General features: G+C 41.6%; 60 protein-coding genes and 4 pseudogenes (1 of these 64 running past the window's edge). 14 read left to right on the plus strand and 50 right to left on the minus strand.

Going from position 1 to position 56879, the window contains the following annotated elements; translation table 11 throughout:
* Positions 1–74: 74 nt before the first annotated feature.
* The gene (gene ilvD, locus ADG03_RS07710) at positions 75–1778 is read right to left on the minus strand and encodes a dihydroxy-acid dehydratase (RefSeq protein ID WP_049472637.1); all 1704 of its coding nucleotides are present in this window, start codon (positions 1776–1778) and stop codon (positions 75–77) included.
* Positions 1779–1993: 215 nt separating this feature from the next.
* Here ilvD and ADG03_RS07715 point away from each other — a divergent pair, with 215 nt between their 5' ends.
* The 4 genes from ADG03_RS07715 (at position 1994) to rpmG (ending at position 3717) form a co-directional block, all read left to right on the plus strand.
* Complete coding sequence (locus ADG03_RS07715; protein WP_045764088.1) at positions 1994–3016, plus strand: SPFH domain-containing protein; 1023 nt, start codon at positions 1994–1996, stop codon at positions 3014–3016.
* Between the two features lie 2 nt (positions 3017–3018).
* Positions 3019–3219, plus strand: coding sequence for a type II toxin-antitoxin system antitoxin (locus ADG03_RS07720; protein WP_003011522.1), 201 nt, complete (start codon positions 3019–3021; stop codon positions 3217–3219).
* Between the two features lie 150 nt (positions 3220–3369).
* Entirely contained in the window at positions 3370–3552 is a 183-nt protein-coding gene (gene rpmF / locus ADG03_RS07725) for a 50S ribosomal protein L32 (protein ID WP_003009516.1), read from the plus strand.
* Positions 3553–3567: 15 nt separating this feature from the next.
* Positions 3568–3717: a 50S ribosomal protein L33 gene (rpmG, locus tag ADG03_RS07730; protein WP_001265622.1), complete on the plus strand. Its 150-nt coding sequence runs from the start codon at positions 3568–3570 to the stop codon at positions 3715–3717.
* Positions 3718–3795: 78 nt separating this feature from the next.
* Here the strand turns inward: rpmG and ADG03_RS12005 are convergent.
* The 6 genes and pseudogenes from ADG03_RS12005 to ADG03_RS07755 form a co-directional block, all read right to left on the minus strand.
* Positions 3796–3899: pseudogene (locus ADG03_RS12005) on the minus strand (FanG protein); the annotation flags it as partial.
* An 87-nt stretch (positions 3900–3986) separates the two neighbouring features.
* On the minus strand, positions 3987–4790 hold the full coding sequence (locus ADG03_RS07735) for a hypothetical protein (protein ID WP_003009509.1): 804 nt from the start codon (positions 4788–4790) through the stop codon (positions 3987–3989).
* Positions 4780–5241, minus strand: coding sequence for a hypothetical protein (locus ADG03_RS07740; protein WP_049472638.1), 462 nt, complete (start codon positions 5239–5241; stop codon positions 4780–4782). The genes ADG03_RS07735 and ADG03_RS07740 overlap by 11 nt, the downstream gene beginning before the upstream one ends.
* Positions 5242–5268: 27 nt before the next feature.
* A complete protein-coding gene (locus ADG03_RS07745; RefSeq protein WP_003009502.1) occupies positions 5269–6585 on the minus strand; it encodes an FtsX-like permease family protein in 1317 nt (438 codons plus the stop codon).
* A gap of 11 nt (positions 6586–6596) precedes the next feature.
* Positions 6597–7328 (minus strand): ABC transporter ATP-binding protein, encoded by a 732-nt coding sequence (locus ADG03_RS07750; RefSeq protein ID WP_003009498.1) that lies wholly within the window; start codon positions 7326–7328, stop codon positions 6597–6599.
* A 76-nt stretch (positions 7329–7404) separates the two neighbouring features.
* The gene (locus ADG03_RS07755; RefSeq protein WP_049472639.1) at positions 7405–8562 is read right to left on the minus strand and encodes a hypothetical protein; all 1158 of its coding nucleotides are present in this window, start codon (positions 8560–8562) and stop codon (positions 7405–7407) included.
* 309 nt (positions 8563–8871) lie between these two features.
* On the opposite strand from ADG03_RS07755, the gene ADG03_RS07760 reads away from it, so the two are divergent.
* From ADG03_RS07760 to ADG03_RS07790, 7 genes are all read left to right on the plus strand, one after another.
* Positions 8872–9300, plus strand: a complete 429-nt coding sequence (locus tag ADG03_RS07760; RefSeq protein ID WP_003009492.1) for an RNA polymerase sigma factor — start codon at positions 8872–8874, stop codon at positions 9298–9300.
* 181 nt (positions 9301–9481) lie between these two features.
* Positions 9482–9802, plus strand: a complete 321-nt coding sequence (locus ADG03_RS07765; protein ID WP_037608226.1) for a hypothetical protein — start codon at positions 9482–9484, stop codon at positions 9800–9802.
* Positions 9802–10902, plus strand: coding sequence for a P-loop NTPase family protein (locus ADG03_RS07770; protein WP_049472640.1), 1101 nt, complete (start codon positions 9802–9804; stop codon positions 10900–10902). The genes ADG03_RS07765 and ADG03_RS07770 overlap by 1 nt, the downstream gene beginning before the upstream one ends.
* A complete protein-coding gene (locus ADG03_RS07775) occupies positions 10899–11504 on the plus strand; it encodes a DUF502 domain-containing protein (RefSeq protein WP_003009483.1) in 606 nt (201 codons plus the stop codon). The genes ADG03_RS07770 and ADG03_RS07775 overlap by 4 nt, the downstream gene beginning before the upstream one ends.
* A gap of 201 nt (positions 11505–11705) precedes the next feature.
* Positions 11706–12311 carry a replication protein gene (locus tag ADG03_RS07780; protein ID WP_003009480.1) on the plus strand — a complete coding sequence of 202 codons (606 nt, stop codon included), beginning with the start codon at positions 11706–11708 and terminating at the stop codon, positions 12309–12311.
* On the plus strand, positions 12304–12552 hold the full coding sequence (locus tag ADG03_RS07785) for a MerR family transcriptional regulator (protein WP_002941172.1): 249 nt from the start codon (positions 12304–12306) through the stop codon (positions 12550–12552). The genes ADG03_RS07780 and ADG03_RS07785 overlap by 8 nt, the downstream gene beginning before the upstream one ends.
* Before the next feature lie 89 nt (positions 12553–12641).
* Positions 12642–13907: a tyrosine-type recombinase/integrase gene (locus ADG03_RS07790; RefSeq protein WP_003009474.1), complete on the plus strand. Its 1266-nt coding sequence runs from the start codon at positions 12642–12644 to the stop codon at positions 13905–13907.
* Between the two features lie 591 nt (positions 13908–14498).
* Here the strand turns inward: ADG03_RS07790 and ADG03_RS07795 are convergent.
* The 8 genes and pseudogenes from ADG03_RS07795 to ADG03_RS07830 form a co-directional block, all read right to left on the minus strand.
* A complete protein-coding gene (locus ADG03_RS07795; protein ID WP_003013947.1) occupies positions 14499–15284 on the minus strand; it encodes an ABC transporter permease in 786 nt (261 codons plus the stop codon).
* A 1-nt stretch (position 15285) separates the two neighbouring features.
* Complete coding sequence (locus tag ADG03_RS07800; protein WP_003013825.1) at positions 15286–16080, minus strand: ABC transporter permease; 795 nt, start codon at positions 16078–16080, stop codon at positions 15286–15288.
* The gene (locus tag ADG03_RS07805; RefSeq protein WP_003010129.1) at positions 16077–17063 is read right to left on the minus strand and encodes an ABC transporter ATP-binding protein; all 987 of its coding nucleotides are present in this window, start codon (positions 17061–17063) and stop codon (positions 16077–16079) included. Before ADG03_RS07805 ends, ADG03_RS07800 begins: the two co-directional genes overlap by 4 nt.
* Positions 17056–17259, minus strand: coding sequence for a hypothetical protein (locus ADG03_RS07810; protein WP_049472641.1), 204 nt, complete (start codon positions 17257–17259; stop codon positions 17056–17058). The genes ADG03_RS07805 and ADG03_RS07810 overlap by 8 nt, the downstream gene beginning before the upstream one ends.
* 645 nt (positions 17260–17904) lie before the next feature.
* A pseudogene (locus tag ADG03_RS07815) lies at positions 17905–18111 on the minus strand (IS3 family transposase); the annotation flags it as partial.
* Between the two features lie 158 nt (positions 18112–18269).
* Positions 18270–18905: an SdpI family protein gene (locus ADG03_RS07820; protein WP_049472643.1), complete on the minus strand. Its 636-nt coding sequence runs from the start codon at positions 18903–18905 to the stop codon at positions 18270–18272.
* Positions 18892–19173, minus strand: coding sequence for an autorepressor SdpR family transcription factor (locus ADG03_RS07825; protein ID WP_049472644.1), 282 nt, complete (start codon positions 19171–19173; stop codon positions 18892–18894). Before ADG03_RS07825 ends, ADG03_RS07820 begins: the two co-directional genes overlap by 14 nt.
* A gap of 750 nt (positions 19174–19923) precedes the next feature.
* Positions 19924–20526: a hypothetical protein gene (locus ADG03_RS07830; RefSeq protein WP_049472645.1), complete on the minus strand. Its 603-nt coding sequence runs from the start codon at positions 20524–20526 to the stop codon at positions 19924–19926.
* A 211-nt stretch (positions 20527–20737) separates the two neighbouring features.
* Between ADG03_RS07830 and ADG03_RS07835 the strand changes: the two genes are divergently transcribed.
* Entirely contained in the window at positions 20738–21655 is a 918-nt protein-coding gene (locus ADG03_RS07835) for a helix-turn-helix domain-containing protein (protein ID WP_049472646.1), read from the plus strand.
* 489 nt (positions 21656–22144) lie between these two features.
* The gene (locus ADG03_RS07840) at positions 22145–23314 is read left to right on the plus strand and encodes a CynX/NimT family MFS transporter (RefSeq protein ID WP_049472647.1); all 1170 of its coding nucleotides are present in this window, start codon (positions 22145–22147) and stop codon (positions 23312–23314) included.
* Positions 23315–23407: 93 nt separating this feature from the next.
* On the opposite strand, the gene ADG03_RS07845 is transcribed toward ADG03_RS07840, so the two are convergent.
* The 11 genes from ADG03_RS07845 to ADG03_RS07895 all read right to left on the minus strand — a co-directional run bounded on the left by ADG03_RS07845 (position 23408) and on the right by ADG03_RS07895 (position 34128).
* Complete coding sequence (locus ADG03_RS07845; RefSeq protein ID WP_049472648.1) at positions 23408–24541, minus strand: LysM peptidoglycan-binding domain-containing protein; 1134 nt, start codon at positions 24539–24541, stop codon at positions 23408–23410.
* Between the two features lie 294 nt (positions 24542–24835).
* Complete coding sequence (locus ADG03_RS07850; RefSeq protein WP_003009455.1) at positions 24836–25459, minus strand: V-type ATP synthase subunit D; 624 nt, start codon at positions 25457–25459, stop codon at positions 24836–24838.
* Positions 25460–25462: 3 nt separating this feature from the next.
* A complete protein-coding gene (locus ADG03_RS07855; RefSeq protein WP_049472649.1) occupies positions 25463–26848 on the minus strand; it encodes a V-type ATP synthase subunit B in 1386 nt (461 codons plus the stop codon).
* Positions 26835–28625, minus strand: a complete 1791-nt coding sequence (locus ADG03_RS07860; RefSeq protein ID WP_041826169.1) for a V-type ATP synthase subunit A — start codon at positions 28623–28625, stop codon at positions 26835–26837. Before ADG03_RS07860 ends, ADG03_RS07855 begins: the two co-directional genes overlap by 14 nt.
* Positions 28626–28658: 33 nt before the next feature.
* Entirely contained in the window at positions 28659–29363 is a 705-nt protein-coding gene (locus tag ADG03_RS07865; protein WP_049472650.1) for a GNAT family N-acetyltransferase, read from the minus strand.
* Positions 29360–29680: a V-type ATP synthase subunit F gene (locus tag ADG03_RS07870; protein WP_049472651.1), complete on the minus strand. Its 321-nt coding sequence runs from the start codon at positions 29678–29680 to the stop codon at positions 29360–29362. The genes ADG03_RS07865 and ADG03_RS07870 overlap by 4 nt, the downstream gene beginning before the upstream one ends.
* Positions 29661–30680 (minus strand): V-type ATPase subunit, encoded by a 1020-nt coding sequence (locus ADG03_RS07875; RefSeq protein ID WP_049472652.1) that lies wholly within the window; start codon positions 30678–30680, stop codon positions 29661–29663. Before ADG03_RS07875 ends, ADG03_RS07870 begins: the two co-directional genes overlap by 20 nt.
* A 9-nt stretch (positions 30681–30689) precedes the next feature.
* On the minus strand, positions 30690–31280 hold the full coding sequence (locus ADG03_RS07880) for a V-type ATP synthase subunit E family protein (RefSeq protein WP_049472653.1): 591 nt from the start codon (positions 31278–31280) through the stop codon (positions 30690–30692).
* Between the two features lie 70 nt (positions 31281–31350).
* Positions 31351–31830, minus strand: a complete 480-nt coding sequence (locus ADG03_RS07885) for a V-type ATP synthase subunit K (RefSeq protein ID WP_003009435.1) — start codon at positions 31828–31830, stop codon at positions 31351–31353.
* Between the two features lie 23 nt (positions 31831–31853).
* Complete coding sequence (locus ADG03_RS07890; RefSeq protein WP_049472654.1) at positions 31854–33815, minus strand: V-type ATP synthase subunit I; 1962 nt, start codon at positions 33813–33815, stop codon at positions 31854–31856.
* Positions 33805–34128: a hypothetical protein gene (locus ADG03_RS07895; RefSeq protein WP_003009429.1), complete on the minus strand. Its 324-nt coding sequence runs from the start codon at positions 34126–34128 to the stop codon at positions 33805–33807. The genes ADG03_RS07890 and ADG03_RS07895 overlap by 11 nt, the downstream gene beginning before the upstream one ends.
* A gap of 293 nt (positions 34129–34421) precedes the next feature.
* On the opposite strand from ADG03_RS07895, the gene ADG03_RS07900 reads away from it, so the two are divergent.
* Complete coding sequence (locus tag ADG03_RS07900; RefSeq protein WP_049472655.1) at positions 34422–35261, plus strand: MurR/RpiR family transcriptional regulator; 840 nt, start codon at positions 34422–34424, stop codon at positions 35259–35261.
* A 97-nt stretch (positions 35262–35358) separates the two neighbouring features.
* Here ADG03_RS07900 and ADG03_RS07905 read toward each other — a convergent pair whose 3' ends face one another.
* The 24 genes and pseudogenes from ADG03_RS07905 to ADG03_RS08020 form a co-directional block, all read right to left on the minus strand.
* Positions 35359–36246, minus strand: coding sequence for an ROK family protein (locus ADG03_RS07905; RefSeq protein ID WP_049472656.1), 888 nt, complete (start codon positions 36244–36246; stop codon positions 35359–35361).
* Positions 36247–36261: 15 nt separating this feature from the next.
* Positions 36262–37179 (minus strand): dihydrodipicolinate synthase family protein, encoded by a 918-nt coding sequence (locus ADG03_RS07910; protein WP_037608222.1) that lies wholly within the window; start codon positions 37177–37179, stop codon positions 36262–36264.
* Between the two features lie 31 nt (positions 37180–37210).
* Positions 37211–37858 carry a DUF624 domain-containing protein gene (locus ADG03_RS07915; RefSeq protein ID WP_049472657.1) on the minus strand — a complete coding sequence of 216 codons (648 nt, stop codon included), beginning with the start codon at positions 37856–37858 and terminating at the stop codon, positions 37211–37213.
* 21 nt (positions 37859–37879) lie between these two features.
* Positions 37880–38332 (minus strand): NanQ anomerase/TabA/YiaL family protein, encoded by a 453-nt coding sequence (locus ADG03_RS07920; protein WP_049472658.1) that lies wholly within the window; start codon positions 38330–38332, stop codon positions 37880–37882.
* Positions 38333–38406: 74 nt separating this feature from the next.
* Complete coding sequence (locus ADG03_RS07925; protein WP_049472659.1) at positions 38407–39246, minus strand: carbohydrate ABC transporter permease; 840 nt, start codon at positions 39244–39246, stop codon at positions 38407–38409.
* A 15-nt stretch (positions 39247–39261) separates the two neighbouring features.
* Positions 39262–40149: a carbohydrate ABC transporter permease gene (locus ADG03_RS07930; RefSeq protein ID WP_004219531.1), complete on the minus strand. Its 888-nt coding sequence runs from the start codon at positions 40147–40149 to the stop codon at positions 39262–39264.
* Between the two features lie 182 nt (positions 40150–40331).
* Complete coding sequence (locus ADG03_RS07935; protein WP_049472660.1) at positions 40332–41648, minus strand: ABC transporter substrate-binding protein; 1317 nt, start codon at positions 41646–41648, stop codon at positions 40332–40334.
* A 139-nt stretch (positions 41649–41787) separates the two neighbouring features.
* Positions 41788–42486 carry an N-acetylmannosamine-6-phosphate 2-epimerase gene (locus ADG03_RS07940; protein WP_049472661.1) on the minus strand — a complete coding sequence of 233 codons (699 nt, stop codon included), beginning with the start codon at positions 42484–42486 and terminating at the stop codon, positions 41788–41790.
* A 169-nt stretch (positions 42487–42655) separates the two neighbouring features.
* Complete coding sequence (locus ADG03_RS07945; protein WP_049472662.1) at positions 42656–43042, minus strand: hypothetical protein; 387 nt, start codon at positions 43040–43042, stop codon at positions 42656–42658.
* Between the two features lie 158 nt (positions 43043–43200).
* Positions 43201–44253 (minus strand): zinc-dependent alcohol dehydrogenase family protein, encoded by a 1053-nt coding sequence (locus ADG03_RS07950; RefSeq protein ID WP_049472663.1) that lies wholly within the window; start codon positions 44251–44253, stop codon positions 43201–43203.
* A 160-nt stretch (positions 44254–44413) separates the two neighbouring features.
* Positions 44414–44737, minus strand: coding sequence for a hypothetical protein (locus ADG03_RS07955; RefSeq protein WP_003009394.1), 324 nt, complete (start codon positions 44735–44737; stop codon positions 44414–44416).
* Positions 44737–45042, minus strand: a complete 306-nt coding sequence (locus ADG03_RS07960) for a hypothetical protein (RefSeq protein ID WP_049472664.1) — start codon at positions 45040–45042, stop codon at positions 44737–44739. Before ADG03_RS07960 ends, ADG03_RS07955 begins: the two co-directional genes overlap by 1 nt.
* Before the next feature lie 13 nt (positions 45043–45055).
* Positions 45056–45613 (minus strand): hypothetical protein, encoded by a 558-nt coding sequence (locus ADG03_RS07965; RefSeq protein ID WP_009731983.1) that lies wholly within the window; start codon positions 45611–45613, stop codon positions 45056–45058.
* A 252-nt stretch (positions 45614–45865) separates the two neighbouring features.
* A complete protein-coding gene (adhE, locus tag ADG03_RS07970; protein ID WP_049472665.1) occupies positions 45866–48517 on the minus strand; it encodes a bifunctional acetaldehyde-CoA/alcohol dehydrogenase in 2652 nt (883 codons plus the stop codon).
* A 403-nt stretch (positions 48518–48920) separates the two neighbouring features.
* Positions 48921–50723 carry an acyltransferase family protein gene (locus ADG03_RS07980; protein ID WP_049472667.1) on the minus strand — a complete coding sequence of 601 codons (1803 nt, stop codon included), beginning with the start codon at positions 50721–50723 and terminating at the stop codon, positions 48921–48923.
* Positions 50713–51117 (minus strand): MORN repeat-containing protein, encoded by a 405-nt coding sequence (locus ADG03_RS07985; protein ID WP_049472668.1) that lies wholly within the window; start codon positions 51115–51117, stop codon positions 50713–50715. Before ADG03_RS07985 ends, ADG03_RS07980 begins: the two co-directional genes overlap by 11 nt.
* A 28-nt stretch (positions 51118–51145) precedes the next feature.
* On the minus strand, positions 51146–51571 hold the full coding sequence (locus tag ADG03_RS07990; RefSeq protein ID WP_049472669.1) for a low molecular weight protein-tyrosine-phosphatase: 426 nt from the start codon (positions 51569–51571) through the stop codon (positions 51146–51148).
* Between the two features lie 174 nt (positions 51572–51745).
* Positions 51746–52312, minus strand: a complete 567-nt coding sequence (locus tag ADG03_RS07995; protein ID WP_049472670.1) for a nucleotidyltransferase family protein — start codon at positions 52310–52312, stop codon at positions 51746–51748.
* A 6-nt stretch (positions 52313–52318) separates the two neighbouring features.
* The gene (gene ruvB, locus ADG03_RS08000; protein WP_021154208.1) at positions 52319–53317 is read right to left on the minus strand and encodes a Holliday junction branch migration DNA helicase RuvB; all 999 of its coding nucleotides are present in this window, start codon (positions 53315–53317) and stop codon (positions 52319–52321) included.
* Positions 53318–53738: 421 nt separating this feature from the next.
* On the minus strand, positions 53739–54779 hold the full coding sequence (locus tag ADG03_RS08005) for an aldose epimerase family protein (RefSeq protein ID WP_049472671.1): 1041 nt from the start codon (positions 54777–54779) through the stop codon (positions 53739–53741).
* Between the two features lie 81 nt (positions 54780–54860).
* A pseudogene (locus ADG03_RS12010) lies at positions 54861–55373 on the minus strand (SIS domain-containing protein); the annotation flags it as partial.
* 65 nt (positions 55374–55438) lie between these two features.
* Positions 55439–56030 (minus strand): annotated as a pseudogene (locus ADG03_RS12015) (SIS domain-containing protein); the annotation flags it as partial.
* Positions 56031–56113: 83 nt separating this feature from the next.
* Positions 56114–56518 (minus strand): PTS sugar transporter subunit IIA, encoded by a 405-nt coding sequence (locus tag ADG03_RS08015; RefSeq protein WP_003002366.1) that lies wholly within the window; start codon positions 56516–56518, stop codon positions 56114–56116.
* 11 nt (positions 56519–56529) lie between these two features.
* Positions 56530–56879, minus strand: the final stretch of a protein-coding gene (locus ADG03_RS08020; RefSeq protein WP_023920055.1) for a PTS system mannose/fructose/sorbose family transporter subunit IID. The gene runs 469 nt beyond the window's last position; only the last 350 of its 819 coding nucleotides appear in the window; its start codon lies off the right edge, out of view; the stop codon is at positions 56530–56532.

Raw genomic sequence — 56879 nt, forward strand, 5'->3', positions numbered from 1 at the left:
GGACGACGAAATCGAATTCTAACGAATGACCGATTTCTGTCCCACTCTCTATTTGGACAAAGTCGTCCTTGCAATTATTGTTTACCAGACTGTTCCATATTCCAGAAGTCGGTCACTGCACCACGTGATGCTGAAGAAACGATATGGGCGTATTTACCCAGAACCCCACGGCTATAGAGTGGTGGCAAGGTTGTTTCAGCCTTCCGTTTTGCTAACTCTTCGTCTGAGACATGCATGGTGATTTCTTTGGTATCTTGGTCAACTGTCACCATGTCCCCTGTGTGGAGGTAGGCGATTGGGCCACCGACCTGAGCTTCAGGTGCGATGTGTCCGACAACGAGACCGTACGTGCCACCTGAGAAGCGTCCGTCTGTCAAGAGGGCCACCTTGTCTCCTTGGCCTTTCCCAACGATCATAGATGACAAGGACAGCATTTCCGGCATACCAGGACCACCCTTCGGACCTACGAAACGAACAACAACAACGTCGCCATCCACGATTTCGTCTGAAAGAACGGCTTCAATGGCAGCTTCTTCCGAGTCAAAGACCTTAGCAGGACCTGTGATGTTGCGAACTTTCACACCTGATACTTTAGCAACCGCCCCTTCAGGAGCCAAGTTCCCTTTCAAGATGATCAATGGACCATCCGCACGTTTTGGATTTTCAAGTGGCATGATGACTTTTTGACCTGGTGTCAAATCAGCGAAGGCTTCCAAGTTCTCAGCTACTGTTTTACCAGTACAGGTGATACGATCCCCATGAAGGAACCCATTCTTCAGAAGGTATTTCATGACAGCTGGCACGCCACCGACATTGTAAAGGTCTTGGAAAACGTATTTCCCTGAAGGTTTCAAGTCTGCCAAGTGAGGTACGCGCTCTTGGAAATCGTTGAAGTCTTCCAGCGTCAAGTCCACATTAGCTGCGTGAGCGATCGCAAGCAAGTGAAGAGTGGCATTGGTAGAACCACCGAGCGCCATGGTCACTGTAATCGCATCTTCAAAAGCTTCACGGGTCAAGATGTCAGAAGGTTTGAGTCCCATCTCCAGCATCTTCACAACTGCACGACCTGCTTCTTCGATATCCGCCTTTTTATCAGCTGATTCAGCAGGGTGAGAAGAGGAACCGGGCAAGCTCAGCCCAAGGACCTCAATCGCTGTCGCCATGGTGTTAGCCGTATACATCCCACCACAGCCACCAGGGCCAGGGCAGGCATTACATTCAAGATCTTTCACTTCTTCAGCGGTCATATCACCATGGTTCCATTTCCCGATCCCTTCGAAAACAGAAACCAAGTCGATATCCTTGCCGTTCAGATTACCCGGTGCAATGGTACCACCATAGGCAAAGATCGCCGGGATATCCATATTGGCAATGGCGATCATCGAGCCAGGCATGTTCTTATCACAGCCCCCGATGGCTACAAAAGCATCGACGTTGTGACCGCCCATAGCCGCTTCGATAGAATCCGCGATGATATCACGTGACGTTAGGGAGAAGCGCATCCCTGGTGTTCCCATAGCGATCCCATCCGCAACTGTAATGGTGCCAAATTGGACCGGCCAAGCACCTGCATCTTTCACACCTTCTTTGGCCAATTTTCCAAAATCATGAAGGTGGATGTTACAAGGGGTATTTTCCGCCCATGTCGAAATCACTCCGACAATTGGTTTTTCAAAGCTTTCATCGGTCATTCCCGTCGCGCGAAGCATGGCACGGTTGGGAGATTTTACCATGCTATCGTAGACACTACTACGATGGCGTTTGTCTAATTCTGTCATGTCATTCCTCTCGTTACATTTTTTACTATTATAGCATAAAAGAGGCCACAAAGATAGGCAAGAACTTTGGAGGAGCAGACGACAGAAGAAAATTCTTGAATTTTCAGACAATTCAGCTTGCTCGCTTTCTTGCTAAAATAATTTACAGTTATATCTTGACTTTTGTAAGCAAAGTGATATCATTTAGATATCACAAAGAAAGAAGGGTTCGTCCCATGGAAGAAAAAATTTTAACCCAAAAGAAAAACGGCTTAGCTGCCCTTATATGCTTGCTAGTTGGGGATCTCGTCTTAGTTTTAGCATTTATTAGTGCGATTGCTAGTCTACCAGAAGGTTTTCCACTTGCGATTGCAGTTATTACCTGTATTTTTCTCTTTATTGCTAGTCTGGTGTGCTATGCGGGGATTAAAATCATTAAACCGCAAGAGGCCTTGGTTTTGACCTTGTTTGGGAACTATATTGGAACCATTCGAGAAGCGGGTATTTACTTTGTCAATCCCTTCTGTGTCGCTGTCAATCCTGCCAATAACACCCGCTTGGGCCAAAGTGGTGATGTCACCACCAAGTCACCCATGTCTGTCCGTAAAACAGCAGAAGGTAACAATATTTCTATCGAGACAGGTAAAAAGAATATTTCCTTAAAAGTGATGACCTTGAACAACTCTCGTCAGAAGATTAATGACTGTTTGGGAAATCCTGTAGAAATCGGTATTGCAGTCACTTGGCGTGTAGTGGATACGGCTAAAGCAGTCTTCAATGTAGATAACTACAAAGAATATCTCTCATTGCAGTGTGATAGTGCTCTTCGTAATATTGTCCGCATCTATCCTTATGATGTAGCTCCTAATGTCGATACGACAGGAGACGGCCAGGCAGATGAGGGTAGCCTAAGAGGCTCCAGTGAAATTGTGGCCAGTCGTATTCGAGAAGAGATTCAAGCACGTGTAAAAGATGCTGGACTCGAAATTCTAGAAGCTCGTATTACCTACTTGGCCTATGCTCCAGAAATCGCAGCTGTCATGCTTCAACGCCAACAAGCTTCTGCCATTATCGATGCGCGGAAGATGATTGTCGACGGAGCAGTTGGGATGGTTGAAATGGCCCTTGAACGCCTGAGCGAAGGAGAGATTGTAGAGCTAGACGAAGAACGGAAGGCTGCCATGGTTTCGAACCTTCTTGTCGTTCTCTGTGGCAATCATGATGCACAACCAATTGTTAATACGGGAAGTCTCTATTAAGAATGGCTGACCAAAAGAAAAAACAGATTCCACTTAGATTGTCAGCCAAGTTATATGCTGCTATCGCATCATGGGCAGAAGATGACTTTCGATCGGTCAATGGGCAGATCGAGTACCTGCTGACAGAATGTGTCAAACAACGAAAAAAGGATGGCAAATACGTTTCGGAAACGATTGATGAGCCATTTGAAATAGACCTTTAAGGAGAACTCCTGTTCCATTTGATGGGGCGGGAGATTTTTTTAACAATTTTTTGTCAAGTAACTTTACTTTACAAAAAAGTTTTGTTATACTGTTAAAGTTGATGAAAATCAAACCTAATTGAATTTATATCTTAAAAGGAGAAAAACGAAATGGCAGTACCTGCACGTCGCACATCAAAAGCGAAGAAAAACAAACGTCGTACGCACTACAAAGTAACAGCTCCATCTGTAAACTTTGACGAAGCAACTGGAGATTACTCACGTTCACACCGTGTATCACTTAAAGGATACTACAAAGGACGTAAGATCGCTAAAGCTGCATCAGCTGAATAATAGAAGGGAGATACCATGCGCGTAAATATTACACTTGAACACAAAGAATCTGGTGAACGCTTGTACCTTACTTCTAAAAACAAACGTAACACTCCAGACCGTCTTCAATTGAAGAAATACTCACCAAAACTTCGCAAACACGTTGTGTTTACAGAGGTTAAGTAAGGGGTTCAGTACACGTCAACAGGCGTCAAAATATTGATTTAAAGCGATTTTTGAATTTTTGGATTTCAATAAATTGTGCTACAAATCAATAAGAACTCTACCTTTTACTCTACCTTTTTAGATAAATATATCATTTGGATATTGAAGTTAAGCCCTGCTATCATTTCGATGGCAGGGCTTTTTGATTTTTTATGTTTTTGCAGAGCTTTTATATTCCAAGTTACAATTTGTAGCTTTTCATATATTCTCACCTAAAAAATGTCTCTTTCTTAGATTTTTATTCCAATTACTGAGGCAAGCAATTTAATTCCTTCTGCTAAATCAGGGGTTAAGGCAACAGTAGTTGCGATGAATTTCATTGTATTAAAAGCTGAAGTCAAAATTGCCTTTTTAGGTTGTACTTCTTGAACCTCATTTTTAACAATCTCTAAGTTTTGCTTGAGTACTGATTTAGATTCACTATTTCCTATTGTTTCAATAGCATCCTCCACATTCTTTATGGCTCTAAAAATTTCCTCTTTATTAATGATATTTCCTTGCTCAGCATTAACTGTACTACCATGTTCAGCAATATTTACTTGTACTCCTGAACTATTAATCGTTATATAATATGAACTATCATTATCAAATCCCATATCGGTCGCAATATCCTTAATATACTCCTCAATTTCTATAACAAATGGATAAATCAACCTATCACCAAATGCTTTTGCCATATCTTGATATTTTTTACTATGTGCATAGTACCGTCCAAAATCAGTTGTAGACAACTTTTTAAGGGCAATATAGTCAAAAGCTCTATATAAAAGATAAGTTCTTCTACGGCTATCAGCCCCCAGTTCTAAAGCTTTACTTCCATATGAGGAAGCAATTTTATCGAGTTCTGATTCTAACCCCTCTATATCATAAGCTAAGCTCTCAACATAATCAAATATCAAAGATGTCCCCTTAACATAATCTATAAATTCTATTAATGCATCTGTCTGTTCTCCGAAATAAGCATTCATCACATTTGAAGCCAATGTTCTAAATCTTCTGCTAATTTTTCTAAGTTCTTTTTTATTAATCTCCATCTACTAACTCCCCACAAAACGGACAATAACCGCCTTCGAATTTTGTTGTAGTTCGTAATTTTACTACTTTATCACAACACAAGTATTTTTTCTCTTCGAAGTCTCCAACCTTTCTTCCAATTGGCATTTCTGATTCCCTAGCTATCTTATTACTTCCTTTAAATTGTATATTTTTATTGTTTCTAAATGTTCTCTCCATATCCTTCGAAAAATCATTTAATAAATCAGCAACATAGTTTTGAATTATATTTTCTGCCAAATCATTTACATCATCATCTAAATAATTATCACTCTTGAGACCACACTTAGGGCACCAAACATCTATCAAGCTATCATCATTTACATCTTGGACTTGAATCATAAATTTTTCACTACAAATTGGACATTTTAAAACAACAAATCCATCATTATCACTAGGAATAGGTATTTCAAAAATTTTATCACTTGACATTGTAATCCTCTCTATAACTTTTCCAATTTATCTATCTTTAAATAAATAAAACCCCTTTGTAATACAATAAAAGATAACTAACAAACAAAGAATAATAAGGCTAGGTTGCCAAAAACCTGCTATTTCTGCTAAACTCTGCCCTAAACGTTGCCCTATAAAGCTTACTAACATTAACACAATAGCATTAAAAATTACAGAGACCAATGAAATTATTATTGAGTGCATTATTGCTTCTGCAATACGTATTTTAAAAAGTTGTAATTTTGTTATGCCCAATATTTGTAACTGTCTAATATCTTCAATGTCTTTATTAGAAGATAATATTGTGATAGAAATAAAACTAGTAATAATAAGCACAATTGGTGCAGATAGATAGGCAATGAAGGAGGCTCTTGCTTCGTGGACACTATTTATAGTATCCATAAATGAGTACATATTTCTGGTATAGAGGATGAATCCAGAAATGAGAGTTATCCCCATAGTCATCGAAGTCTGTATACTCTTCAAATAACTAGGATTGTATAGTAGGTTCCAAAAACTTGTATTGATTGCATAATTTTCAGATGGGAGAATCTTCATTAATAATTTTATTAAACAAATCTGGGTGGACGGAGATAGAACTTGAATAATTAATATATGAGTAATCAATAAAAATAAAATCATACCAGATTGTATCACAATCACTTCTCTATTATTGGTAAAACCTGCTGAAATAATAATACCTATACACAATAACCATAAGAATAGACGAACAGAAATATTAATAAACTTAGTCGCCTTAACTCTCCAATTTCTACCATTTGATTTTGAATTTGATTCTTTTTTTAATAATCGAATAGAATAAAAATAAGCTCCTAATCCAACAATTGTTGGTACTATTAAAATACTCAATAATACAGTCTGAATATTGGATGTAATAACCAAATCAGGTAATTCATCTCTTCCTAATAAATTTTGTAAAAATTTATAGTAACTATCTGTCACAACGAAGGAAAGGATTGTCCCAAAACTGCTAACAATGACTGCCATTATAGAAAATTGACCAGCTACAAGTAAAGATAGCTGAGATTTACTCGCACCTAAGATAGTCCATAACTCGTAGTCCTTTCTAAATATGTCTATTAGCAATCTTATATTATTTGAAATGAGAAAAAATAGAGTAGTACCTCCAAATATAATCAACATCTGAAAAAGTTGCGAAGCATTAATATTTGAAGTTCTTGATGAGCTAGTAATGCCAAATAAAGATGTCCCAACAATCAGGCTAGATACAAGTAATAATGGAATTGTCCCAAACCATTGTCTCTTTGAATACTGAAACTGATACACAATAAGTCTTAACATATACTCTCACCTCACTTGCCAATAGTTTCAAGAGCCTGATAAAGTTCTTCTGCTGATGGATTAGTAATTTCTTGCGAAATGTAACCATCTTTTAAAATAAATGCTTTATCTGTTTTAGATGCAAGCTCAATGTCATGTGTAACCATTAAAACACACTTCCCCTCATCAGCCATCTTTCTAAGCGATTCAAAAATCAAGTTCCGAGAAATACTGTCTAAAGCACCAGTCGGCTCATCAGCAAAAATAACCTTACTATCTGATAAAATAGCACGAGAAATAGCAATTTTCTGCTGTTCTCCTCCTGATAGTGTTGATACTAATGACGATAGGTCGGCTTTAAAATTCAGATTATCCAATAAGGTTTTTACTTGATTCCTATCGGCAGTCTTCCCTGAAAGTCTTAGAGGTAGTGTAACATTTTCCAATGCTGGTAGAGCAGGAACTAGATTATAATTTTGAAAAATAATAGCAATGTCTTCACATCTAAATTTAGCCAGTTTGCCATCTTTTAGCCTATATGGATTCACACCATTTATAACAACCTCGCCACTAGATGGCTCTGATAAACTTGCTAAGCAATTTAGCAAAGTTGACTTTCCTGAGCCACTGATACCTAATATGGAGATAAATTCACCATAATCCGCGGATAATGTCACTCCCTTTAGTACCGACACCTTCTTATTTTTTTCCAGTAGAAAATCTTTTGTTAGGTCAATTGCATTAACAGCTACATTATTAAACATAGTATCCTCCTAATTTTAATTTTTTACTAAATGTTATTTTCGGTTAATAATTTACTAAATTAAAAATACATTAATACTATTCATGAATCCCTGCATTATCAAGTGATTCAAATAGAATGGAATCCACATTTAAACTTCTAAATATTTGATGTATTCGCCTAGAAATCTTATATCTGAACATAGCTGAATCACTTATAAATTCTGTATCTTTTGATAAAGCAATCTCAAATTTTGTCAGTTCATATTTTTCAAATGAATAAATAGATTTTTTTAGCCCTTGAACTAATTCATCTCTAGAGAGCGATTCAGCATTTTCTGATAAATATTTTTTAATTAGCTTGTTTTTTATGATATCACCATCAATCACATATTCAAACGGTTGGCTAAACACTTGAAAAGTATTATTGAATTTTTCAAGAAGCCCCTCATTTATGAGTACACTCTCTAATGCCATTATTTGTGAGGGATAAATGAATTCCCATTTTTTGAAAAAACTTGAAATCTCTTGAAATCTTTGCTTTTCAACATCTCGTGCTGATTGATGAATAGATACTTTGTCATTAACATTTTGAATAAATTCATCTATCACAGAAAACATTTCGGTTTGGAGGCTTTCTTGGGTTGATTTTTCTGACAGCCTAGAAAGGATTTCTTTGGGCGAATGTGGATCAAGATAAAGAATTTTCGTAGGGTATTGTCGCCTCTCTATTTCGTGTTTCAATGCAAAAAGATATGGTTCTGTCATTAAAAATGGAGTTTTCCCTTTGCCAAATGATCCATTCAGTTCCTCATAAATCTCCCTCATTTCAACTTTATCAACATCATTCAGCAATTCATCAAAAGCTGATAAAATTATACTCTGCTCCAAATCCGAATCCAAGAAAAGCTTATCATATTTGGGAAATACATGTAGTTCCTCATAATACTCTTTTTCTGTTCCATCGCTATAATCTAGATAGAATTGTTCTTTTTGAGGCCAACCATAAATAGTTTTGATAAACCAGTCATCGTCAGACTGGTCTTTTTTTCGTTTATGAATTTCCAAATAAGTGCCGATAATGTCTGAACGCAATATCTTTTGAATCTGACTACGTTTCATGGTTAAGTAATCACCATCTTTATCGTTATCAGGATTCCAATGCTTTCTCAACTCAGATTCAGCTTCCTCATATGTATACCATTTATTAGCTTCAATAATCTCTTTTACTTTTTGTTTGTCTTCCTTAGATAGCATGCGATTTCTGCCTCCCACTCATTTATATTTTACCATTTTCTAACGAAGAGCATAATACAAAACCTCATTAGATTTTGAGTAAGATAATAGTGTAAGAGAAATCTTGCAGAAATATTTAATACAGTCCCAAATGGTGGCCACCAAATGGAACGGATTGAAACAGATATGATGATATAGCGATAAAGGTTATATCTTGTATAGAATTGTTTCGCCGTCTATTTGGTGTGCCATTTTGCACCTATCGGCAATCAATTTTTGCTCATATACGCTTCTTTCTGTTCCTAAAACAGGCTGTTAGAAGAGGTGTATATGCTAACACATTACCCAACAAACGCCGAATTAGTAGCTAATCTTGAACCAGATAAACAAGAGTTTTGGTTGAAAATTCTAAATGACATGGATAAAGAAGAAGCAAACTATCAACGTAAAATTAGATACCATCAAGTATCCAGTTTAGACTTCATTGTATCCAATGATGGACGTGAAACGACACTTCAAGAACTTATTCAAAGTAATTCTTGTTCTGGTGAAGACTATACCATCATGGAAGTTGAAGAGCAACTTTATTGTGAGGCATTAGCTGAATTAGATGAAAAACATCGTATCGTTTTTAAAGCTATATTTGAAAATGGTCTAAATGCTACAAAAGCTAGTCAACTAGTTGGTCGGTCTGATAAGACTGCTAAAAAGTACTATAAGGAAGCCTGTAAACAGGTTCTTAAAAAAATACAATCATAATAAATTAACTAGTAGTCAACAAAAAGACTACTAGTTTTTTTCAAAAAATTCCGAAAACCATATCCTGAATCTCCTATATATAGGAGGTGATAGATATGACCTAGATACAGTATCCAGCTCATGATTAAAACCGAGCATGGCTCATTCACATTATTTTCTATTTACACAGGAGGAACTGCCGATGGCATTCAAAATGAAAACCACAAAAGGTGGTTATACAACTACGTTGGCTGATAAAATTATCAGTCAAAAACAACCGATTTACTCACTTAGTACCGAACTTGAACCACAACAACGGTTTGAAGAAGGAAAACCAACCGGAGAAATCGTAGCCTATAAAGCATGGTTTGTACAGGAAGGGCAAGACCCTTTCCAAGTAAAATTTGAAGATACGATTGAGCTTCCAGCTTTTCAATCCATGATTCAATTTGACACTCTACAAGCCTGCGAAGTAAAATATAACATTTACTTCCGAGCAAATGGTATCAAGGAGGTTCGGTAATGAGTTCACAATCTCGTGATGTGCTGAACCCATCTTACCTGCAATCTTACCTGCTCCAGAGCCTAAACATGGCTCTGGGGGCTTTAATGCAGGGAGAAACCAGCTACACCAATTCTTTTAATATTGTTATTCAAGAAGACGGGTTTATCTTTGTCCCTCGTCTGCCATGTGCCTATATCCTTGATGATGACCTGTACAAAAAAATCTATCTGATTGCCAATGCTTCACTTTATCCACAATACACACTCCTAAAACAAAACGCTACCTATTTTGTCCCTCTAGAAACGGATGACTTACACATTAAACGTGGTTTATTCTTCCCTTGGGAAAGAGGAATTTCAGAACGTTTAACTATTCCTGATTTGGATAAATTTTCAGCTAGCCTACCACAAGGAAAAATTCCCATTATGAAGCACTTTGAACTAAACCTTGAAAAGATAAATCACTGGGCTATTGCTGGAAATTCAGGCTCTGGGAAAAGCTATGCTTTAACGTACTTTCTGAGTGTTCCGAAACATATGTCTGACTTAATTATAATTGACCCAAAATTCGATACACCAAGCCGATGGGCTAGAGAAAATCACATTGCGGTTATCCACCCTGTCGAAAATCGTTCAAAATCCGATTTTGTTTCACAGGTTAATGAGCAATTAAGTCAGTGTGCAACTCTCATTCAGAAAAGGCAAGCTATCTTGTATGATAATCCTAACCATCAATTTACCCATCTAACCATTGTCATTGATGAAGTGCTTGCTCTATCAGAGGGAGTCAATAAGAACATCAAAGAAGCCTTTTTCTCCTTACTCTCACAGATTGCCTTGTTGGGACGTGCTACCAAAATCCATCTCTTTTTGGTAAGCCAGCGTTTTGACCATAACAGCATTCCCATATCAGTAAGGGAACAGCTTAACGTATTATTGCAAATTGGAAATATCAATCAGAAAACCACCCAATTTTTATTTCCTGACTTAGATCCTGAAGGGATTGTTATTCCAACTGGACATGGTACAGGTATCATTCAAGTTATTGATAATGAACACCCTTATCAGGTTCTCCCTCTGCTCTGCCCAACTTACTACACTAAACGAGGTATCCTATGACAACTAAAACCTATTTCATGAGAAGTTTCAATTTCATTCTGAATCTGCTTCTCATCGCTCCTATCTTGTATTTGTTCGGTTGGCTTTTCAATAGTCTATCTATTCAATTGAATACCAATACTCTGTTCAAGTTGGAGACTGTCACAACTATTACTGATAAAATCAGTTCTATTAGTTACGGACTAGCTCTCATTTGCTTGTCCTTATCCTTGGTATTGATTGGAATAGAAATTGTCAAACGGTGGAAAACAGACAGACTTATGAACTATGCGAAATCTATTTATCATACTTTTTCTCTTAGAAATTTCTTATTTCAACGTGAAAAAGTGCAGAAAGTAACAAGTCCTGAACATCAGACTGTACCAACATCAACCCCTGTAAACAACGGATTTAATCTAGCTGTCCGTAAATGTATGGTTGATATTCAGACTGATTCTGTCACTATCTTCATCAAAGTTCCAAGAGACCAACAGGGACAAAAAATTCTAAAGGATATGGAAGCACTATTAAAAGAGGAAATTGCTAGTCAGCATACTGATTACTATTTCTCAGCTCCTATTCGAGTAGGCAATCAATTATGGTTCACTGGTAAAAAACGTTAATCTTTGGGGGCTGTGGCTTGCATTAGCAAGAGCCAAACAGCCCCCCTTTTATTATGTTCCATTCAACTATGAGCTATTGGGGTTACTACGACCCCCAATAGCTCAATAATCAATAATCACAAATTTTGTTCAAAAAATTCCGAAAACTGCACTCATATTCTCCTATAGATAGAACGATAATAACAAGCGAGGTAAAGATATATGGCAAAAGAACAACGTTCAACCAAATGGACATTTCTCTTTTACAAGGAGAGTGTTCCTGAAGACTACTTGAATATCTTAGAGGAACTTCATATCCCCTTTATTCTTAGTCCTTGGCATGATAAGGACGTCAATAGACAAACAGGAGAGTTCAAAAAGTCACACAAACACGGTGCTTTCTTCTTTGATTCGTTGAAAAGCTATTCCCAAGTATCAAATATCATCAGCGATAAACTAAACGGTCCAGCACATGTCGAAGTTGTTATGTCTCCAACAGGTTTATTTGACTATTTTACACATGCAGAAAATCCTGACAAGACCCCTTACAATATCGAAGATATTGAAGTTGGTTGTGGCTTTGATTTGGATAAATTCTTAATGGAGGCGAAGACATCAGATTTTATTCATGAAGCAGTTGATATTATCGAAGAAAATGACTTTACCGAATTTGAAGAGCTAGTTTGGTATGCACGAGCAAACAATACAAATTTGTTAGGACTCATTATTGAACGCACCTATTTCTTCGCCAAATATCTAGATTCTCGACGGCATAATCCAAATCGGTTCCAAGCTACCAATGCAGAGGAGAAAGACAGCGATGAATAACGAAAAGTTAGAACAAATTGAACAATTATTGCAAACACTTATCAAGCTCATTCAAATCAAAGAGCAGAACAGACCGCTAGAGATAATTCAACAACGAGAATTACTGAAGCAGTTGAATATCTCTCCGAATACACTAAAAACTTGGGAACAAAAAGGATTAAAAAGATTAGAACCTCCAATTGAAGGAACACGAACTGTCTTCTATTTACTAGATGATGTTATTAACTTCTTACAATCCTAATATTGAAAATTTGTGCTAAAATAGTTCTATCTAAAAGAAAGAGTGGTAACTATTTTAGCCTACTTCAATATCCCTGAAGAAAGGCAAACATGGAAACTGAAACAATTATCCATAATGGCAAAAAGGTCATTAAAAAAATCAAAAAAGATAAATCCATTTCATATACACTGAAAGGAGCATTTCTTGGTAAGGATGTTAAAACTGGTAAACAGGTCACAACAACTATTACTGCAAAAACACTTAAGCAACTTGATAGAGAAGTTATTCAAGCTCGCTTAGAATTTGAAAGAAATAGATTTACTCGAAAAGAGAATGTGTCTATTAATACGCTGGAAGATTTAGCTGAAGCTTGGTTTCAAGCTTATCAAACTTGGGTTAGTTCACATAATACATTAAATAGGGTAAGGGGCTACCTAGATAATTATATTATTCCTAAATTCGGAGATTACAAACCAGGTAAAATTGAATCTGCCGATATTCAGCTATGGTTAAATGACCTAGCAAAGAAATCAAAAAAATCAGTTGAATCTGGTGTGAAGCGTGCAAATAAAGGATGTGCAAAAGATTTCGGTGCTGTCATCCATAAGTTGAAAGATATTTTTGACTATGGCATTACTAACTATGGTCTGACCTCTAACCCTGTCAACACTATCAAGATTCCACCCAAGCCCAAGTCTAGCAAGCAACGTATCATGGTTTTACATGATGATAGTCTCGCTAGGTGGCTTAATTATCTTGAAAGTTTAGATAACAGTAGAGCCAATCGACGGTTTAAGTTGATTTGTAACACACTCTTAGCTTCAGCCTTGCGTATAAATGAGTTACTGGCATTGACAATTGATGATTTGAACTTCGAAGAATCCTCCATTAGTGTCAACAAAACATTACTTTGGAAAACCGCTAACAAAAAGACTGGAACAAAAGGGAAAGTCATCTGTAAAGCAACTCCAAAAACCGATGCAGGTAATCGCTCTATTCCAGTTCCTTTGTCTATACTTGAAGAACTTCGAGATTTTCACAATGAAATGAACGAGTATCTTAAATTACACAATAAACCTGAAACAAAATTGATTTTCCCAACAATATACGGAAACTATATGTGTGATAGAAACGAGCGAACAACTCTCAAGAATAGATTAGCAGGTCTAGGATTACCAGATTATGGTTTCCATTTATTCCGACACACTCATGCTTCAATGTTGCTTAATGCTGGCACAAACTGGAAAGAACTCCAAGTCAGAATGGGACATAAATCAATTTCAACTACAATGGATACTTACGCTGAATTAGCACCACAACGAAAGTTAGAAGCTGTGGGTATTTATCTTGATAAGATTGCTGAACTAACGCAATAACTACTCTACCATTCGCTCTACCTTTCACTAAGGAACATTACAAAAACGTTGATATATAAACGTTTCTAACAGCTAAAATAGATAATACTTAACCTTTACAGAAGTGAAATAGGGATTCACTACACGTCAATAGATGTGAGAAACCTTGATTTTAAGCGATTCTTGAAATTTTAAATTTCACTACATTGCAATATAAATCAACCGAATCACTACCTTTTTCACTACCTTTTTTGAAATAAGAATAATGATTCGGATATATAAAAGAAGAGGAACTTTATTGTGAAGCTCCTCTTTTTGTTATGTGTTCTTTTTCTCACAGATCGTATGACCTGGTTTGACACAGTTGGATTTCAGGTACTTTCAGTTTAGCTTTATATCAACCATCATCAAAATCCAACTATTTTCTTATTTTAAAAAATATGAATAAGTTTGATTGAATGAGGGAATTTCTTTAAATTTTTTCTTAGCACCTATAAGTTAATAATACTATTCTTTAAATTATAGTTTATAATTATCTGATGTTTCAATGACCACAAAACAAAGTACAGCGAATCACTTCCTTTAGTCAAACATATAACTGAACAACATTGTTTATCTTCCTGCACTTTCATATTTTTTCAATCCTTTTCTAAAAATTGTACGACTGATAATAATCAAAAAAACTGTAAAAACTATTTGATAGAAAAATAGGTTCAATGTATCTTTCCCTAAAAATATTAATACTGCAGGATTGGCAATTAATAAATTGGGAACAAATAACATAGTGATCAATCTGTTAATACCTGTAAAAATATTATATGGATACTTAGAAATTCCAATATAATTCAAAAATACATCTACTTTTGAAAATTTAGTTGGGAACCAAAATGAACTAATCGTTATTAGAAACCAAATTGAATAATATATAATACAACCACACATTAAAGAAAGGATATAAAATAATATTTTTAATGAATTTAAATGTACATTTAAATTTCCATAACTTATAAAAATGATCGCAAGACCAAAAAAAGTATTCACGAATTGAACTAAATTAAATGATCTAAAAATATAGAACAACTGAGTATCAAACGGCCTCAATAAAATTTGATCCAAGTTACCACTCAAAATATCTGATTCTAAAATTCCCATACTTCTAATTAACAATCCCATCATAACTCCATCTACAATAGTGTAGGAACCTACCAAAAATAAAATTTGATAATAGTCCCAACCATTAAAAGAGTCTATGTTTAAGAAAATCAATCTAAAAAATACAATAGGTAAACCAATCCACAGTATCGACGAAAATAGACCACAAAAGAAGTCAAAATGAAAATTCATATCAGATTTAAAACCAAAATGAAGTAGCCTAAAAATTACTTTTATTCTAAACATTTTATCCTCCCACATTTGAGAAGTGCTCCACTCCTTTTCTCAATATGAATCTTGATATAATATAAAAAATGATGCACCAAATCAATTGAATACAAATAATTCTCAAATAGTCTATTAATTTATATGTATCATTACTAAACATCTGAAGCGGTTCATATACTAAGTATTTAAAAGGTAATACATCTAAAAACAGACGAAAATTATTTGAAAAAAAACTTAAAGGCAATAATATTCCTGATAAAAACTGAATTACTATTTCTTTAACAGTAAGGACAAAAAATATATTTTCTAACCAAAAAGAAAGCATACCTACACAACATGATATTAAAAACCATAGAACCATAGATAGAATAATTGCAATACTTCCTAAAATAAGAATTTCAATGGTTAATAACTCATTCTTGTAATAAACACTGGAGAATAAAATGACAGGAATGATGATAAATAATAAATGAGCAAGCCTATCTCCAAGCATTTTACAAAAATAATACTTATAAAAAGTAACAGGTTTTATTAATATGCTAAAAAAATTTCCTGAATGAACATCGTCATTGATTTCCCAATCAACTGGATAAAAAACAAAATATGAAAAAATTATAGTCCCCAAATAGTATTGAACCATTGAGGTAAAATCATATCCTGCTATATTTATCTGGTTACTCTGATATATATACGTCCATAAAAATACTGATATCATAATTTGTATACTTGCCTGTAACATTAACAATAGTACACTTGATTTATAGTTCAAAATAGATCGAAATGATATCAGAATAATAGACATTTCTTTTTTCAATTGTGCTCCTTTTTTGTAAAATAGTTTTGTAAAATAATTTCTTCTAAAGAAAGATTTGATATTTCAAAATCTTCTATATCTACAAGCTTATTGATTGATTCTAATGTCTCAAAGACAAAATCTCTAGGTATTTTTAGTATACATTCCGATTTTGTTTGAGAAATGACTACTACTCCTTTAACAGAGCATAACTCTGGTACCAAATCTAATGTCATTTTTATCTTTAAATATTTAAAATCAGAAAATTTAGATAAAATAACATCCATTGACTCCTGCAAAATAATTTTTCCTTTGTCAATGACGATTAATTCGTCACAAACAGACGAAATATCATCCATATCATGACTCGTTAAAATAATAGTAGTATGACATTCTTCATTCATTTTCTTTAAAAATGTTCTGATATCTTTTTTAGACTGTATATCTAACCCTATAGTAGGCTCGTCTAAAAATAATATTTCCGGACTTGTTAAAGATGCCGCGATAAACTCCATTTTCATTTTTTGTCCAAGAGAGAGGGTCCGGACCTGCTGGTAAAGCTGATCTTTTACATTCAACAAATTGCTTAATTCCTGAATTCGTTCTTGTAAAATCGCCGGTTCTACCTCATATAAAGTACCAATCAATTGAAAATAATCCATAGCCGAAACATCTTGAAATAACTGTAATTTATTTCCTACTACTATTGAAATTTTTTTTCTAAAATTTATACTTCTTTTAAATGGAATTTCTCCATTCACTTCTAATTTTCCGGAACTAGGATAAAGAGTCCCAGTCAACATTTTAATCGTTGTGGATTTACCAGCTCCATTACTCCCAATAAAGCCAACTATACTCCCTCTCTTAATCGTAAAACTAATATCTTGAACAGCTCGAATCGTTATTTGATTACGTTTCAAAAATCTCTTGATAAATGGGAGTCTTGAATCAAAATTATAAAAATTTTTAGATAAATTCTGAGCATTAATAACTATTTCACTCATATATCTCTCCTTTCGATAAAATATATTTACTTGTACTTTTTCCATACTTTACCAAAATGCTAAAGATTGAGCTAAAATCTTCGGGATGGGTAAAATAATTTTTGTCTTTAAAAAGTTTCTCAAAACCTTCAAGGCGATTATTGAAATCATTAAATTTTGTATTGTCTAGCTGGTTGAATGTCTCTTTAATATCCATAAACTTTCTCCGTGATTCTTTATTTCACTTTATAAATAGAAGAGTGTCTATATATTTATAGATCCTCAAGGACTTGCATTTTATCAAGTATAAGTAGAATAGTATGTAAGGGTTTACATATTCGTATTATATGATTATTTAAGGAATCCGTCAATTTCCCACATTATTATATGACAAAATGTATTTTTTAAAAATGCAAAAATCTATGAGCAAGATGTTTGACTTCCTTTTTTAAAGTATATATACTTATATTAACCTTATAAAAGAAAGAATGTTTGAACAGATATTCAATAATAATTACTTTTTTTAAAATTAAAATTCGAACTTTAAATTTTTATATTTTTTATATTATTGAGTAACCTAAATTGCCCAATTTGTAAAATTAAGCTAGACAAAAAAAGACATCCAAGAGAAATTTCTTAAATGTCTGTAAACGTTGATATAAGCGTGTTGATTAACGTTTTGATAATTGTGATGCTTTACGAGCTTTCTTAAGACCTGGTTTGGAAAGTATGAGTTTCAGTTGGATTAAAAATAGCGTAATATCAATGCTTTTCAGAATGATATCTACGGATTAATTTCAAAAAATATGAATTAATTTAATTGAAACAGGGTGTACTGATCCCAAAAAGTTAGACAAATAGGCTATCCAAAGGATTTAGTTCTGTATTTCACAGGACTAAATCCTTTTAGTTTTTCCTTAATTCGTTTGTTGTTGTAATAATCAATATAGTCTACATTAGCTTGTTCCAATTGATTAAGCGACTTAAATATATTCTCATAACCATAAAACATTTCTGATTTTAAAATGCCAAAGAAAGATTCCATCATGTTGTTATCTGGGCTATGTCCTTCATAGCGAAACTTCATCTGAAACAATTTCAGATGAAGGGATTTGGTGCGCTCTTTTTTCAATTTGTTTTGGCTAAGAAAACGATGAAATCAAGCACTATAAAAACCAGTAGAAGTTACCCTAACACGGATTTCCACTGGTTTTTACGTTTTTTATACTAACGACTTATCCGACTTAGTTGATAAGAATACAGGATCGGAATGAGAACAATTGCGAGGATGACGATCCCCATTACATAAGGGACAGCAAACTGAAGTCCTGCTTCAAGTAGAAGGATCAACCCTCCGAGGACCCACAACTTCCCTGCCAAGCGATGGGTTTTGTGCCAGTTATCTTCACTCTGTAAGGTCCAAGGGAGGCGGATTCCAACCGTATGGTTCACTTTTAGCTTGGGCATGTAGTTGCCCATGATTACAAAGATGAGCCCTAGCAAAGCCGAAACAAAAACAGATGGATTGGTAGTAGATCCTAGCGCCTTGCTATAAATGAGATAGGAGGTACTTAAGGAAACGATTGGGGTCAACCAGTAAATCGCTCTGATCATTTTTTCATTCATAGCGCTATTCTTAGGATCACGTCCGATCATAAAGATCACAAACAGATGCACCATGAGATCGAAAATAGGAAGACCAAACACAACCAGGGGTTTCGATTGGAAGTTATTGGCCTGGCCAGCAAAATTGAAGTGAATCGGGATTTGGTTAGGCAATTGCGACCAAATCATCAGCCCCCAAAGCATGGGGAAAAGGATCACCATAGAAGTTAATAGCAATAGTTTTTTATTCGTTTTCATCAGTAGAGTCTCCTTTCAAATCAACGAGCCAGACCATTAAATCCTCCAAGACTGAAGTATTGAGTTCATAGTAGATAAAATTCTTCTCTTTTTCCTCTCGAATTAAATCTGCCTGCTTGAGGAGGCTTAAATGATGGGAAATGGTCGCTCCTGCTACATCAAAGTGGCCAGCGATATCTCCAGCAGATAATTTCCCCGCCTTTAGCAGTTCTATGATACTTCTTCTTATCGGATTCGATAAAGCTTTAAATGTTTGTGCAAAATTCATTCTCTATCTCCTCTAATCTATTTAGATATCTTTCTAAATAGATTCTAGTACTTTCGGATGGGTTTGTCAACTCTATTTAGAAAAAAATCTAAATAGTTTCTGTTGTAACAATTTATCAGACCTAAGACCGATTCTTATAAACAGCGTCTTTTCTTAAGTTTTCTTTAAGAAATCAGCCTTATAATAAAACCATCAAATGAAGACCTCCTAACTTTGTTTGATAGAAAATCCTAAACTTTTTCATAATAATCTCCCTATAAGAGCCACCAAAACCGGTGGCTTTTTTCTACGTACCTTAGTGAGTCAAGTCCAATAGGGGCGTAGACGAACTTAGGTACGTTGACGCAGTTCGAACGACAGTGAGAACTACGATCCTTATAATACTTAATGAGGTGAACTCAGAGAGTTCAACCGAATTTAGAGATATTGACGCAGTTTGAGCGGAGCGAAAACTACGTGCCTTATTTTTTTACGAGCATCAGCGAGTTTAGGTACATTGATGCAGTTCGAACGACAGTGAGAACTACGGTCCTTATTCTCTTTACGAGCATCAGCGAGCTTAGGTACGTTGATGCAGTTCTAACGACAGTGAGAACTACGGTCCTTATTCTCTTTACAAGCACCAGTGAACTTAAGTACATGGATGCCGTGCGGAACTACTTTTTACAGGAGAACAAAATAACCTCCACGAGAGCTCTGATTTTCGATCATGACTCTCGGGAGGTTTTTTCATCTTTTATCTTTTTGACATTACATATCTTTGTGGATGCGATAAGTATTGTAAGCAGTGACTACATTAGCAACAGCGCTGACCCTTGAGCTACGTGCGATATCAGCTTGTAGGGCATTGGCTTCCTCTTGCAGATTCACTTGCGTTTCATGGAATTGTTGCATTTCAAGCAGATTGTAGGCTTCTGGTAAGGTAGAGGCACGGCCTTCTGCGATTAAGTTATATAGTCGGAAGAGGTCGTGGTAATTATAAAATTTTTGTGGGAAACCTTGCATCCCTTGTTGGTAGGCTGGTTGGCTGATTTCCTGGTTATAAAGAGCCCGGGCATTGGCAAGAGCCTGCTTGGCTGGGGCTACAAATACAAAATATTTGATCGCAATCAACCCACCCATCAATCCGAGCATCAGTAGAAAACCGTGCATCAGGTGACTTTGTTCTAAGAGAAAAATCGTAAAAGCAAAAAGAAGATTGAGAGCCAGTGTGACCGTAATTGGCCCATTGAGTCTCTTCGCTGCTTGATTTAATCGGTTTTGTTGCCGCTGAACTTCATCCCAAGCAACTGCTGCAGGGGCTGTGAGCACGCGCTTTTCATCTAATAGCTGTAAAATTTCTTGTGTCGTCATTGTAAATCTCCTTTTGTTATAAGCGTATCTTCTAGAATTGACCTTATTTTATCAAAAATCCCTCCCTAAAAAAGGGCCATGTAAACTATAGTTTCATTTTTCTTAAAAATCGAAGAATTTCTAGTTTTTTTGTCAAAAATTAAACTCCGAGTTTAATTCCAGCCTTTTTTGAGGTATACTAATGGTATGCTAATTGAAAGGAAGTCCCCCTATGTCCTCATCTTCGCCATTTGGTCCAACATTTCGTAAGATTCGTGAAGCACGCGGTCTTTCTCTAAAAGAAGTCGCTGCAGATATTGTCTCTCCTCAGTTCCTCAGCCAATTTGAGCGTTCTCAAAAAGGAGTAACCATCGAGACATTCTCTCGACTCTTGCTGTCTATGGGGGTGGATTGGGACACCTTTTTGTCCCATTATCCTGGCTTAACCATTCAAAATTTCAGCCCCATTTTGATGAAACACATCAATCAAGAAAACATGGATTTTCTGTCCATTATTGAGCGCTTAAAGCACGAAAAATCACCTGTTGCCGAGGAGAACAAAGAGCTCTGGCAACTCTATTTGCGTTCGCTTGAAATCAATGTCAATAACGCGATGGGAAAAGAAATCCACCTAGAAGACGCACCTGTCTCGATTCAACGAATCGCTCAAGAAGTGCCGTTTGCCTATCAAAATGAAATTGAGCAAGACTTCACCATTGCCCTTTTGTCTGTCTTGCCCTATGAAGTCGTCGCTAAGATTCGAAAGGAATCCTTGGAACTTTTTGAAAGCAGTTATTCTGCCTACTCTGCCAATGCGTTGGCCTCTTTGCTGTTAAATCTGGCCAACTATCTTATTAAAAAAGAACTCTACCTAGAAGCTCTGAATTTTCTTCAATCAATTAACCAGCTTCGCAAGCGCAAACCGATTTTAAACACCAGTATTTCCATGCAGTTAGAATTTATGCAGGTCTATGCCCTCCTTGGCTTAAATGACAAGGAAGGGGTTTACCGTGCCAAGCAGGTCCTAAAAGCCCTGGAAGGTTTGATTGCACTCGAAAATTTCGGAAGCCCGCTTATTCAAATCAAGACAAAATTCATGTTGCGGGTCAATGAACTCAACAAAACTGGCATTGATTTCTTCAGTGAGTAAAGGCATCTCAGACTTCAGACCGATTCTTTCGATCAGCGCCTTTTCTTAAGTTTTCTTTAAGCAAACCGCCTTATAATAAAACCATCAAATAAAGACCTCCTAACTTTGTTTGATAGAAAATCCTAAACTTTTTCATAATAATCTCCCTATAAGAGCCACCAAAACCGGTGGCTTTTTCTACGTACCTTAGTGAACGTTAGTGAACTTAGCTACGTTGATGCAGTTCGAACGCTAGTGAGAACTACGGTCCTTATAAAACTGAGCGAGGTGAACTCAGAAAGTTCAACCGAATTTAGAGATATTGATGCAGTTCGAACGGTAGTGAGAACTACGTTCCTTATTCCTTTAGCGAACGTTAGTGAGCTTAGGTACGTTGACGAAGTTCGAACGGCAGTGAAAACTACGGTCCTTCTCCTTCATTTGTACAAATACTCCAATTTATGCTCGATCTATGTTATAATGAAGAGAATTTTTGTCTGAGGAGGATTTATGAAAAAAACACATTCTATGCTATTCGTCCCAGGCATCATTATGCTTGGGATTGTTTTACGAACACCATTTACTACGCTTCCGACAGTCTTGTCTGACATCGCTGCTGGTTTGGGGGTAGATGTGAGCTCTCTGGGACTATTGACTAGCTTACCACTTCTCACGTTTGCCATTTTCTCACCTTTTGCGATTCAATTTGCTAAAAAGTTGGGGATTGAGCGCCTCTTTTTCCTAGTTTTGATCGCAATGACGATCGGATCTGCCATTCGGATTATCAACCTCCCCTTCCTCTATCTGGGAACCATCTTGATTGGAGCTGGCATCGCCTTTCTCAATGTGTTGCTTCCAAGCCTGATTCAGGCGAACAGACCCCGCCAACTAGGCATTCTGACCACTTTGTACATCACTTCTATGGGGATGTCCACAGCGATCGCCTCTTCTGTCGCTGTTCCGATCACCAAAGCCACTTCTTGGCAAGGTTTGGTCAACATCTTGACAGCCTTGTGTGCTCTTGCTTTGGTCATCTGGATTCCTAACCTTCGCTACAACCACCATCTAAAAAAGACGGCTACTACAGAATCTAGTAGCAAGTGGTATACCAATAAATATGTCTGGGCTATCATGATTTTTGGAGGCTTGCAGTCACTGCTTTTCTACACAAGTATGACCTGGCTTCCGACCATGGCTGTTCAAGCTGGCCTTTCAAAGGTTGAATCTGGGCTACTTGCCTCAGTGTTCACCTTGATCAGTCTCCCATTCTCCTTGACGATCCCAAGTTTGACCACACGACTATCCGATCGCAACCGACGCTTGATGCTTGCCATTGTTGTCGGAGCAGGGATTCTGGGAGTAGCCATGCTCTTAATCCCGACCAGCAACTTCTTCTACTGGTTGGTATTAAATGCCCTGATTGGAAGTTCCGTTAGTTCGCTCTTTCCTTACCTCATGGTCGCTTTCTCTATGAAATCCAGCACACCTGAAAAAACAGCCCAACTTTCCGGTCTTGCCCAAACAGGAGGCTACGTCTTTGCAGCCTTTGGTCCCATCCTCTTCGGCTACAGCAAATCTCTCTTCCACTCTTGGACACCAGCTATCCTCATGCTACTGGTCTTAACCATTATCATGGCGATTGCCCTTTATCAGGTGGAAAAAGTCGATCATATTTTATAACCATCGTCTGGCTGGAAGATTGTTCTTCCGGCTTTTTTTGTGCATACAAAAAAGAACTAGGCTCTAGGCCTAGTTCGATGTTTCTGGTTTGAATTATTCGGTAAATGAGATATGCACGTGGTCATAGTGGTTTGCTGTATCTCCACCACGGTCAGGCATTTGGTTCCAAGTGTTAGCTGGTCCGTAAATGTTGTCTACTGGCATGTAGAATTGTTGTTTCCAGATAACATATGAGATACCTGCACGGTCCATATTGTCAATAGCATATTGGGCAACTTGATCTCCAAGTTGTGAACTGGTTGGTACCATTACGTCCACTGCAAGTCCTTTACCATGATCGTCTGGATCCCCTTCACGGTAACCACCAATGTTTGTGATACCAAATTTTGCAGCGATTTCTTGACGGAAAGCTTCCGCTTGTGGTTGAAGGTGTGGATCATTTGGAATCGTATTTCCGCTCGTTGAGGTTTCTGCTACTGGTTGCACTTCTGGTGCTGCGACAGTTTCTGCTGCTGCAGGTTGTGCTGCCGGAGCTTCGTCTGCAGGAGCTGGTGTTTCAGCAGGAGCTTCTGGTTGAGTTGCTGGAGCTTCAGGAGCAGAAGCTGGGGCTGTTTCTGGGTTTTGAGTTGCAACATTGGTAGCTGGAGCACCGTAGCTTGGTGTTTCTGGAACAGCTGGTTGTGCTGGTGTTTCTGCTACTGGTACTTCAACTACAGGAGCTTCCGCTGGGGCTTCTTGAGCTTCCGCTGCTGGAGCAACTGGAACAGCTTTGTTATCTTCGTTTACTGGTTTAGACAAATCGTTGACAGCGACTGTTTGGTCATCAACTGTCACTTGGTTTGTTGTCAAGTCAGCACTTGCAACGGTTGCATCTGTCGCACCTGCTTGAGGAGTTTGGATTTCAACTGAAGTTACTTCTTTTTGATCATTTACTGTTGTTTTCAAAACAGTACCTGGGTAGATCAAATCCATGTTGCTGATGTTGTTTAAGTTTGCCAACACATGAACATCGATTCCAAGCGCTTCTGCGATCGAACTCAATGTATCACCATATTTGATGGTATAAGTTTGTTGGTTTTCACCGCTTTGTTGGATATCATGTTTGATTTCATCTACTGAGCGAGCTACCCAATCTTCAAGTGTTTCTGCAGTGGCTTTTGTAAATGGAATCACTGCAAGAGCTACTGTTGAAGCGATCAAGGCTTTCGTATTAACTTTTAATTTCATCTTTTATCCTCTTTTTTCTTTGTTTTTTTGCTCAAGATTTTCTTGGACAAATTAACTACCATACTATCTTATCACAATTTAAAAATAATAAAAGGCCTTTTTGGCTATTTAACAAAACTGTATTTTTCTTGTAACATTTCGTCTTTCTTGTCACATTGTTACAAACTAGTAACATAAAATTAGGGTCCTGGAAGAAGAGTTCGAGGGCGCAAAAAAAGCCTCATCAAGGAGCGGCTCCTCGATGAGGTTCTTGTCTTTTTCAAGTAATTGAACACGCCTACAACTCTTTGTATCTTACTTCACCTTCATGATTCTGACAAGGTTGGCGCGTTCGGCTTCTTCGAGTTTCATTTCGATATAATAGATAGTCTCTTTGAGGTCTGGGATGGTCGCATACTCGAGTCCGTTCACTCGACGGCGGGTTTTCTCGATTTCATCTGCCATGAGCTGGCAGCTTTTTTCGATTTCCGCTAACTTGAGCAAATCTGGAAGTAGATCCCCCATTTCTTGGATCGTGCTATCCATTTGACTGTTGGAGGCGAGGTAGCTATAAACCACGTCCCCTTCATCCTCTCCGTATGGATTATCGATACGGGCATGGAGCTTGGGCACGCGCACACTCATGACATTTTCTTCCTCGATATGGAGCATCACTTCTCGAGTGGGAACAGCAAAGATTTCTTCTACCATAAGGTCACTCTCTAAGGACTTGGCCATCACGAAATCTTGCATATTGCCCACCAGCGCTGCCTCCACCTTTTGGCGCAGACGATTATTCTCACGCACAGCTTCAATAAAGCGACGCATGAGTTCATCCCGCTTATCCTTGAGCAACTTATGCCCCCGGGTTGCTGTCTTGAGGCGCTCTTTGAGAATATTGAGCTCCATCCGAGTTGGTTTTACATTTAATCGTGCCATAGGCTAATCCTCTTTGTTTGGCAGATACCTGTCAATCATCTCATCCTTGATCCGTTTAAGCTCTGTTCTTGGAAGGATGGATAAGAGTTCCCAACCGAGATCCAAACTTTCCTCAATCGTCCGATTGGTAGTGAAACCTTGATTGATGTATTCTTGCTCAAAGCGGTCCGTAAATTTAACATAGAGCTTGTCGGTATCTGACAAGGCAGACTCCCCAAGCACTACAGCCAGTTCTTTGGCTTGTTTTCCTTGGGCGTAAGCCGCAAAGAGCTGGTTCATGGTCGCCGCATGGTCTTCCCGAGTCTTGCCTTCACCAGAACCCTTGTCCTTCAAACGAGAAAGGGATGGAAGAACATTGATCGGTGGGCGGTAACCACTATTGTAGAGATCGCGAGACAGAATAATCTGCCCTTCGGTGATGTAGCCTGTCAAGTCAGGGATGGGGTGGGTGATGTCATCTTCTGGCATGGAGAGGATCGGAATTTGGGTCACAGATCCTTTCTTTCCAACCAAGCGTCCTGCACGTTCATAGAGGGTTGAGAGGTTAGTATAAAGGTAACCTGGATAGCCTCGACGACCTGGAACTTCCCGGCGGGCAGCGGATACTTCCCGAAGGGCTTCACAGTAGTTGGTCATGTCGGTCATGATAACCAAGACGTGCATGTCTTTTTCATAGGCCAAATATTCGGCGGCTGTCAAGGCGATCCGAGGAGTCGCAATCCGTTCGATAGCTGGGTCATTAGCTAGGTTGATGAAGAGGACAGAGCGGTCAATCGCACCGGTTTCCCGAAGGTCGTTCATAAAGAACTCGGCTTCTTCAAAGGTGATTCCCATAGCCGCAAAGACCACGGCGAAGTTTTCTTCAGAATTAAGAACCGTCGCTTGACGAGCAATCTGAGCTGCCAACTCCTTGTGAGGAAGACCAGAACCTGAGAAGACTGGGAGTTTTTGGCCCCGAACCAAGGTATTCAAATGGTCAATGGCTGAGATCCCTGTCTGGATAAATTCGTCTGGATAGTCCCGCGAAACAGGGTTGATGGCTTGTCCATCAATGTCCAAGTACTTCTCTGGGATAATCTCTGGACCGCCATCGATGGGTTTGCCCATCCCGTTAAAGATGCGTCCGACCATGTCTTCAGACACAGGAAGTTCTAGGGGACGTCCGGTAAAGCGGACTTTGGCTTTCTCCAAGTTGATCCCGCTAGATCCTTCAAAGAGCTGGACCATGGCCTTATCTTCTTGGACTTCGAGGACTTGTCCCTGGCGGGTCGTTCCGTCATGAAGCTTGATTTCAACTAGTTCATTGTAGTGAACCCCTTCGACCTGATCGACAATCATCAAGGGGCCGACAACTTCGCTGACAGTACGGTATTCTTTAATCACGCTCATTGTCTACTCCTCCTTTTGCGACGATTTGGTGTAGGGTTTCTACGATTTCTTCTTTCAGGGCTTGAATGGTTGCCAACTGATCCTCATGGATGAACTTGCTACGGGCAATGCGGTCTCGAAGAGCCACGGTTCCTTCCATGATTTCTGTGAAGTAAGCTCCTAATTCTAGTGCTTTTTGACTTTCTTGGTCAAAGGTCAAAATGTTGGTCAACAAGGCCACCTGCTTGCTGAAAGAGGTATAGGTATCGACCTCATCAAAGGCATTTTGTTGCAGGTAGTCTTCACGGATCATCTTAGCCGCATTCATGGTCAAGCGGTCTTTTTCAGACAAGGAATCTAGACCAACCAAGCGGACGATTTCTTGCAATTCACTTTCCTTTTGAAGCAAATTCATAGCGCGGGTCACTTTTTCAGACCAACTGATTTGTTCATGTAGATCGATATAGCGACCGACTTCATCTTGGTAAAGCGAATAAGAACTCAACCAGTTGATGGCTGGGAAGTGACGACGTTGCGCCAATTGAGCATCTAAGCCCCAGAAGACCTTAACAATTCGCAAGGTATTTTGCGTTACGGGCTCTGAAATATCTCCACCTGGAGGGGAAACGGCACCGATAGCGGTAATCGAACCTTCACGCGCAGTGGTTCCGAGTGTCTTGACCCGACCTGCACGCTCGTAGTATTCGGCAATCCGGCTACCAAGATAGGCTGGGTAGCCTTCATCCCCTGGCATTTCTTCTAGACGACCAGACATTTCACGGAGAGCTTCTGCCCAACGAGAAGTAGAATCCGCCATGATGGCAACGGAATAGCCCATATCACGGAAGTATTCGGCAATAGTAATCCCTGTGTAGATGGAAGCTTCCCGCGCCGCTACCGGCATGTTCGAAGTGTTGGCGATCAGAACGGTCCGTTGCATGATGGATTGACCGGTCGTTGGATCGATCAATTCTGGAAATTCATTCAGAACGTCCGTCATTTCATTTCCACGTTCCCCACAACCCACGTAAATTACGATGTCTACATTGGCAAACTTAGCCACCTGGTGTTGCACAACTGTTTTACCAGCTCCGAAAGGACCAGGAACAGCTGCAGCTCCACCTTTTGTCACAGGGAAGAAGGTATCGATGACCCGTTGGCCTGTAACCAAAGGCTCTACTGGAATGAGTTTTTGTGCAAAGGGACGGCCTCGACGAACTGGCCATTTTTGCATCAGGGTTCCAGTAAAGAGGCTACCATCTGCCTGCTCGATCTCATAGACCGGCTCTTCCACTGTGTAAGAACCTGCTGCGATCTTGGTCACACGTCCACTGACACCAAAGGGTACCATGATGCGGTGTTCCACCATATTGGTCTCTTGAACGGTCCCAACGATGTCTCCAGCGACCACCTCTGTCCCTTCAGTCACGCTTGGTTCGAAGGCCCATTTGGTGTCCCGATCTAGATTCGGAACTTGCACCCCACGAACCAAAAAGTCACTGGCAGTAACTTCTTGGAAACGTTCCAAGGGGCGTTGGATCCCGTCAAACATCTGAGAGATCAAACCTGGTCCCAATTCAACAGAAAGGGGAGCTCCGGTTGTGACCACTGGTTCTCCTGGACCGACTCCAGACGTTTCTTCATATACTTGGATAGAAGCTTCGTCACGCCGCATCTCAATAATTTCACCAATCAAACCAAGATCGCCGACCCGGCAAATGTCTTGGATATTGGCCTCCTGCATCCCTGATGCGACCACCAAGGGACCGGAAACTTTGATAATTTTTCCTTGAGTCATGTATTCCTCCTGGGAATCCTTTGTTTCTTTGTTTTACTTTTGTGCTATCTCTCTTAGAGATTGCTTTTGTTGGCCATTGGCATCGAAATTGCTTGGATCCAACCAGGCTTCGAAGCGCTGTTTGATAGCTGGCCATTCTTTGTCAATGATGGACAACCAGTCTGTATCACGGGTACGACCTTTATAAACAACAGCCTGACGGAAACAGCCTTCATAGGTGAAGCCTAAGCGCTCAGCTGCTTTGCGAGATGCTTGGTTTAAGGCATCGCATTTCCACTCATAACGGCGGTAGCCTAAATCTTCAAACACGTAGCGCGCTAACAGATACTGGGCTTCCGTAGCCATGCGTGTCTTTTGGAGCGCTGGTGAGTAGGTCACTGCTCCAACTTCGATCACCCGATTGGCTTGATCGATCCGCATGAGAGAGAAAGTCCCCAAAGCCTTGCCTGAATCTTTGTCTACAATCGCATAGTAAAAGCGACCTTGGGCTGTCATGAGATCATCTAATAGGTGGTCCCACTCCTCTTCATTGCGGGCAGGGCCTTTGAATAGAAAGGTCCACATCGCTGCTGGAGAGTCCGGCCCGTATACCTGATAAAGATCTGCTCCATGTTTTTCTTTTGAGAGGCGCTCGATCACGGTATAGCGACCTTCGATCCGCTCAATAGCTGGCAGACGCCCCGGAGTAAAATCCGGCAGTGCATCGCCAATCGTTTGGCCAAATTCATTTGTTCTCATAAAATATCCTGTCCTACTGCTTTTTCGACATTATCACGAATCCGCTGTTGGCCCAGTCCTGTAGTCCCTCTATGGGTCGGGATAAGGATCAGAGCCGGTGTCAGTTGCTGGTCGTAAAAAGCCACTGTATCTGGAATGGCCTGAGCAATATCCTCTGTCAGGTAGACAATCCCGAAGTTTTCCCGACTGAGTTTTCGCAAGGTATTGATCGCTTCTTGTGGCTCTGTGACCGGATAGGTTTGAAAGCCAATCAGGCGAAAAGGAAGGATGGCGTCCCGATTGCCCACAACTGCGATCTTATAGGTCTGTTTGTCCATAAATCGGTCTCATCCTTTCTTTGATGTCTGCTAGCGGAAAACCATTGTCCAAACCAGAGAGGACCAAACGAAGGTTGGTCACCTCTAACTCTTTTCCGTAAAGATAACGAACAAGAGGGAGTGGTCCATCAACTTCAAAACGGCCAGCGTCTAGAAGACTGAATTTCACCAAACTCTCTAAATACTCCAACTCCACGGTCTTTAATTGACCGGTGCGCATCTTTTCTTCATAATTTTCTAAGGCGAGATCGTACTCCAGCGGATTGACTTGATAAAACCAGGTCAACCACTGACCGGATTCTAACAGGTCGATCACCTGATGGGCACTGAGGCTCCCTTCATCTGAGAGCAATTGGTGCATAAAGCTATGCGGTTTTTGCTGATCCAAGGCCCGCTTAACTGTAATCGCATTGTAAAAGTCAATGGTCACGTCCACCAACTGCTTCAGAATCGGATGATCTAGGCTGTCCCCTAAGTATCTCAGGTGTTTAAAATAAGCTAAGTCCATCCCGATTTCGAGAACCCGCAAGTCCTGATAGTCTTGGAATTCTTGCCAGGTTGCAGCCACTTCTTCCGCCATAAAGGCTGGGCAATGCTCCGCAGAAAAAGTCGCCACCAAATGCTCGAGCACATCGAGAGAATAAGGACCGATAGGGATCAATAAGTGCCCCAACTTGCGCTCTGTCGCCTTGTGTTTTAGATAAACCTTGAGATTATGATAGGTGTATTTCAAGGTAAAAAGGCTAACCAAGTCTGACTGAGGGCTGACCTCAAAAGCCCATTGGTATTCTGCCAACAAGGCTGCCATCAGGCGGGCTTCAAGGGCTGATAAATCCTTGATCTCCTTGCTATCCAGAGCATAAGGTGTCCCTTGCAGCAAGCCTTCTCGACTCTCGCTTGAGGGACTTGCAAGCAACTGCTCGAACTGACTGGGACTGAGAAAACTAGCCTCACGTACGCTGATTCCTGTATTAACTTGAGAATAGGTCCGTTCGCTCATTGCAACCTCCTAGTTCTCTTCATCGGTGAAAATGCTGGCTGCCATCTGGTAGCTTTCTTGCTCCCAAATGGAATCCACCAAATCACGGTAGAGATAGTTGTCATCAATCTTCCCAACCGACAAGACAAAGCCTGCCTGAGCTGGAATCGTCGCATCCGCAACTGTCACATTCTGATGAGTTTGCTTTAATTTCTCGAGAGCTGCTAGATCAAATTTGCTAGCACTCACCGCCCCAAAGGTCAGAGTCACAACTTGCCCTTGATAGCGGTCTAAAATCGCATCTACAAACTGCAATTCCTTTTCAAGGGGCCAAGCCGCCATCGCTTCATAAGCATCTGCAAAGAGATCCTTTAAGACTCGTTGCTTGGTGACAAGGGTTGATTGGCGTTTTTTATTTTCGATTTGTTGGGTTTCACGTTGCAATTGACGTTGAATCCGCTTGAGCTGCTCGGAACGTTGATTGAGTTTCTCTTGGATCAAACGCTCTTCTTGTGCAGTCTCTTCTTTTAGGATGGTTTCCTTGGCCTCTTCTAAGAGTTTACGCCCTTTTTCGTGGGCTTGGGCCAAGATCGAATCCTTTAATTGGGTTTGTTCATCCATATCGTTTTTTCTCCTATTGCATGCGTCTTTTGTTTTTCGTCTCGCGAGACGAATTCATCAAAGCTAGTTCTTAGCCGACGCGTAGGGTCAATAGGAAGGACACAACGAAGGCCAAGATGGCATAAGTTTCAACCATGGCCGCAAGGATAACCCCTTTCATCATGTCTTCAGGGCGTTTAGCCAAGATTTGCATCCCTGCTGTCGCAACATTTCCTTGGTGTTTTGCTGAGAAATAACCAACGATCGCTACTGGAAGAGCTGTAAAGAAGTAAGCAACCCCTGTTTCAAGTGGCATATCTGGCTTAATTTGCAACCAGATCAAGATCCCGATAACGAAACCGTACAAACCTTGTGTACCTGGCAACAATTGCAAAATCAAGGCTTGGGCAAATTTTTCAGGTTGTTCTTTCAAGAGCGCTGCTGCTGCTTGACCCGTTTTACCAACCCCAAGGGCAGATCCCATTCCACTAAGTGCAACCGCAATCGCCACACCAAATGCTGCAAAGAAGGCGCCCCCATGGGCTGAAAAATATGATGCTAAAGATTCCATGAATATACTCCTATTTATAATACTTATTTTTTTGTTTTGATATAGCGTTCAGAAGGTTTAAGAGGACGAAACGGCTTGCCTCCTCCTTCGTAGAACTTACCGAAGAACTCCACAAAGATTAAACGGGCTCCATGCACATAACCTGACAAGAAGGACAGGAACATGTTAATGGCATGTAGGACGATAAAGAGCACAAGCCCTACCGTAAACCGTCCAAGCGGTGGGAAAAGATTGACAATCAAGTTAAAGGCTGAACCGATACTAGCTCCAGACAAGCCCAGGGCCATCAAACGGGTGAAGCTGACCAAGTCTCCGACGTACCCACTGACATTGTAGAGGTTAAAGAGACCAGATGCTAGACCGGATAACTTCTTAGCACTGACAATGGAAACAATCAAGATCCCAATGGCATTCAAAATAGCCAGCCACTTGCCAATCGGAACCAGAACGCTCATCCCTGGCAAGATATTGCCTACTGCTAGAAGCATTAAGCCAAGTAGGATCAAGACCCAAGCAAAGCCCGCATTATAGGCTTCGGTGTAGTCTTTGAGGCGGACATTTTTCATCCCCCCTAGTAACAAGCCCACTAAGACAGTGACAAAACCAAAGACCACTGAGAGGATCAGGATGGTCATAGCGTTGCTGGTCGTACTGATCAGGGCAAAAGGCATCTCAAATCCAAAGAAAGAGCCATAGACCACACCCCAAAGGGCAACTGAAATTCCGAGAAGACTGAAGAATCGAAGATTCTTCGCTGTACCAGGCTTGAGTTTGAAGGCTTTGAGGGCAAACCCTGTCGCTACCGTTAGCAACAGTCCATAACCGATATCTGCGACCATCATGCCAAAGAAAACAAAGTAGAAGAGAGAAACGATCGGAGTCGGATCTTTCTCGTAATACTTAGGCAAGGCATACATCTCTGTCACTAATTCAAAAGGCTCTACCAAGGCACTATTTCGCAACTGGATCGGAACGTCATCCCAATCTTTTTCCGTTACATCGCGCGTCTCTAGTAAGACCCGAGAACCAAAACCTTCTTGCAAGAAGTCTCGCAATGAGGCCACTTGGGAGGTTTCAATCCAACCCTCTAGGGCTACCAAGCTTTGCGTGCTGGCAAGAAGCGACTTGGCTTCCTCACGAGCTCCCGAACTCAGCAAGTAATCCATCTGGTACTTAAGCTGGTCCAACTCCTTCTGGGAGTTTTGCAACTCGGCCAGGGTTGCTGCAACGACAGCTTCTTGCTCTTTGATTTCCCCTTCTAGGCGATCCAAGTAGGCGGCTGGGACTTGCTCTTCTTCATAGTCCAATTCTTTGAACCCATGGTCTTCCAGAAGCTCCTGAACAGCTACACGGTCTCCCGAACGATACAAGATGACATAGCCGTGTTCAGTCTCAGACGTAAAGACTTCTTCTAACTCCAGCTCTGGATGAGCTTTTAAGGAAGAACGAACAGCGTCTGTATCGCTATTTGGGATGGTCCCAATCAAGCCATGCACATAGTGAAAATTAGCGAGAGCAGCTGGCGTCACCTCTAACGGTCGCCATTTTTCTAAGCGCTCTATCTCTGCCTTTGCATCCGCAATCTTCTGACGAGCCTTGTCTAACACGCGCAATTGGCGTTTCAACTTGGTCAATAGAAGATCCTCATCTCGAATCATCCCGTGGGCCTGCAAGTCATCAAAAGACAAGCTTAAGGGTTCTTCCTTTAGAGCTTGCAAAGCCTTCTTCTCAGGCATGTAGGGCTCTAGAGTCTGAATCATTTTTTCAACTTGTTCTTGACGTTTTTGCAGCTCTACCAAGGCTTGACGATTGTCCTCTGTCAAGGGTTGAGACAAGGTATTTGCCTCAAAGGCAGCCTGCCACTCTTCATGCTCACTGAGGTCATAAATCTGGATTTTTGCCTCAGACTGTAGCGCTAGTAGGAGACTGTCCAAGTCATCTTTGGGCAAGATGAGGGACAGTTTTTGCATCTGACTAACGGCCATAGCTTGCTACCACCTTTTCTACAATGGCTTCAACTAACCCAGCTCGCTTGTCGGTCATCGCCTGTTGTACCTTGGCATCATTGCGCGCAACCGTTTCTTCCAGATCTTTCGTTAAACGGACGAGTCTTTCCTGAGCGTTTTTTTCTGCCTCTGTGACCAATTGCTTGGTTTCCTCATCGTAATGCTGCGCCACTGTTGCAAGGCGATCGCGCGAATCCGTTCGGATTTGTTCAACTTGAGCTTCATAGCCTACGATCACGCCCTGAGCAGCTTGCTCGATCTCTTGCATCATCTCGAGTGTTGCATTCGACATCGTCACACCTCCTTATTCAACTATTGTTCTTCCAACAACAGTACAATTATCTTAAATTATACCACAATTCATATCGTTTGTTCAGGCCCAACCGGGAATTTTCAGAAAATTTTGGACAGCCAGCAAGCCCCTACTGCCAAGATTGGTAGCGTTCTCTTCTTTTCGCATATCCTGTTCCTAGTTTCAGTATTTCTTGATTTCTTTTACTTGAATAAAGCGGTTACCCATGTTATAATGTGTAATATATTATAGGAGTATCCTGTTATTTCATCTCGTGAGAAAGGAGGATTGCTGTGAAACAAGATCAAGATTTACGCGCCATTATCGCCAGCCATGAAGCTGAGTTAACAGATATGGAACGCGACATTGCCCAATATTTTTTATCATCCGAAGCACGACAGCACTCCCTGTCCTCTTCTCGTGTAACGGAGTTACTCCATGTCTCAAAGGCAGCTTTAACGCGTTTCTCTCAAAAATGTGGCTTTTCCGGCTATCGGGAGTTTATCTATCATTTTAATGAGGAAACAAAGAATCAAAAACAAGTGCAAGAGCATGATGAACTCACTCTCAGCGTCTTGCAACGCTACCACCATATCAGTAACGTCACTGAAAGTCTGGTAAAAGATTCCCAATTAGATCGGGTAGCTGAACTAATCGATCAAGTAGATCGAGTCTATTTCTTCGGGATCGGTAGTTCCGGTTTAGTCGCTCGAGAAATGAAATTGCGCTTTATGCGACTGGGCGTCGTTTGTGAAGCCCTGACTGATCAAGATGGCTTTGCTTGGACGACCAGTATTCTCGATTCCTCTTGTTTAGTCATCGGTTTCTCATTGTCAGGAGGCACCAACTCCATTACAGACAGTCTCCTGGACGCCAAAGAAAAAGGGGCAAAAACGGTTCTTGTGACTGCTAACCCGGCTGCCATCCACCAAGGATTCACAGAAGTGTTACCGGCCGCACCTCTTCCTAGTAGTACCTATATCGATCGAATCTCCGCCATTTTACCACTCCTCATTGTGGTCGATTTGATCTATGCTCATTTCCTTAATAAAAGCCGAGAACAAAAGGAAATTGTCTTTAATAGTTACTGGGAAAACAAAAAACTTTCTAGTCAACGTTCTCGAAAATCTTAATATGGTCTCCCTATTTAAAAAGCATGAAAGATCAGGTTTTCTTCATCCTTCATGCTTTTTTTAATGAATCAAAAACAAGTCGCCAGCGCGACTTGTTTTATGTTTCATGTTTTTGTCTAAAGTGATAGTAAGCCCCCAACATACCTGCGGCGTTTTGATGGTGGGCAAATTCCAAACGGATCTTATCTGCCAGGCTAGGAACCAGTTCGGCACACAGAGCTTGATAGATTTTTGGCTTGAGGATGGCTTCTTGGGCCATAATGCCCCCTCCGAGAACGATGACCTCTGGGTTGACCACATAAACGATATTGGCCAGTCCTTTACCAAGGTAGGTCACCATCCGATCAATTCCAGCCATACAGATTTTATCTCCCTCCGTTGCCTGCTTGAAGATCCGGCGACCATTCCACTGTTCCACAGGATCACCATGATGTTCTGCCACATACTCGACCAAAGCCGTCGTTGAAGCTAGATCCTGAAAGGCACCGTCTGGCAAATGAAGATAGCCAACCTCACAGGCTGAATTGCTAAAACCATGAAAGACCTGACCATCAAGCAAGAGGCAACCGCCGATCCCTGTCCCAATCGTCAAGCAAACAGCATTGTTCGATCTTTTTGCATGACCTGTTGTGACTTCTGCAAGACCGGCACAGTTGACATCATTTTCAATCTCGCAAGGGATCTGAAAGGTCTCTTCGATTTCTTTTTTGAATTGGGTGCCTGCATAGTTGGGAATTTGCGGTCCAGCATAAAAGATTTCTCCCTTATCAGGATCTACCATTCCGGCCGAAGAAATCGCAACCCCTGCCAAGGGATGCTTCTTCAAATAACTGGCTACGATTTCCTTTATTGTGTTAAGAATGTGAGGTCCTCCTTTTTGGGCCTCCGTTGGCATTTCATGGGTCTCTAGGAGTTGCCCTTTTGCATCGGCTAGACCATACTTGATACTGGTCCCTCCGATATCAATTACAACATATGGATTCATCTAGACCTCCTTTGATCAAAGGAATCTGGCTTTTGTGTCTTGAATGAGTTGAGCAGCACGTTGAATCACTTCTTGATCCGCTTCTACTACTGGCGTCAAAGGGGAGCGAACAGACCCCAAGTCCAAACCTTCATTGATGCGCAAAACCGCTTTGATGACTGCATACATATTGCCATGAGCAGACGTCAAGACTCCGATAATGTCATTGATGGCAAACTGCAGGGCACGCGCAGTCTCCAAGTCTTTCTCAGCAATCAGCTGATTGAGCTTCAAGAAGAGTTCTGGCATCGCACCATAGGTACCACCGATCCCTGCATGCGCTCCCATGAGACGGCCACCTAAGAATTGTTCATCTGGACCATTAAAGACGATATGGTCGTCGCCTCCCAAAGAAGCAAAGGTTTGAATGTCTTGAACAGGCATCGAAGAATTCTTGACCCCAATCACCCGTGGATTTTTCAACATTTCCTTGTAAAGGCTCGGTGTCAAAGCGACCCCTGCCAATTGCGGGATATTGTAGATGACAAAGTCTGTATTGGGTGCGGCTGCACTGATTTCATTCCAGTAGTGGGCCACACTGTATTCTGGCAAGCGGAAATAGATCGGTGGAATGGCCGCAATGGCATCCACTCCTAATTCTTCCGCATGTCGTGCCAATTCCACGCTATCCTTGGTGTTGTTGCAGGCTACGTGAGCAATGATGGTCAATTTCCCTTTAGCTACTGCCATCACTTCTTCTAGAATCAGCTTGCGGTCGGCCACGCTCTGGTAGATACATTCGCCAGAGGATCCGTTGACATACAAGCCCTGCACACCTTTCGCGATAAAATATTCTACCAGCGCACGTACCCGCTCCGGGCTAATTTCTCCTTGGTCATCATAGCAGGCGTAAAAAGCGGGGATGACTCCTTCATATTTTTTTAAATCTGACATTTTTTCTCCTTTTGTCACTAATAAATTCATTTTATTCTTGGTACTGGGCAAAAATCTTTTCCATTAATCCAACTTGTGCAAAAGCCAAGCTTGAAAAGCCGAACAAGAAAAAGATCATGAGTCCTAATAGGAAAGCTAAAACCGAGCTTGCAAGAGCCATACATAGAAGTAAGAGAGCACTTCCCATGACGAAGAACCAAGGAAAATGTAAGCCTGTCACAATCATGGCTTTTTGCAAACACTCTTTCCAATCCAATTGGTAGCGGGCCGCAATAGGATAAGCAGCCAATAAGATCAACACAAGAAAGAGAAAGAGGCCTAAACAAATGGTTTTCAAAGCTTGGAAAGCTAGGGAAGTTTGCCCCCAAAATAAGAATAAATCAAAGAGACAAATACCTGCAACAATCAGTTCTAAACTTCCTAGTTGCAAGCCTATTTTCCAATTGTCCCGAAAAGCCTTCGCATAACTACGAATCACCGGAACACGACGCTGGTGCTTAATGGCAAATAAGGTCTGATACAAACTAATTTTCGCAATTCCAATCGTGAGAACTGGTAAACAACTTAGCACAAATAAAAGATTAACAGTTACCAAGTCGAGGATCTTCTCACTGATACGCATCACTACATTGTCCGTGTTAAAAACGGTTTTGATCAATCCTGCCCCCTTAGATGACATAGGCACTCCTTTCTAACGTGATCAATCGATCGCAATTTTAAATAGATATTTTTTCACGATATCTTCTTGCCCTGCATAGCCATTGGGTTGGTGAGGCTCCCCTGGAAAGAAAATCGCAAAATTATGATAGCCTAGATGAAGCGGATAAGACTCCTGGCAATGGACAAAACCGATGTCCGATACTTCATCAAATGCGATAGCCTCACCTGTCACACGAGATCCATAACTCGAAAACTCATGCCCTTCTACTAATAGATGTAAATCGGCATATCTTTTGTGGTGTTCAAAGCGATCATTTTCTGCTTTGTTGAGGGTATTTTCTTGAACGACGAGAAAGACCTTATCCCCATCAATATCGTATCTCCCCAATTCAAAAGAATCCTTCCGATGCTCATAGAGAAAGTCAATGGCCTGATCCAGATTGGGGTGGATTCCTTTGTAAAAGGTGATGTTTTTTAAATCATCAAATATCATATTCTCATCCTTTCGATACTTCTCAGCCTAGAAAACCGATCTGTACACAACTATCATTTGTCCAAACAGACGACTTATCCTTTGACCGCTCCCATGGTAATCCCTTGTGTAAAGGATTTTTGGAACACGAGGAAGACCGTAACGATTGGCACTGCAGCTAGGGCTGCCCCAGCCATGATCAAGCCATAGTTGGTAGCCATTTCAGCCTGCATGGTCGCAACCCCTAAGGAAATGGTCAAGTTTTGCCGAGAGGTCAACATTACCAATTGCATAAAGTAGTCGTTCCAGGTGTTGATAAAGGTAAAGATAGCAAGAGCTGCAAATCCCGGCTTGACAATTGGGAAGGCAACGCTCCAGAAAGTCCGCAACTCTCCACAACCATCGATCTTAGCAGATTCTAAGAGTTCTGTTGGGATGTTTTCACTAAATTGCTTCATCAAGAAGACCCCGAATGGCCATCCGACCAATGGTAGAATAACCGCTGCAAGAGTATCGTGGATTCCCATAAAGTTGATAATGCGTACCAATGGAACCAAGACAACTTGTTTCGGAAGGGCCATGGCTGCGATAAAGGTAGCAAAGAGAATTCGTTGCCCATAGAAGCGTTTCTTCGCCAAGACATAACCTGCCAAGGAAGAGGTCATACACACCAAAAGCATGGTTGCAAGGGAGATGAAGACACTATTCCATAACCATTGTAGGGCTGGGTTTTGTACCATCAACTGTTGGAAGTTTTCCATGGTTGGTGTCTTTGGCCACCATTGAGGTGGGATCATAATGGTATCTGGCTGAGACTTAAAGGCCCCTGTCAAAATCCAATAAAATGGGAAAATGAACAAGACTGTCAAAAGGAGCAAAATGATCGTTGAAATCACCGTAAAGGTAGTGATGGGTTTCTTTTGTGTTGGTTTCATCTGAGGCTCCTTTCTTTAGTATTCTACGTCGTTTCCGAGGATCTTGAATTGCGCAAAACTGATAATAGCAATCATCACCGCAAGGAAGACACCCATGGTGTTGGCATAACCGTATTCAGAGAGTTTAAAGGCTTTTTCATAGAGGTAGTACATAAGGGTACTCGTTGAGTAGTTAGGACCACCGGATGTCAACAATTGGATCAAGGCGAAACATTGGAAAGAGTTAATGGTCGTAATGATCGCAATGTAAAGAGTTGTTGGCAATAAGCTTGGCCATTTGATCTTCCAGAAAACTTGAAGTTCTGTCGCACCATCGACACGCGCTGCTTCGACGAGAGAATTGTCGATATTTCCCATAGCTGCGATGTAGAGGATGATTGGTTGACCAACGGAAGTGGTCAACAAAATAATAATGATGGCCATCAAAGCCCAGTGCTTGTCCCCCAACCAAGAAATGTTTTGGTTGATGACATGTCCAGATTTCAATACAAAGTTCAAAATCCCTGATAGTGGATCATAGATCCATTTCCACACAACCGTTACCGCTACACTCCCTGTAACAACTGGAAGGAAGAAGACGAAACGATAGAAGGAACGCGCAATCGCATTTTGATGGTAGGTCTGAGAAGCCACAAACAAGGAGAACAATACGACGATCGGAACTGATCCGATAACGATGATGACGGTATTGATCAAGGACTTCACAAAGACCTTATCTGCAAACATGCGGGAATAATTTTCTAAACCGACAAACTTAAAGGATGTCATAGAATAGTTGAAGAAACTTGTCACAAAGCCCATGATCATGGGTGCTAGGACAAAGACCGTAAAGAAGATTAAAATGGGTGCTAGGAATGCGTAGGAAACGAGCGTCTCCCTCATTCGGATTTTGTTTACCTTCACAGTAAGGCACCTCCTAGTGTTCTTTTTCTATTTTCTTTTCTAAACATATCTTACGACTTAAGAAAAGAAGATCCAGAAAGAATGAAGACCCCTTCGTTCCATTCCAAAAAGAGAAATACGGATTCGAAGGGGCCTGCAAATTCTCGTTTCTATGAAAGACTTAGGTCCGATTCATAGACTGATTATTTTTTCGTAATGGTTTCGTTTGCTTTTTCAGTAAAGGTCTTCAAAGCTGGTCCTGCTTTTTCATCCCCGTTTGAAACAGATTGCAACATTGGGAACCATAGGGTCCGCATTTCTGCAAAACCGTTGATCGTGTTGTAGTATGGTGAGTAGTATTTTGTCCAAGTGCTGATGGTTTCCATCCGTTTGTCATCGTACAACTTACCAAATGAACTACGAACTGGGAAGGCTCCTGTACGCACAACATCTTTTGGACCCCATTCTTTGTCGTCTGCGATGAACTGTACAAATTTCTTAGCAGCAGCAATTTTCTTTTCATCTTTATTATTGAAGACAGCAAATCCATTGACAAGGTATTCCAATTTTGGCTTACCTGAGTCAGATGGGAATGGCACTTCTACTACTTCGACCTTACTTGCATCCAACAATTTAGCTTGGATACCGTTTTGTGAAGGCGCCCACAAGATAGTGTAAGAAGTTTGACCATTCGCAAAGTTTTGGATGTCTGCTCCACCATCGAATTGAGAACCATTCATCATCAAGCCGTCATCGATCCATTTAGAAGCTTTTTCCAAACCTTTGACAAATTTTGGATCATCTGTTGTATACTTGGTTACTTTTTCATCAGTAACAGAACCGCCATAAAGGTTGGCAATGAAGGCACGAGTTCCTTGGTCTCCACCTTGACCATTACTGAAGAGTGATCCTGGTGTATAACCTTTGTCTTTCAAAGCTTTCAATACTTTTTCAAAGTCGTCTGTTGTCCAGCCTTCTTTGACAAGATCCAACACGCCTGCATCTTTGAGCATCTTCTTATTCATCGCCATGTAGAATGGTGCTGAACTAATTGGATACATGTAAGCTGTGTCGCCTGCCTTGCTGGCTTGGATGATATTTTCATTATTGACATCTTTGACAAAATCTTCTGTAAAGAGATCGTTCAAATCAGCCAATTTTCCATTTTTACCATACTGAATGATCCGTCCAGGTGCATCAAAGAGCACATCTGGAGCAGTTCCTGCTTCAATAGCCGTTGTGATTTTTTCAGGGCCAGACTTGAAGTCGATGGTTTCTAGTTTAACTTTGATATCTGGATTGGCTTTTTCGAAGGCTTCGATAATAGTTTTTTCATAGGTTCCTACGCCATCATCAGCTTTCTCTTGAGTAAAGACTGGGAAGGCCCACCAGGTAATTTCTGTTTTACCTGAATTTCCACTAGAAGATTCTGTTTTTGAACCTCCGCCAGATCCACAAGCTGCGAGTGCTAGAAGAGCTGCACCAGCTACCAACGAGCACAATACTTTTTTCATTTTCATGTGATTTCTCCTCACAATTTACGGTAAGATTACTCTTACAGGGGGTTATCCTCAATGAGGACGCCTATTCTTGTTCATGTTTCAGATTCGACTACTCTCTATTCGGTCTCCTCCTCCTTCAATCTACTGTTTTGTTTTCTCATTTTAAGGCTGCGACGAAGCGCTCTGTAATCTCTTTTGGTCGGGTAATGGCGCCACCTACGACGATACCACGAACACCGAGATCATGGATTTTCTTGGCCTGATCAGGGTAGTGGATCTTGCCTTCTGCGATGACATCTACTCCTGCTTGGCAGAGACTATGGATCAGTTCAAAATCTGGGCCATCAACCTTTGGACTGTAGTCCGTATAGCCCGAAAGGGTCGTTCCGACAAAGTCCACTCCCGCTTCGACAGCTGTCAATCCTTCTTCCAGAGTCGAAATATCAGCCATCAAGAGTTGGTCTGGATATTTCTCTTTGACTTGATGGATAAAGTCACTAATCGAAAGTCCATCATGACGTGGACGTTTGGTACAATCAAGCGCAATGACCGCGATATCCAAAGCTGCCAACTCATCGACTTCCTTCATAGTAGCCGTGATAAAGGGTTCCTCAGGTGGGTAATCGCGTTTGATAATCCCAATGATCGGCAACTTGGTCACTTCCTTGATTTCCTTGATATCTCGTACACTATTGGCTCGGATTCCGACAGCTCCACCCTGCTCAGCCGCTTTGACCAAGAGAGGAATAACTCCTCCTGCTTCTATATAGAGCGGTTCATGAGGGAGGGCTTGACAAGAAACAATGATGCCATCTTTGATTTGTTCAATCAGTTCATCTTTTGTAATCTTTGACATAACTCCTTCTCCTTTGATAATAAGGCAACTCGAGTACTTGTAAATTGATTATAATCTATTTTTAAAGCGCTTACAATATTAATCGTGCAATTGGATTATAGTTTCACATTTAGGGGAAAATAAAAAGATCTCTGAAACTAGTTTCAGAGATCTAGGACATGGTGATTCCCTAGGCCATCTTTTGAGTCGCTTTTTCCTTTACGACAAATACAAAGCCGATAGAGCCGACGACGGCTCCAAGCAAGATCCAATAGACCATATCCGATGAAGCCATTGGACCTGCCAAGAGACCTGCTAGTAAAGAGAGATCGATATACAGTCGGGTATCGCGATAGAAGGTCCAATTGAAATGGTAGCTACCTTCTGGATACTGACGTGTCGATACAGCCGGTTGAAAGACCTGAAGAAGGATCAAAATCCCAACAAAAGCAAGATAAGCGAGGCTAACTACCGAAAGAGGAGCCTGCATCGTTAAAGCTACAGTCGCTAAAAGCAAGACCAAGATCCAGAAATGGAAGTCCATCCAGAATTCACGATGATAACAAAACCGTTTCATAAGATCACACCTTTCTCTTTATGTAATCGTTTTCTGTACTTCTATTATAAGACAACAAATTTATTTTGCAAGGAATCATTGGCTTTTGGGGGTTGAAAATAGGACCAGAATATCTCTGGTCCATCTAAAAAAACTATGAACAAAAATTAGTTGCCACTTCATTCACTGATGTCATTTTCGATAATGACCTTGAGCGCATGGTTTTCACCCGCATGTTTAAAGACATCATAGGCTTTTTCAACTTCTGAGAGTTTGAAGTGGTGGGTGATGAGCTTGGTCGCATCGATCTTACCTGATTTCAAGACATTGAGCAACATTTCAGTGGTATTGGCATTGACAAGACCAGTGTTGAGGGTAATGTTCTTGATCCACAAATCATCCAAATTGAAGCTAACCGGTTTTCCGTGGACACCGACATTGGCGATGTGTCCACCGACAGAGATGACGTTTTGGCAGACATCAAAGGTAGCAGGATAGCCCACACATTCCATGGAGATGTCGACACCGCGGCCATCGGTCACTTCATTGATAAAGGCTTTTATTTCAGCAATATCGCTGGAACAAATGGTATGAGTTGCCCCAAATTTCTTAGCCGCTTCAAGACGAGATTCAGACAAGTCCACCATGATAATCGTAGCTGGTGAGAAGAACTGCACAGTCAAGAGAGCTGCAAGACCGATCGGACCAGCTCCAACGATACAGACATTATCGCCTGGTTTTACATGAGATGGGAGGACCCCAATTTCATAAGAGGTTGGGAGAATATCTGAGAGCATGACCAAGGCTTCGTCATCCACAGTTTCAGGTGCATGATAAAGACTACCATCAGCATGTGGAATGTGGACATACTCTGCTTGGGTTCCGTTGATCAAGTGACCCAAAATCCAACCACCATCTTCACAGTGAGAAGGCAAACTACGTTTACAGTAGTAGCAGGTATTACAAGCTGTGACACAAGAGATGATGACCTTGTCGCCTACCTTGAAGTTATTCACTGCATCGCCGACTTCTTCGACGATCCCGATTCCTTCGTGGCCTAAAATCGTGCCTTCTTTACAAGCTGGCACATCTCCTCCTAGGATGTGAAGGTCTGTCCCACAGATGGTTGTCTTCAAGACACGCACAATGGCATCCGTTGGATTTTTGATCACTGGTTTTGGTTGATCCAGCAGTTGCAGATTGCCTGCAGATACATAAGTTGCAGCTTTCATAAGCGACTCCTTTTTTGTTGGTTTGATAAAACCATTTTATTTTCGTTTCTTTGTGAATATTATAACATACTAAGTAAGTGCTTGCAAGAATTTATGAGCACATTTTTAAAAGTTTTTGAGCAAACAAAAACATTCCTCTTATCTCTACCAGAGGAATGTTTCAATCACCTTGTTCTAATTGTTGACGCTGCTTATAGTACTCTTGCTGCTCGCGCTCACGCTCTTCTTCTAAACGCTCTTCATAGCGCTTGAGTTCTGCCTCAAACTCTTCTTGCAAGGCAAATAAACGCTCCAAGCCACTTTGGGCCTCCGCACTTGGGGCTTGAAAATGAAGGGCACTCAGCCAGTCCACTAAATTTTCTGTATGTTGGCGGACATCCATACGCATATCCGCATAATCCCACTCCAACTCGCTAAGCTTTTGATTGAAGCGGTAATGTCGATCTTCTAGTTGTTCTAATTCACTATTTCCTGAATGGTACATCACATACCTCCTTTAATCGGACTCAATAAAATCGGCTTCTTCACTGCTTTCAGTGCTGTTTCTACCGCGTCCGCTGCTCCTCCTGTAAATCCATCTTTCAAATCACTAACTAGGGTCGTTGTAGCAAAAGAACGCATCTTTTCGGATTGACCGCCCAAGGTTACCTGCAAACTCATCCCTTCCAACATCATCAAGGCTTTCTGCGTTGCAATCAAACTTCTGATCGCAATCCGCTCTTGCTCCTTTTTAATCTCTCGATGGAGCTCCTCAATTCGTTCTCTGTCCTCTCCCAGGATCTCTAACATCTTTTTCTCCTACTTATGAAAAATCAAAGGCCGTCGCTTGTCCCTTGTCCAAGTCCACCAATTGAGCTGATGCAGCCTCCAACTGACCTGCCAAATCTGACAAGCGAGTAGAGTAGGCCTTTGCTTGGGCAAGGTTTTCCGCCTCTACTGCTTGGTCCCAACAAGTATCCATGGAGAACTCTCCTAATAGTTGCTCCACTTCTGCATCTGTTAAAAATTGGGCCATGCTGTGGGCCATTTGTGACACCTCAGCGACCTTATGGGAAACCGTCTCCTTAGCCTCTTCCAGCTTATCCTTGACCTCTGCCTCAAAGACAGTTGCTTGCGCTGAAGCATTCTGCGCTACTGCCAGCACCAATTCCTCCCGCAATTGAATGGTCTGGGTCCCAGACGCGCTCGCTAGTTGCCGATGGAGGCTAGAAACGCTTGGCCTTTCCTGCCCATACATGGAGACCACCGAAGCAGATGATGGCTGATTTTCTGAAGTGGAAGTTTCCCGATCTCGTTGGGGCATTTCAATAATTTTCTGTGCCTGATCTTGTCTTCCTTGCACGTCACCTTCTAACTCCATTTGAGACGGCCTCCTTTCTTGGATTTGTTTTTTCGTTTCCTATAATTGAAAAAGGATCATAACCCTTCAGCTACAGGCAGATTCACACACTATAGGGTAACATAAAATAGCTCGGAATGCTATAAAAATAACACAATTTCTGAAAAAAGTTTAACTTTTTATGAAAAAAACGAGTTTTGGACCCAAATAGCAAAAATCCCCCACTCTTACGAGTGAGGGATAGCTGATAAACATCAGTTGTTCCTTGGCGTCTTATTTACGACGTCCTGGACGTTCCTTGTAACCATAGTAAGCATCTTCGATGATTTCTTGCATATGGTCTACCATTGGAAGACGTGGGTTGGCTGGTGAACATTGATCTTCGTAAGCAAGGAAGGCCAATTCACGAGAATGTTTCTTCCATTCTTTTTCATCGATGCCTTGTGCTTTGAAGTTCATTTCGATACCACAGCGTTCACCGAGTTCGTATACAGCTTTTGCGTAAGCTTCAACGGCTTCTTCTGGAGTAGAGCATGGAAGTCCTAGCATACGAGCGATATCTTGGTATTTTTCATCTGCACGGTAGTAGTTGTACTTAGGCCATGTAGCTGTCTTGGCTGGGCGTGTACCGTTGTAGCGGATAACGTATGGAAGCAAGATGGCATTGGTCCGTCCGTGGATGGTGTGGAATTGCGCACCGATCTTGTGGGCCATTGAGTGAGAAATACCGAGGAAGGCATTGGCGAAGGCCATACCTGCGATGGTTGACGCATTGTGCATCTTTTCGCGTGAATGGAAGTCCGCATTCTTGACTGAGCTTTCCAAGTTTTCAAAGACAAGTTTGATGGCTTGAAGAGCAAGACCATCTGTGAAGTCGCTAGCCATTTGTGATACATAAGCTTCTGTCGCGTGCGTCAAGACGTCCATACCAGTGTCTGCTGCAACAGATCCAGGAACTGTCAATACCAAGGCAGGGTCTACGATGGCAACTGTTGGAGTCAATGAGTAGTCTGCGATTGGGTATTTACGGTTGTTTGCTTTATCAGAGATAACGGCAAATGGAGTTACTTCAGATCCTGTACCAGATGTAGTTGGGATCGCGATGAATTTAGTTTTCTTACCAAGCAATGGGAATTTGAAGGCACGTTTACGGATATCCATGAATTTTTGTACAAGGTCACGGAAGTCCACTTCTGGTTGTTCATAGAAGAGCCACATTACTTTAGCCGCATCCATTGGAGATCCACCGCCGAGAGCGACGATAGTATCTGGTTTGAAGGCACGCATGATCTCTGTACCACGTTCAACAGTTGTGATATCTGGATCTGGTTCAACGTCTGCAAAGATTTGGTAAACTACCTTGTTGCGACGAAGGTCAAGCTGTTCGATGATACGATCAAGGAAACCAAGCTCTACCATAGCGTGGTCTGTAACGATCATGACACGTTCAACGTCACGACATTTTTGTAGGTATTCAATTGAATCACGTTCAAAGTATGTTTTTGAAGGAAGTTTCATCCATTGCATGTTATTTCTCCGGCGTCCGACTTTTTTGATATTCAAGAGGTTGATGGCACTAACGTTGTCCCCAACAGAGTTGCGTCCGTAAGAACCACATCCAAGTGTCAATGATGGCAAGAAGGCATTGTAAACATCCCCGATACCACCGAAAGTCGAAGGAGAGTTGCAGATCACACGAATGGCTTTAACTGCTTTACCAAATTCTTTGGTCAATTCTTCGTCTGCTGTATGGATAGCAGCTGAGTGACCAAGACCGTTGAATTCAACCATTTGGCGAGCTTTGTTAATTCCGTCTTCACGGCTTTCAGATTTCAAGACAGCGATGACTGGTGACAATTTTTCACGAGTCAAAGGCTCTTTTTCACCAACTTCTTTACATTCTGCCGCAAGGATATTGGTTCCTTCTGGAACTGAGAAGCCAGCTTGTTCTGCGATCCATGCTGCTGGTTTCCCAACGATGTCCGCATTCAATTTCGCACCCGCACAGTTCTTGCTGTTGGCTTTCACACCGAAGCAGAACTCTTCAAGAAGGGCTTTTTCTTTTTTGTTGACAAAGTAAGTGTGGTAAGATTTGAATTCTTCAACAAACTCATCGTAGATTTCTTTATCGATGATAACCGCTTGTTCAGATGCACAGACCATACCATTGTCAAATGATTTAGACATAACGATATCGTGTGCTGCTTGGCGGATGTTAGCTGATTTTTCAACATAGGCAGGAACGTTTCCGGCACCTACCCCAAGAGCTGGCTTCCCACATGAGTATGCCGCTTTAACCATGGCATTCCCACCAGTCGCAAGGATCGTAGCAACTCCTTCATGGTTCATAAGGGCACTGGTTGCTTCCATAGAAGGTTGGGTAATCCATTGCACACAGTTCTCAGGTGCTCCAGCTGCAATTGCCGCATCGCGTACGATTCGTGCCGCATGAGCAGATGATTCTTGAGCAGATGGGTGGAAGGCAAAGACGATAGGGTTCCGTGTCTTCAAGGAAATCAATGCTTTAAAGATTGCTGTTGAAGTAGGGTTTGTTGTAGGAGTGATCCCACAGACAACTCCGACTGGCTCCGCAATCAAAGTTAAACCAGTGACATCATCTTCTGAAATGACACCAACTGTCTTGGTGTGACGCATGTTGTTCACAACGTGTTCACAAGCGAATAAGTTCTTCGTCGCCTTGTCTTCAAAGACCCCACGACCAGTTTCTTCATAAGCATGAAGAGCGAGCTCACCGTGTGCGTCAAGAGCAGCTACAGATGCTTTCGCTACAATGTAGTCCACTTGCTCCTGGTTCAATTTGCGCATTTCTTCAAGCGCTACGAGCGCTTTTTGCACCAACTCGTCTACGTGTTTTTCAGCAGCGAGTTTCTTTTCTTCAGGTGAGAGAGTTTTTTTATCAGCCATTTGATGCTTTCCTCCAATGTTTGAAACCCTTATCCTTTTCTAGAACTTTTTTCATGTTTTCGGAAATTTTCAAGAATAGTGTAAGAAATTTCGATTTGTTAATTATTTCACAATATAATTGTACTCTATTTTGAGATTTTTGTAAACACTTCCAAGCAACTTTCACAAAGATTTTTTTGAAGTTTGTGAAAATTTTATCAATCCTATTGCTGTGAAAGTAACCATCTAGCAAAATTGTGAAAAAATAATTAAAAAATTTTTTTCATCACAAAGTGATATTTTCAATTGATTTATGTAAGCGTTTTCTTAATCTTACTAAAAAAAGCCGCTTTTTACAAGTAAAAAGTTGCTTTTTGTTTTATTTTGTTAGGATTTGTTTTGTTTCAGTTTCAGAGAAGCATTTTTACTTCTTGACCGGACCTTTTTCGGCCTTATCAAGGGCTTCTTTGACTGTTTGAGCATAGAGTTCCCCACCATTGGTTTCCATATTGAAGTGAACAGAGTCTGTTCCCACCCAAATATTTGGATTTTCAATTGCTACTTGGTACCAGTCCGCAATCGTGATAAAGTCGTATTTCTTGGCTAGTTCCAACTCATAAAGACGCGTTTGAACCGATTCACTGGACTGATCGTTGGCATAGCGACCATCATATGGTGTCACAAGGATCAAGCGACGGCCTTTTGGAAGTTTCTCAACATACTGATCCAGCAATTCTTTGTAGTTGCTTACAGTATTGGTTCCTAGGGCAATGACCACATTTTTTAGGAGAACTTTATTGGAGATATCGGTTTCAAAGACCTTCATTCCATTTTCCAACTGACGGCTCACCACTGCATCAATCTGGATGCCCGGGATCGCTTTGGTTAGATAGTCCTGCGCTCGCAAGTTAACCGAATCCCCGATCATGGTCACACCATTTGAGACGTTATAGTCTGTTGCAGTCGCATTGTCCACCTGCGTCCGTGTGACCTGCATTTTGCTGTCTGCTTGATTGAGCCCACTCACTACCAAGCTCTCATCAAAAGCTCCAACGGTTGGTGCAAAGGCGGAGATTCCAACCATCAAGAGAGCCAATGGAATCATGAGGTAAAAGATCGGCTTGGTCAAAAAGCTAAGATCCATCTTCATACCAAAGACACGAGGCTCCTTGCCTGCAATAGTTGGCTCCAAAATATAGAAGGAAAGAGCCGTTAGAATCAAGGAAACAATCGTCGTCACAAGGGCTGCCATCATATTTCCCAAGTGTTGAGAGAAGATGATAAAGAAAGGCCAGTGGAAAAGATAAACGCCATAACTGGTATCTGCCAAGAAATTGAGGATGGCTGGTTCCTTTTTATCTGGTGTCTTTTCATGGAGAATACGGGCCGACAGAATCATGGCACAAGCTGCGATGGTTGCCGCTAAAAAGCCAAACAGATAGGTCCACAAGCTATCAAATGGCAAGAAAAGACTGAGCACAAACAAGAAGGCAAAGCTTCCACCCAAGACTGACAAGGTCTTTTTCATACTCCAAGACTGCACCAATTTTGTAAAGTTCGGGCTGACATTGGCAATCCCTGTCACCGTTGCTAGACACGATCCCGCAAAGAAGGGGAAGATATGAGTGAAGCTAGAAAAATAGATGGTGGAGAAATTAGCTGTCAGAAAGGCGCGGATGAACATAGACAAGAAGGTAAAGAGAAAGAGCCCGCTGGATGCTAAGAAGAGCATGCCTCGGTACTTTCCAACCGTCTTAGCCCGCTTAGCCAAGAACCATGCCAAAAGTGCCCAGAGCACATAGTAATGCACTTCTAGGGCCAAACTCCAGGTATGAAGGAAGAGATGCGGAATGAAGTTGCTTTCGTAACTACCACCCGTTGCCATCTCAAAGAAATTGGTCACAAAACCGAAGACCGCCGCAATCTGAGTCCCAATACCAGCCACGTAGTCCCGTTGGACCATAAAGGTAAAGGGCATCACGACCAAGACCATAAAGACAAGGGGTGGTACGATCCGGTAAAAGCGCCGTTTCAAGAATGCCAGGTAGTCGATTCCTTGCTTGCGCGCAAATTCATCGATCAAGAGCGCTGTAATCAAAAATCCTGAGAAGGTGAAGAAAATATCTACCCCAATGAAGCCTCCAGGAAAGGCTTTTTGGAAGAAATGGTAAAGCAATACCAATAAGAGTCCTGTAACACGGACTAGTGAAAACCATTTAATGCGCATTTTGATAAATCCCCTGCTTGAATGTTCCTTTGTATACGACGTTGGCTTCTGTTGTTAAGGTTCCTTTGCCCTCCGGCTGGCCATTGACAAACTGTCCCTCATAGGTCCATCCATCCTTGGACTTAAACTTACCATAACCACTAAAGGAGCCATTGACGAGGTTGCCTGTATAGGTATCCCCGTTTTTGAAGGTGACAGTTCCCTTGCCATTCATCTTGCCACGGACCAGACTTCCGTCATAACGGATCGCCCCCTTGTCCAAGGTCAAGACGCCCTTACCTGGAATGGCTGAAAGGAAAACCAGCAAAGCAGATAGAATAATCACGACTAATGCTGCTATTTCTAAATTTTTTCTTGTCAGATAGACCTTATAAGTCTCATAAAATTCTTTCATATTCTGTATTCTCTCACATATCAAACTCTTAGGAAGTGGCTAGCTGATCCAACCAAGCCTTACAGCCAGTCAGGACTCTGGAATAGGTCTCCTCAAAATCACCGGTATACCACGGATCTGGCACACTTTCAGCAGCAAAAAGATGAATCTTGTGTTCTGTTCCTGCAGGAGCCATTTGCTTCAGATCTGCTACATTGTTTTCGTCCATCCCTAGGATCAAATCAAAGTTGTAAAAATCCTCTTCCTTGATCTGTAAGGACGTCTTGGCTGGATCATATGGGACCTGGTGTTGTTGAAAGATTTTCTGGGTTCCCCGATGGATGGGATTGCCATGTTCCCAGCTCGAGGTGGCCCGACTTTCAATCTCATACTGATCCGTCAAGTCCTTCATGACAAACTCCGCCATGGGGCTCCGACAAATATTTCCTAAGCAGACAAAGACGATTTTTTTCATGATTCCACCTAACTCCTTGTTCGGACTGCCCAACCTAGCTGAGCCCTTCGCTTTCCACTATGGAAAACCAGCATACTATTACTATTATAACAAAAATGTGACAGAAAGATGACAAAGGGGCTCCATCATTTTAAAGAAAAATCAGATTCCTTTTTTCAAATCTGATCTGTTTCTCTATTTTGGAAAACGAACCTCTAATGGAGGCCATTTACTCTGCCAATTTTTCTTTTTCATCCGCTCTGTATAAACCGCTAAACGCTCTGGACTGGCTAAAAAATGCGGAGTCGGCTGAACGATGAAGTCTTCGATATCCTTTGTCCCATAAGGGAGAAAGAGCTCTAGCTGATCCTCTTTCCTTAAGCGAACTGCAAGTGCCGTACACTGCTCGGGGTATTTGGAAACCGCATCACAGGCACTGCGATATGGAGCTGTCCCCGGGCTATGCTGGTGCATGTAGACTTGATTTTTCACTTCCCAAGCGTACTGGGGATAGGTCTTCTTTAATTCCTGCTCGATCTGCAGAGTCTCCTCATAACTGATCGTAGGGTCATAAAAGACCAGATCCAGATCTGTCGTCGCATCAAACCCTGGTCTGCCAGAAAGCTGGTTCCAGACGAAATTGCGCACCGCGCCCGCTGCTAACCAGGCATCTGCCAAGTCTAGATCTCGAATAATGGCCAAGACAGTCATCATCTCCGGATCCGCTTGGATCTGTTCTACTATTGTTTCTTCCGTCAGCATCTTCTTCTAGTCTCCATTGTAGGGGTAACCCAGGTGTTCATAGGCCTTGCGGGTCGCCACGCGCCCTGTCCGGGTCCGCATGATAAAGCCTTTTTGAATCAAGTAAGGCTCATACATATCTTCTACAGTCTCGCGTTCTTCAGCAATATTGACCGATAGGGTCCCAAGACCAACCGGCCCACCCCCATACATCTCAATCATGGTACGCAGGATCTTTTGATCGACATAGTCCAGTCCTTCATGGTCCACATCCAGCATAGAGAGGGCCTTGTCTGTAATGGTGTCGTCAATCAAGCCGTCGCCCATAATCTGAGCAAAATCGCGCACCCGTTTGAGCAAACGGTTGGCAATCCGAGGGGTCCCCCGACTACGAAGAGAAAGCTCTTCGGCAGCTTCGTGGGTAATCTCCATCTCAAAGATCTCGGCGGTCCGCTCGACAATCTCTGTCAGATCATCCTGCTCATAGTATTCCATGTGTCCGGTAATCCCAAAGCGAGCGCGCAAGGGATTGGACAGCATACCAGCTCGCGTTGTCGCCCCAATCAAAGTGAAAGGAGGAAGGTCCAGATGGACACTCCGGCTGCTCTCACCAGCGCCAATCATAATGTCGATATAAAAATCTTCCATGGCGCTGTAAAGCACTTCCTCGACTGACATAGGCAGACGGTGAATCTCATCGATAAAGAGAACATCGCCCGGCTCTAGATCATTGAGGATAGCTACCAGGTCACCAGCCTTTTCAATGACAGGACCAGAAGTCTGCTTGAGATTGACGCCCAGTTCATTAGCAATGACAAAAGCCATGGTGGTTTTCCCAAGCCCCGGAGGGCCAAAAAGAAGGACATGATCCAGCGCTTCATCCCGAAGCTTAGCCGCCTCAATAAAGATTTTCAGCTGGTCCTTGACCTTATCTTGACCAATATATTCATGTAAATATTGCGGGCGCAACGTCCGTTCAACGGCCTCTTCATCGCCCATGATTTCATTGTCTAAAATTCTACTCATACAGTCTATTATAGCAAAAAATGATACCTTCGGTACCATAAATAGAATGTGTTTTTTAAAGATCGTAGTTCTCACTAGCGTTCGAACTGCGTCAACATACCTAAACTCACTAACGTTTGCTAAGAAATAAGGAACGTAGTTTTCACTCCGCTCAAACTGCATCAATGTACCTAAGCTCACTAACGTTCGCTAAGGTACATAGAAAAAAAAGCCACCGGTTTTGGTGGCTCTTATAGGGAGATTATTATGAAAAAGTTTTAGGAGTTTTATCATTCAAAGTTAGGAGGTCTTTGATGATGGTATTAGTATACGATAGGAAGCTTAAACTTTCCTTATAGTTTTTCTAAAAAATCTTTTTCGAGAAAAAGAGGAGGTCCCAAGCAAGGATTTCACATCCTTGTTTGGGTCACCCCTTTCCTCCTTATTTCTTAGCGATGGCATGGTAGCTAGTCTTGCTGGTGAAGACTTGACCTGCCCTCAAGATGACCTTTTCAGCTTGGTCACTGTGAATGGCGTCTGGCACTGTTTGAAATTCTAGAGCCAAGCCATTGTGCTGAACCATTGGTTGCCCTTGCAGATGAACAGTTTCGTCTACGAAATTCGCTGAATATACCACCAAGGCTGGGGCTTCTGACCTGAAGGTCAAGAAACGTCCAGATGGCTGATGGTAAAGAAAGCCAGCATTTTCATGCCCTTCTGGAAGAGCAAATGGATGGTCTAATCCTTCTACCAGACGGATTTGCGGATCAGAGTCCTTAAAAAGATCCTCCAAGAGCATAGCTTGGTAAAGATGCTGAACAACCGGACTTTCTCTATCCACGGTCTGAAGAGGAACACCGTCTGGATGGATAGGGTAAAGCCCTTGATGGTTGATCTGAAAGACATGGTCATTGATCGGCTGGGTGAAGTTTCCAGATAGGTTGAAATAGCTGTGGTTGGTCGGGTTGACCAAGCTGTCTTGATCTGTCTCTACCCGATAAGCAATCTCAAGTTCACCATCTTCCGTCAAACCATAGGTTACCCAGACCTTGAGATTTCCAGGGAAACCACCGGTTCCATCTGCACGCTCTGTGTACAGGGTGATTTCCTGATCCGTTACCGACTCCACGCTAAACAAAGCGCTGTCCCAACCCGTTGTTCCACTGTGGTTACAGTTGGCACCGTTATTGGCTTCCAAGTAATAGCTTTGACCATTAAGCTCAAAGCTGGCCCCTGCAATCCGGCCTGCTACCGGACCAATACTAGCTCCATATTTAGGGCTATTGCCCACATAGTCCTCAAAGCGATCAAAACCTAGAATAATATTCGTAAACCGATCTTCTTTATCTGGCGTCACATATTCTAAGATCGTCGCCCCATAGGTCATGACAGATAATTGGTAGCCCTTATCATTTTCGAGGCGATAAGCCCGAACCTCTTGATTCTGCCATTCCCCAAACACGCTTTCTTGATACTGTTTCACAAACCTTCTCCTCTCACTGTTTTTCTCCATTGTATCAGTTTCACAAGAAGAAACACTCCACTTTTTATAGAAAATTAGTGGCTATTCTTTATGAAATGGATGAATGATCACCCCTTGAACAACCCGATTGACGGTACCAGTTGGTGAAGGCGTATCTGGGCGATTTTGCACCTTGAGCGAAGTCAAGAGAGAAATCAATTGACCATAGATAATGTATGGGAAGGCACGGTAGATATCTAGTGAGTCTGCTGATGCTTCCACCAACACTTCCCGTACATGCTCGATCCCTGCAACTTGATCCGTCAAGAGGACAACTTGACGGGCAATTTGATCTCCTGCAACTTCACGAACCAAGTCCAGATCATACTGACGGGTATAAGAATCAATGGATCCAAAGACCAAGACAAGGGTCTGATCATTGATGAGGGATTTTGGACCGTGACGGAAGCCGACAGGACTCTCATACATGGTTGCGATTTTGCCTGCTGTTAATTCCAAAATCTTGAGCTGGGCTTCATGGGCTAGGCCAAAGAAAGGTCCTGCTCCCAGATAGATCACGCGCTCAAAATCTAGATCGACCACTTCTTTGACCTCACGGTCCTGCTCCAAGATTTGCTCTGACAGGTGAATCAGCTCTGCTACTCGTTTTTCCTTGATCTCTTCCTCGCTTGGATCAAAGACCAAGAGAGCTGTCAAAAGCATAGAGGTAAAGCTAGAGGTCATGGCAAAGCCGGCATCATTGGTTTCTTTAGGTTGGAGAAGCAAGAGATTGCGCTCATCTCCGTGGGCTTGCTGGGCCAGTTTTCCTTCTTCGGCACAGGTAATGGTGATCTGATAAAGTTCATCGACCAAGCCTTGGGCCAACTGCACGGTTGCGACACTTTCTGGCGAATTGCCACTCCGGGCAAAAGATACTAAAACCGTCGGAACCTCTTTTTTCAAATAGGTTTGAGGATGAGCTACGATATCCGTCGTCGCAATGGATTGAAAATTCCAGTGGCGTTCATCGTGCACTTCCTGCAAGTAAGGAACCAAGGTATCCCCCACATATGCTGAGGTTCCTGCCCCTGTCAAGATGACCTTGATATAGTCATGCTCTTGCCCAATCTTTTCTAAGAAAGCTTTGATTTCCGCTTTTCTTTCTTGGTACAAGCGAGCCGTTTCTTTCCAAACCCTTGGTTGTTGGTAAATCTCACGAGTGGTGATCTCTGCTCCTAGCTCCTGCAAGTCTTCTTTTGTATAGTCTAACATAGAACCTGTTGTTCCTTTCTACAATCTAACGTTGATAAATGGGAAAGGAGCCTGAGATGATGCTCCCAGACTCCCATACCAACCTACTCATCTTCATCATCATCAAGGTTTGACAAGAGGTCATTGACCTTGACAATACTTTCTTTTGCACGTTCAGGGTAGTCCCCTTCATTACCAGTCAGGCTACTATTGATGAATTCGATAACCATCGGAAGATTCATCCCTGCGTATAAGTCAATCGCACGTCCTTCAAGGATCAAGCGGCTCACGGTGTTGCAAGGAGTTCCTCCCAAGAGATCGGCAAATACAATATAGTCTTCTAGACCTTGGACTGTTGCTTCGAATTTAGCAGTAAAGTCTTCTGGTCCTTCTTCTGGTAAGAGTGCAACCGTATGGATGGATTCTTGTGGTCCCATAATCATCTCTGTGCTCGCTTTGAGCTCTTCACAAAAGCGACCATGGCTGACCAATACTAACTCTTTTGCCATACCTTACTCCATTATGCCATTCCAAAGAAGAAGTGGCCAAATGCTGAGAATGCGATTGCTGCAAGGATGATGAGCAAGATAGCTTTTGTAGAGTTCATACCCTTACGTCCAAGCAACCAGTAGATTACACCTGTGATGATAGCTGGTACCAAACGTGGGAAGATAAGGTTGAGCATATCTTGAATTTCAATCGCTTTGTCCCCAATGTGTGGAGTCCAAGAAACTTCAACACCAATCATGCTGGCAATCAAGGCACCAACCATGAAGATACCCAGAACGGCAGCTGCGTCGATCAAAGCTGTCAAGGTACTTTGCATGTTGTTGATGAGGTTAACTCCTTCTTTATAGGCAAATTCCAACT

Origin of the sequence: Streptococcus parasanguinis (assembly GCF_001069785.1) — a bacterium.
GTDB lineage: Bacteria > Bacillota > Bacilli > Lactobacillales > Streptococcaceae > Streptococcus > Streptococcus parasanguinis_T.

Excerpts from the sequence above, each read along its gene's own strand:
- ADG03_RS07755 (WP_049472639.1), bottom strand. The coding sequence starts at position 8,562 with ATGCTATCTAAGGAAGACAAACAAAAAGTAAAAGAGATTATTGAAGCT.
- rpmG (WP_001265622.1), top strand. The coding sequence starts at position 3,568 with ATGCGCGTAAATATTACACTTGAACACAAAGAATCTGGTGAACGCTTG.
- ADG03_RS07955 (WP_003009394.1), bottom strand. The coding sequence starts at position 44,737 with ATGTACCATTCAGGAAATAGTGAATTAGAACAACTAGAAGATCGACAT.
- ADG03_RS07775 (WP_003009483.1), top strand. The coding sequence starts at position 10,899 with ATGACAACTAAAACCTATTTCATGAGAAGTTTCAATTTCATTCTGAAT.
- ilvD (WP_049472637.1), bottom strand. The coding sequence starts at position 1,778 with ATGACAGAATTAGACAAACGCCATCGTAGTAGTGTCTACGATAGCATG.
- ADG03_RS07995 (WP_049472670.1), bottom strand. The coding sequence starts at position 52,312 with ATGCTGACGGAAGAAACAATAGTAGAACAGATCCAAGCGGATCCGGAG.
- ADG03_RS07715 (WP_045764088.1), top strand. The coding sequence starts at position 1,994 with ATGGAAGAAAAAATTTTAACCCAAAAGAAAAACGGCTTAGCTGCCCTT.
- ADG03_RS07960 (WP_049472664.1), bottom strand. The coding sequence starts at position 45,042 with ATGTTAGAGATCCTGGGAGAGGACAGAGAACGAATTGAGGAGCTCCAT.
- adhE (WP_049472665.1), bottom strand. The coding sequence starts at position 48,517 with ATGGCTGATAAAAAAACTCTCTCACCTGAAGAAAAGAAACTCGCTGCT.
- ADG03_RS07895 (WP_003009429.1), bottom strand. The coding sequence starts at position 34,128 with ATGTCGAATGCAACACTCGAGATGATGCAAGAGATCGAGCAAGCTGCT.
- rpmF (WP_003009516.1), top strand. The coding sequence starts at position 3,370 with ATGGCAGTACCTGCACGTCGCACATCAAAAGCGAAGAAAAACAAACGT.
- ruvB (WP_021154208.1), bottom strand. The coding sequence starts at position 53,317 with ATGAGTAGAATTTTAGACAATGAAATCATGGGCGATGAAGAGGCCGTT.
- ADG03_RS07845 (WP_049472648.1), bottom strand. The coding sequence starts at position 24,541 with ATGAAATTAAAAGTTAATACGAAAGCCTTGATCGCTTCAACAGTAGCT.
- ADG03_RS07735 (WP_003009509.1), bottom strand. The coding sequence starts at position 4,790 with ATGGAGATTAATAAAAAAGAACTTAGAAAAATTAGCAGAAGATTTAGA.
- ADG03_RS07820 (WP_049472643.1), bottom strand. The coding sequence starts at position 18,905 with ATGAAAACGAATAAAAAACTATTGCTATTAACTTCTATGGTGATCCTT.
- ADG03_RS07850 (WP_003009455.1), bottom strand. The coding sequence starts at position 25,459 with ATGGCACGATTAAATGTAAAACCAACTCGGATGGAGCTCAATATTCTC.
- ADG03_RS07985 (WP_049472668.1), bottom strand. The coding sequence starts at position 51,117 with ATGAAAGAATTTTATGAGACTTATAAGGTCTATCTGACAAGAAAAAAT.
- ADG03_RS07885 (WP_003009435.1), bottom strand. The coding sequence starts at position 31,830 with ATGGAATCTTTAGCATCATATTTTTCAGCCCATGGGGGCGCCTTCTTT.
- ADG03_RS07940 (WP_049472661.1), bottom strand. The coding sequence starts at position 42,486 with ATGTCAAAGATTACAAAAGATGAACTGATTGAACAAATCAAAGATGGC.
- ADG03_RS07770 (WP_049472640.1), top strand. The coding sequence starts at position 9,802 with ATGAGTTCACAATCTCGTGATGTGCTGAACCCATCTTACCTGCAATCT.
- ADG03_RS07965 (WP_009731983.1), bottom strand. The coding sequence starts at position 45,613 with ATGGAGTTAGAAGGTGACGTGCAAGGAAGACAAGATCAGGCACAGAAA.
- ADG03_RS07825 (WP_049472644.1), bottom strand. The coding sequence starts at position 19,173 with ATGAATTTTGCACAAACATTTAAAGCTTTATCGAATCCGATAAGAAGA.
- ADG03_RS07860 (WP_041826169.1), bottom strand. The coding sequence starts at position 28,625 with ATGACTCAAGGAAAAATTATCAAAGTTTCCGGTCCCTTGGTGGTCGCA.
- ADG03_RS07765 (WP_037608226.1), top strand. The coding sequence starts at position 9,482 with ATGGCATTCAAAATGAAAACCACAAAAGGTGGTTATACAACTACGTTG.
- ADG03_RS07790 (WP_003009474.1), top strand. The coding sequence starts at position 12,642 with ATGGAAACTGAAACAATTATCCATAATGGCAAAAAGGTCATTAAAAAA.
- ADG03_RS07835 (WP_049472646.1), top strand. The coding sequence starts at position 20,738 with ATGTCCTCATCTTCGCCATTTGGTCCAACATTTCGTAAGATTCGTGAA.
- ADG03_RS07855 (WP_049472649.1), bottom strand. The coding sequence starts at position 26,848 with ATGAGCGTGATTAAAGAATACCGTACTGTCAGCGAAGTTGTCGGCCCC.
- ADG03_RS07840 (WP_049472647.1), top strand. The coding sequence starts at position 22,145 with ATGAAAAAAACACATTCTATGCTATTCGTCCCAGGCATCATTATGCTT.
- ADG03_RS07910 (WP_037608222.1), bottom strand. The coding sequence starts at position 37,179 with ATGTCAGATTTAAAAAAATATGAAGGAGTCATCCCCGCTTTTTACGCC.
- ADG03_RS07870 (WP_049472651.1), bottom strand. The coding sequence starts at position 29,680 with ATGGACAAACAGACCTATAAGATCGCAGTTGTGGGCAATCGGGACGCC.
- ADG03_RS07740 (WP_049472638.1), bottom strand. The coding sequence starts at position 5,241 with ATGTCAAGTGATAAAATTTTTGAAATACCTATTCCTAGTGATAATGAT.
- ADG03_RS07720 (WP_003011522.1), top strand. The coding sequence starts at position 3,019 with ATGGCTGACCAAAAGAAAAAACAGATTCCACTTAGATTGTCAGCCAAG.
- ADG03_RS07745 (WP_003009502.1), bottom strand. The coding sequence starts at position 6,585 with ATGTTAAGACTTATTGTGTATCAGTTTCAGTATTCAAAGAGACAATGG.
- ADG03_RS07920 (WP_049472658.1), bottom strand. The coding sequence starts at position 38,332 with ATGATATTTGATGATTTAAAAAACATCACCTTTTACAAAGGAATCCAC.
- ADG03_RS07865 (WP_049472650.1), bottom strand. The coding sequence starts at position 29,363 with ATGAGAACAAATGAATTTGGCCAAACGATTGGCGATGCACTGCCGGAT.
- ADG03_RS07750 (WP_003009498.1), bottom strand. The coding sequence starts at position 7,328 with ATGTTTAATAATGTAGCTGTTAATGCAATTGACCTAACAAAAGATTTT.
- ADG03_RS07950 (WP_049472663.1), bottom strand. The coding sequence starts at position 44,253 with ATGAAAGCTGCAACTTATGTATCTGCAGGCAATCTGCAACTGCTGGAT.
- ADG03_RS07935 (WP_049472660.1), bottom strand. The coding sequence starts at position 41,648 with ATGAAAATGAAAAAAGTATTGTGCTCGTTGGTAGCTGGTGCAGCTCTT.
- ADG03_RS07880 (WP_049472653.1), bottom strand. The coding sequence starts at position 31,280 with ATGGATGAACAAACCCAATTAAAGGATTCGATCTTGGCCCAAGCCCAC.
- ADG03_RS07905 (WP_049472656.1), bottom strand. The coding sequence starts at position 36,246 with ATGAATCCATATGTTGTAATTGATATCGGAGGGACCAGTATCAAGTAT.
- ADG03_RS07875 (WP_049472652.1), bottom strand. The coding sequence starts at position 30,680 with ATGAGCGAACGGACCTATTCTCAAGTTAATACAGGAATCAGCGTACGT.
- ADG03_RS07785 (WP_002941172.1), top strand. The coding sequence starts at position 12,304 with ATGAATAACGAAAAGTTAGAACAAATTGAACAATTATTGCAAACACTT.
- ADG03_RS08015 (WP_003002366.1), bottom strand. The coding sequence starts at position 56,518 with ATGGCAAAAGAGTTAGTATTGGTCAGCCATGGTCGCTTTTGTGAAGAG.
- ADG03_RS07890 (WP_049472654.1), bottom strand. The coding sequence starts at position 33,815 with ATGGCCGTTAGTCAGATGCAAAAACTGTCCCTCATCTTGCCCAAAGAT.
- ADG03_RS07780 (WP_003009480.1), top strand. The coding sequence starts at position 11,706 with ATGGCAAAAGAACAACGTTCAACCAAATGGACATTTCTCTTTTACAAG.
- ADG03_RS07980 (WP_049472667.1), bottom strand. The coding sequence starts at position 50,723 with ATGCGCATTAAATGGTTTTCACTAGTCCGTGTTACAGGACTCTTATTG.
- ADG03_RS07795 (WP_003013947.1), bottom strand. The coding sequence starts at position 15,284 with ATGTTTAGAATAAAAGTAATTTTTAGGCTACTTCATTTTGGTTTTAAA.
- ADG03_RS07760 (WP_003009492.1), top strand. The coding sequence starts at position 8,872 with ATGCTAACACATTACCCAACAAACGCCGAATTAGTAGCTAATCTTGAA.
- ADG03_RS07915 (WP_049472657.1), bottom strand. The coding sequence starts at position 37,858 with ATGTCATCTAAGGGGGCAGGATTGATCAAAACCGTTTTTAACACGGAC.
- ADG03_RS07990 (WP_049472669.1), bottom strand. The coding sequence starts at position 51,571 with ATGAAAAAAATCGTCTTTGTCTGCTTAGGAAATATTTGTCGGAGCCCC.
- ADG03_RS07805 (WP_003010129.1), bottom strand. The coding sequence starts at position 17,063 with ATGAGTGAAATAGTTATTAATGCTCAGAATTTATCTAAAAATTTTTAT.
- ADG03_RS07810 (WP_049472641.1), bottom strand. The coding sequence starts at position 17,259 with ATGGATATTAAAGAGACATTCAACCAGCTAGACAATACAAAATTTAAT.
- ADG03_RS07830 (WP_049472645.1), bottom strand. The coding sequence starts at position 20,526 with ATGACGACACAAGAAATTTTACAGCTATTAGATGAAAAGCGCGTGCTC.
- ADG03_RS07945 (WP_049472662.1), bottom strand. The coding sequence starts at position 43,042 with ATGAAACGGTTTTGTTATCATCGTGAATTCTGGATGGACTTCCATTTC.
- ADG03_RS07925 (WP_049472659.1), bottom strand. The coding sequence starts at position 39,246 with ATGAAACCAACACAAAAGAAACCCATCACTACCTTTACGGTGATTTCA.